Origin of the sequence: Streptococcus cristatus, assembly GCF_003943535.1 — a bacterium.
GTDB classification, from domain to species: Bacteria; Bacillota; Bacilli; order Lactobacillales; family Streptococcaceae; genus Streptococcus; species Streptococcus cristatus_L.
Genome location: NZ_RJPU01000002.1, coordinates 1 through 57168 on the forward strand (window position 1 = coordinate 1; position 57168 = coordinate 57168).

The window sequence follows — 57168 nt, forward strand, 5'->3', positions numbered from 1 at the left end:
ATGTCAAGCCATTTGATGGAATTAAATCGCTATCCGAATATTTCCCTCTACCCTAATATTCGTCCAGCTAAGGTGAATGAACTTTTTGCTCGCTGTGACTTGTATCTGGATATCAATATCAGCGATGAAATCCTAAATGCTTGTCGCACAGCTTTTGAGAACAACATGTTGATTCTCAGCTTCAAAAATACTTGCCATAGTCGTCGATTTATTGCGGATGATCACATTTATGCGCCAGAAAATGTCTCAGGCATGGTGGATAAAATTCAAAGTGCCCTTGCCCATTCATCAGAGATGGAAGCAGCACTTACTAGACAGAAACAGGCTGCTAATCAGGCTAGTTTGGAGCAATATAAGGCCATTCTTTAACCAGATACATGAGAACTTGCTTTCGATGAGGGCAAGTTCCTTTATGCAGATTTAGTAAAGGAGGAAAATCATGCCAGAGAAGAAAAAGGGAATTCTGCAGGAACATATCAAAGAGCAGCTAGATAATCGTAGAAAACCGTTGAAAAGAGAGAAGCAAGAGTTTAGTATGATTGCAATGTTAGGCGGTATTCTTTTTCTTATCACCCTCTTGGTCACAATCATCATGCAGTTGGGGCAATTCTTTTAGTCTCTGATATTCTAGTCAGAATGATAAAAAACAGCAGACTTTCCTGCTGTTTTTTGTTACAATTTATACATGACTAAGAATCAAGAGAATAGAAGGGAGTGCCACTGTGTTAGCAATTGAAAAAATTAGAAACATCACTCCCGAAAACCTTCCGCCTTTAACGATTTTGACGGGAGACGACTTGGGGCAATTTGAGCTGTTAAAAGACGAGTTTATGAAGCAGATCAACTACGATCCAGCGGATTTGAATGTCACGTTGTTTGATATGAAAGAAACGTCTTATGCAGATGTGGAGTTAGATTTAGTCAGCCTGCCCTTTTTTGCGGATGAAAAGATTATTATTTTAGATCATTTTGCGGATCTAACAACAGCGAAAAAGCGCTATTTATCGGATGAAGAGGTCAAGTCCTTTGAGCAGTATTTGGAAAATCCTAGTAGCACGACCAAATTGGTCATTTTTGCGGAAGGCAAGCTAGACAGCAAACGCCGACTAGTCAAGATACTCAAGCGAGATGGACAGATCTTTGAAGCAGCTGAGATTAAGGAAGCAGACTTACGTCAGTATTTTACCAAACAAGCCCAGCTTGAAGGTCTGGAGTTCGCTCCGAAGGCTTTTGACCATTTGCTGATCAAATCAGGCTTTCATTTTAGCGAAATCAGTAAGAACTTGGCTTTTCTGAAGTCTTACAAAGAGTCGGGGCAAGTCAGTCTGGAAGATATCGCTGAGGCCATTCCCAAAACCTTGCAGGACAATATTTTTGATTTGACTCAGCTGATTTTACAGAAACAAATTGATGCTGCACGGAGTTTGGTGCGCGATCTGACCTTGCAGGGTGAAGATGAAATCAAGCTGATTGCCATCATGTTAGGCCAGTTTCGGATGTTTACTCAGGTCAAGATTTTGGCGGACAATGGCCGATCCGAGAGCCAAATCGTGTCGGATTTATCAGACTATCTTGGACGCAAGATGAATCCCTTCCAAGTCAAGTTTGCACTAAAGGATGTGCGTGGGCTTAGCCTCAGCTTTCTTAAAAGAACCCTGACCTGCTTGATTGAAACGGACTACCAGATCAAGTCTGGCCTTTATGACAAGGACTACCTTTTCGAGCTCGCCTTGCTGAAAATCGCAACAGGAAACTTCTAAAAGCTTAGCAAAATTTATAAGCAAAATAGTTGAAAAATGTGCGTTTTTACGTTATGATTTGTATAATAATAAAGAAAATGAGGACAAGTAAATGGCAATTATTTTACCAGATCTACCTTATGCATACGACGCTTTGGAACCTTACATCGATGAGGAAACAATGCACCTTCACCATGACAAGCACCATCAAACTTACGTAAATAACGTAAATGCAGCGTTTGAAAAACACCCTGAAATTGGTGAAGATTTAGAAAAACTGTTGGCAGATGTTGAGTCTATTCCGGCTGATATTCGTCAAGCAGTGATCAACAACGGTGGTGGACACTTGAACCACGCTCTTTTCTGGGAATTGATGACTCCTGAAAAGACAGCTCCTTCAGCAGAACTTGCAGCAGCGATCGATGCGACATTCGGTTCATTCGAAGAATTCCAAGCAGCCTTCACTGCAGCAGCAACAACTCGTTTCGGTTCTGGTTGGGCATGGTTGGTTGTCAACAAAGAAGGGAAACTTGAAGTAACTTCAACAGCGAACCAAGATACACCAATCTCAGAAGGTAAGACACCAATCCTCGGCTTGGACGTTTGGGAACATGCTTACTATGTGAAATATCGCAACGTGCGTCCTGACTACATCAAGGCTTTCTTCTCAGTGATCAACTGGAAGAAAGTAGATGAACTCTACGCAGCAGCTAAATAATAGAATTATAAAACGGATCGCAATGATTCGTTTTTAAATGCCCTTAAATTGCCCTTTCTACTTGTTATTTTAATGAGAATCTTTTATAATACTAAAATATTAGGAGAAAAACTTTGATTAAAAATGACATAAAGAAACTGGCTTGCTGGTTCGGTGGTGTTTTCTTATTTATTTGTTGTTTGGGTCTTTTGGTGGAGCCACAGCGAGCTGATAAAAAGATAGCAGAAGCAGATCAATCAATCGCTTCCTCACATTCTACAGAAGGAGAAGAAACGAAGTCTGAGGGGACTGCGCGTGCTAGCAAGACGATGGAAGAGAAGCAAGAGGTGATAGAGCAAGACCTTCCAACCATGGAAGCCTTGGGTTTATCTTACGATTATGCAAATATGACCTTGCCACAAGTTATTCAGGCTTACATGGATGACATGGGAATTGACTCTTCGCAGATTGCTTTTTCTTATAAAGATCTGACGAGTGGGCAAACTTATGCCATGAATGATACCCAGCCTATGACAGCAGGATCTACCTATAAACTCCCCCTGAATATGTTGGTTGTTGATGAGGTAGCAGCAGGAAAATTATCGCTGGAAGAGCGGTTTGATATTACCAATACCAGCTATGAATACAAGGGAGAGCACGATAACTATGTAGCGGCCTTCAATGGCGCCATGTCTATTCCTGATATGCAGGAGTATTCCCTAGTCTACTCTGAAAATACGCCCGCTTATGCGCTAGCAGAGCGATTAGGTGGTATGGATAAGGCCTACAGCATGTTTGAAAGGTATGGTCGGTCAAAAGCTAAAATCAAGACGATTAGTAGAGAGAATAAAACAACAACGGACTACTATATTCAAGTTCTGGAGTATCTGTGGAATAATCAAGAAAAATACAAGGACATTCTTTATTTTATCGGTGTTTCCTTCCCTGGTGAATATTACAAGCGTTATTTATACGATTTGACAATTTACCAAAAGCCTGGGTATGTTAGAGGGGCTCTTAATGTTGATGCTATTGTCATGGAGGAGAAGCCCTATATTGTGGCACTTTATACAGCCTATCTAGGTGGCAGCACAGAAGCCAGTGAGGAGATCAGCGGAGTTGGTATTGATCAGGTCGGTCAAATTGCCTATATCATCAATGAGTGGCACCGAGTTAATATGAACTAATCTAATAGAAATCAGAAAAAATACGCTTTAGATGAAAATCTGGGCGTATTTTTGGTTTTTAATTGCAGTAAAGCTTGATGACTTTTAGATTGAAATCTATTTAGAAAAAAATCAAAATAGATTTGACAGAAAGAAAAGAAAGATGTATAATCTATTTAGAAAAAAATCTAAACAGTTCAGGAGAAAAACGATGATTTCCATTCATATCTTGATTGCTATGCTGCTGATTTTAGGAGCAGTCCTTGTTCCTTTGGTTTATTTTAAAAAGACCAAGCACATTTCTTTATTAGTCTTTCTTTTAGGGGGAGTTGGCTTTTATCTGTCTAGTCAGGTTCTGGAAAATATCTTGCATCGTATCGTTTTACAGCCTCAGGCTGATGGGACTATTGCTTTGCGGACGGAAAATCCTTGGCTATACGTTCTTTATGCTGTTGCTGCGGCAGCTATTTTTGAAGAAACAGGTCGCTGGGTCATCTTTTACTGGCTGCAAAAGAAGCGTCCACTGACCTTTAGGGATGGCGTGGCCTATGGCTTGGGGCATGGTGGTATTGAGGCTTTGTTTGTTGGTATTGTTAGTCTCTTAAACCTTTGGGTTATAGCTCAAGTAGTGACTCAGGGGAATGCTCAGATGCTGGCTCAAATTCCTCAAGCAATTATTGACAATGTCCGTTCCATGAGCGCTGGCAGTATCTATCTTTTGGCTCTTGAACGGATCTTGGCTATTCTCATCCAAATTCTACTGACCTTCTGGGTTTGGAAGGCGGTCAAGGAGAAGGCGCCAGTGTATTTTTTAGCCGCTCTGGGACTTCACGCCCTGATTGACTTAGCGCCTGCTCTGGCTCAGGTAGGCGTTCTTCCGCCACTTGCAGTTGAAGCTCTGCTCTTGGTAGAAGTAGTGGCACTAGTCTTTCTGACCAAGAAAATCTTGAAAGTTTACCTGAAAGAAAGGTCTAATCATGGGGATCAGTCAAACGCTTAAAGCCCTAGCTGATCCAGTTCGGAGGGGGATTCTGGAAATGCTCAAGCATGGTCCGAAGTCAGCAGGGGAAATTGCTCAAGCTTTTGAGCTGACTCCTGCGACGGTATCCTACCACCTCTCTCAGCTAAAGAAAGCCGGTCTGCTCATAGAAGAAAAGCAGAAGAACTTTATTTATTACAGCTTAGATGTCACTGTTTTTGAAGAAATTCTTGTCTGGTTTCAATCTCTTGGAGGAGGAAACGAAAATGAAAAAAAATAGTTTACAAGAATTAGGTTGGGCACTTGGCGTCATGCTCTTGCCAGTTTTATATGCCGTCTGGGTCTATCAAACATTACCAGAAAACTTGGCTATTCACTTTGACTTATCTGGAAAAGGAAATGCTTTTTTACCTAAGTTTCTAGTAGTTTCTGCTTTTCCAATTATCATGATGCTGCTAGAAGTTATAATTTATTGGTCTACTGTTGCTAAAGATATCTTAAATCCCGCTTTTAAACACCTTATTCGCTGGATCTTTCCCTTTAGCTTTGTCTTACTCTATATGGCGACTATTTATGAGAGCTTAGACGAGGACTTTGATATCCGTAAAATAGCAACTGTGATCGTTGGTGTGGTTTTTATAATTATGGGAAATTATCTGCCGAAAAAAGTTCAGGCGGATAGAAAACCCATGAATAGAAAGTGGGCACATCTTTTAGTTTTGCTAGGCTTTCTTATTTTTATAATGGCTGTTTTCTGCCTGTAAGCGGATTTATGCTATAATACTAATAGCAAGTAAGAAGGGTTATTATGATCAATAAGGAACATTATCAGATTATTAGACAGCATCCAGCATTTGCACATTTTCCTGTGGAAATTTTTGATAAGATTGCTATTGAGATTCAATTCCGCAAGATCCCCAAGGGACAGATTATCTTCTTTTCGGGGGATCGCAGGGATCGTCTTTTCCTCCTGCATCGAGGCTATGTTCGTATCGAACAGTATGATTCAACTGATACTTTTTCTTATATGGATTATATTAAAATGAATAGTGTGTTTCCATATGGAGGTATGTTTTTCGATGAGCGTTATCATTATACGGCTAGCGCGGTCACCAATGTCGAGTATTTCAGCATTCCTATGGACTTGTTTGAAGACTATTCAAAAAAGAATGTCGATCAGCTGTTGTTTATCACCAAGCGTTTATCACAGATTTTAGAATTTCAGGAATTGCGCTTGCGCAATGTCGTCTCAGCCAGTGCTACGGATCGCGTGATCCAGTCTTTATCTATTTTATGCATGGATCTGTGCAAAGAGCAGAATACACTTCCATTTCCAATGAGTATGAAAGAGTTGGCCAAGCTAGGAGCTACTACACGTGAAACAGTCAATCAGGTTCTAAAAAAACTAAGAGAAGAAGGAGTGATTGACTACGAGCATAAAAAATTGACATTTAAGAATAAAGATTACTTTATGAGATATTTTGAAGGAAGCTAATCAATCATTTGATTGGCTTTTTTCAAACATTTTTACACATTTAAAAGTTTTTTTGATCATATTCTAATATTAATTGAACATATATTTTTTTTAAAAAAATATATATTCCTAAAAATAATAGAACAATCAAAATATGCAAAGAAAACGCTTTAAAATAAATAAAAATGATAATGTTTTATAAAAAACGCAAAGGATTTGGCATTTGTAATGTAAGATTTTAGGTGTAAGCCTTTCCAATTCGTGATAGAATAATAGCATAAAAGGGATTGGGAAACCAAACCTCAACGAAAAGGAGGACAATAGATGTCTACACATCCAATTCATGTTTTCTCAGAAATTGGAAAACTGAAAAAAGTTATGTTGCACCGTCCGGGCAAAGAGCTGGAAAACTTGCTACCGGACTACCTAGAACGTCTTCTTTTTGATGACATTCCTTTCTTGGAAGATGCTCAAAAAGAACATGATGCATTCGCTCAAGCTCTTCGTGATGAAGGAATTGAAGTTCTTTATCTCGAAAAATTGGCTGCTGAATCCTTGATTTCTCCAGAAATTCGTGAACAGTTCATCGAAGAATATTTGGAAGAAGCAAATATTCGTGGACGCGAAACGAAGAAAGCTATTCGTGAATTGCTGCATGGTATCAAGGACAACCAAGAGTTGGTTGAAAAGACAATGGCCGGGGTTCAAAAAGCTGAATTGCCAGAAATCCCTGACGAAGCGAAAGGTCTGACTGACTTGGTAGAATCAGATTATCCATTTGCGATTGATCCAATGCCAAACCTTTACTTCACACGCGACCCATTTGCTACCATTGGTAATGCCGTATCGCTCAACCACATGTTTGCAGATACTCGTAACCGTGAAACACTTTACGGTAAATACATCTTCAAATATCACCCAGAATACGCTGGAAAAGTGGAATTGGTTTACAACCGTGAAGAAGATACTCGTATCGAAGGTGGAGATGAGTTAGTTCTTTCTAAAGATGTATTGGCAGTTGGTATTTCTCAACGTACAGACGCAGCATCTATCGAAAAACTTTTGGTGAACATCTTCAAGAAGAATGTTGGCTTCAAGAAAGTATTGGCCTTTGAATTTGCTAACAACCGTAAATTCATGCACTTGGACACTGTCTTCACTATGGTTGACTATGACAAGTTCACCATTCACCCAGAAATCGAAGGCGACCTTCGCGTTTACTCCGTTACTTATGAAAACGAAAAACTGAAGATCGTTGAAGAAAAAGGTGACTTGGCTGAGCTTCTGGCTCAAAACCTTGGCGTAGAAAAAGTTCATTTGATTCGTTGCGGTGGCGGCAATATCGTAGCAGCTGGACGTGAACAATGGAATGACGGTTCTAACACCTTGACTATCGCTCCTGGTGTGGTAGTGGTGTATGACCGCAATACCGTAACCAACAAGATTTTGGAAGAATACGGGCTTCGCTTGATTAAGATTCGCGGAAGTGAATTGGTTCGGGGCCGTGGTGGACCTCGTTGTATGTCTATGCCATTTGAACGTGAAGAAGTTTAATTCGTGTTCGACAATTTATCAATAGAAATTTAATAACTAGAAAGAGGAAATAACAGAATGACACATTCAGTATTCCAAGGACGTAGCTTCCTTGCAGAAAAAGACTTTACTCGTGCAGAATTAGAATACCTAATCGGACTTTCAGCTCACTTGAAAGACTTAAAGAAACGCAATATTCAACACCACTATCTTGCTGGTAAGAATATCGCCCTCTTGTTTGAAAAAACATCTACTCGTACGCGTGCAGCCTTTACTACAGCAGCTATTGACCTTGGTGCACATCCAGAATACCTTGGTGCTAATGATATTCAGCTTGGTAAGAAAGAATCTACAGAAGATACTGCTAAAGTATTGGGACGTATGTTTGACGGGATTGAATTCCGTGGTTTCAGCCAACGCATGGTAGAAGAATTGGCAGAATTCTCAGGTGTTCCAGTATGGAACGGTTTGACTGATGAATGGCACCCAACTCAAATGCTTGCTGACTATTTGACAGTCCAAGAAAACTTTGGTCGTTTGGAAGGCTTGACATTGGTTTACTGTGGTGATGGACGTAACAACGTTGCCAACAGCTTGCTGGTAACAGGAGCTATCCTTGGCGTTAACGTTCACATCTTCTCACCAAAAGAACTCTTCCCAGAAAAAGAAATTGTTGAATTGGCAGAAGGCTTTGCTAAAGAAAGCGGCGCACACATCCTCATCACGGAAGATGCAGACGAAGCTGTTAAAGGTGCAGATGTACTTTACACAGACGTTTGGGTATCTATGGGTGAAGAAGATAAATTCGCAGAACGCGTTGCACTTTTGAAACCTTACCAAGTTAACATGGAATTGGTGAAGAAAGCTGACAATGAAGACTTGATCTTCTTGCACTGCTTGCCAGCATTCCACGATACAAATACTGTTTACGGTAAAGATGTCGCTGAAAAATTTGGCGTAGAAGAAATGGAAGTAACAGACGAAGTCTTCCGCAGCAAATACGCTCGCCACTTTGACCAAGCAGAAAACCGTATGCACACAATCAAAGCTGTTATGGCTGCTACACTCGGCAACCTTTACATTCCAAAAGTATAATTTATAAACCGTAATACCAACAGCTATGAGGGCTGCGACTAATAGCTTTAGTCCAGTCCTCTTTTATATGATGGAAATCTGTTATTTCTTATAAAAATTTGAAAAAATATTAAACAGAAATCTAAAGGCATTCAATTGAATGTGATAAAGGAGAATTTATGGCAAATCGTAAAATAGTAGTGGCTTTGGGAGGAAATGCGATTCTTTCTTCTGATCCATCAGCAAAAGCTCAACAGGAAGCTTTGGTGGAAACAGCTAAGCACCTTGTAAAATTGATCAAAAATGGGGATGATTTGATCATCACTCACGGTAATGGTCCTCAAGTTGGAAATCTTTTGCTCCAACACTTGGCTGCTGATTCTGAAAAGAACCCTGCTTTCCCACTCGATTCACTTGTTGCTATGACAGAAGGTAGCATCGGTTTCTGGCTGCAAAATGCCTTGCAAAATGCTCTCTTGGATGAAGGCATCGAAAAAGATGTTGCTTCAGTTGTGACACAAGTTGTTGTCGATAAAAATGACCCAGCTTTTGTTAACTTGAGCAAACCAATCGGTCCTTTCTATTCAGAAGAAGAAGCAAAAGCAGAAGCTGAAAAGAGCGGAGCGACTTTCAAAGAGGATGCTGGTCGCGGTTGGCGCAAAGTCGTTGCTTCACCAAAACCTGTTGATATCAAGGAAATCGAAACAATTCGTACCCTCTTGAATGCTGGTCAAGTGGTCGTTGCTGCTGGTGGTGGCGGAATTCCAGTCATCAAGGAAGACAACGGTCATTTGGCTGGTGTTGAAGCTGTTATTGATAAGGATTTTGCTTCTCAACGCTTGGCGGAATTAGTCGAAGCTGACCTCTTCATCGTCTTGACTGGTGTAGATTACGTCTTTGTCAACTATAACAAACCAGACCAAGAAAAGTTGGAACATGTGAATGTCGCTCAGCTGGAAGAATATATCAAACAAGACCAATTTGCCCCAGGAAGCATGCTTCCAAAAGTAGAAGCAGCTATCGCTTTTGTCAACGGCCGTCCAGAAGGAAAAGCAGTTATTACTTCCCTTGAAAATCTTGGCGCTTTGATTGAATCTGAAAGCGGAACAATTATTGAAAAAGAATAAGCTATTTTACTAGTAAAATATATGGTATTTCTAACGTCTTTATATCAAGTTAGGAATATTTCTTGAAAATAAATGCGATATTTTCAAAAAATACTAGTTTTTTAGACCTTAATGTGGTAAAATAAATATAAATAGAAAGCGTTTTTCTTAAATATTTATTTAAGAAAGTGGTTGGTTTTTTGCACTTTGTTAGACATTAGGAGGAAAAACAAATGAGTGAAAAAGCTAAAAAAGGGTTTAAGATGCCTTCATCTTATACCGTCTTGTTGATAATCATTGCTATTATGGCAGTGTTGACTTGGATCATCCCTGCGGGTGCCTTTGTGGATGGTGTTTATAAAGCCCAACCTCAAAATCCGCAAGGGATTTGGGATGTTCTCATGGCACCGATTCGGGCGATGCTAGGTACTCATCCAGAGGAAGGCTCGCTGATTAAAGAGACAAGTGCAGCGATCGATGTAGCCTTCTTCATCCTCATGGTTGGTGGTTTCCTTGGTGTTGTCAATGAAACTGGTATGCTAGACACTGGTATTGCTTCTATTGTGAAGAAGTACAAGGGCCGCGAAAAGATGTTGATTTTGGTCCTCATGCCTTTGTTTGCCCTCGGTGGTACAACTTATGGTATGGGTGAAGAAACCATGGCCTTCTATCCTCTCCTTGTGCCAGTTATGATGGCTGTTGGATTTGATAGCTTGACTGGGGTTGCCATTATCTTGCTCGGTTCACAAATTGGATGTTTGGCATCTACTTTGAACCCATTTGCGACAGGTATTGCTTCATCAACTGCAGGTGTAGGTCTTGGTGAAGGGATTATCCTTCGTTTGATTTTCTGGTTTGCTTTAACTGGTCTTAGCACTTGGTTCGTTTACAAGTATGCTGATAAGATTCAAAAAGATCCAACTAAGTCTCTCACTTATGCAACACGTGATGAAGATATGAAATTCTTCAATGTTGGTGAAGACGAAGAAAATGTCAACTCAACTCTTACTAAGAAACAAAAACATGTCTTTGTTCTCTTTGTACTGACCTTCGTCTTGATGGTCTTGAGTTTCATTCCATGGAGTGACTTAGGTATTACTCTCTTTGGAGACTTAAATACTTGGTTGACTGGTCTTCCAGTTATCGGTAAGATTGTTGGCTCATCTACAGCTGCTTTGGGTACTTGGTACTTCCCAGAAGGCGCAATGCTCTTCGCCTTTATGGGTATCCTTATCGGTGTTGTTTATGGTCTTAAAGAAGACAAGATTATCTCTGCCTTCATGAATGGTGCTGCTGATTTGCTCAGTGTAGCCTTGATCGTAGCGATTGCCCGTGGTATCCAAGTTATCATGAACGATGGTATGATTACTGATACTATCCTCAACTGGGGTAAAGAAGGCCTGAGCGGTCTGTCTTCACAAGTCTTTATCGTTTTGACTTATATCTTCTATCTACCTATGTCATTCTTGATCCCATCTTCATCTGGTCTTGCCAGCGCGACTATGGGTATCATGGCTCCGCTCGGAGAATTTGTCAATGTACGTCCTAGCTTGATTATCACTGCTTACCAATCTGCTTCAGGTGTCTTGAACTTGATCGCACCAACATCTGGTATTGTGATGGGAGCTCTTGCACTTGGACGTATCAACATTGGTACTTGGTGGAAATTCATGGGCAAACTTGTAGTTGCTATCATTGTAGTGACTATCGCCCTTCTTCTCCTTGGAACATTCATTCCATTCCTATAAAGAGTGAGTGAGGTGATTCCATGAAAACATATATAACAAATCAAGTTAAAGATGAATTTCTTACATCATTAAAGACTTTGATTTCCTACCCTTCGGTACTCAATGAAGGAGAAAATGGAACACCTTTTGGACAAGCAATCCAAGATGTCCTAGAAAAAACTTTAGAGCTTTGTCGAGGCTTAGGTTTCACTACCTATCTTGACCCTAAAGGTTATTACGGATATGCAGAAATCGGTCAGGGAGCAGAGCTTCTGGCCGTTCTCTGTCATTTGGATGTTGTTCCATCAGGTGATGAGGCGGATTGGCGGATCCCGCCATTTGAGGCAACTATCAAAGACGGCTGGATCTTCGGACGTGGTGTCCAAGATGATAAGGGACCATCAATGGCTGCTCTTTACGCGGTCAAGGCTCTGCTAGATAGCGGAGTAAAATTTAAAAAGCGGGTTCGGTTTATCTTTGGTACGGACGAAGAGACACTTTGGCGCTGTATGGGGCGGTACAATGAACTCGAAGAAACAGCGACGCTCGGCTTTGCGCCAGATTCTTCCTTCCCTCTGACCTATGCTGAGAAAGGCCTCTTGCAAGTCAAGCTGCATGGTACTGGCTCTGATCAGCTGGATTTAGAAGCAGGAGAGGCCTTTAATGTTGTGCCTGGCAAGGCCAGCTATCAAGGGGAGCTTTTAGAGCAGGTCGTGGCAGGTTTGCAGGCAGCTGCTTTTGAATACGAGCAAAATGACCAACAAGTTACTGTTCTCGGCCTGTCTAAGCATGCCAAGGATGCAGCTGAAGGTATCAATGCTATTGTTCGGCTGGCGACAGTTTTACAGCCTTTACAAGCTCATCCTGCCTTGGCCTTTATTGCAGAAGCAGTGGGAGAAGATGCGACTGGCGGCCGTTTATTTGGTGATATTTCGGATGAACCGTCTGGCAGACTCTCCTTTAACATTGCAGGTCTGACACTGAACTCAGAAAAGTCTGAAATCCGTATTGATATTCGGATTCCTGTCTTGGCGGATAAAGATCAGCTAGTGGCAAAACTAGCAGAGATTGCTGGGCGCTACCAGCTGGACTATGAAGAGTTTGACTATCTGGCTCCGCTTTATGTACCTAAAGATAGTGAACTAGTCAGCACGCTGATGACTATCTATCAAGAAAAGACTGGCGATACTAGTCCAGCTATGTCCTCTGGTGGGGCAACTTTTGCTCGGACTATGCCAAATTGTGTGGCCTTTGGCGCTCTTTTCCCAGGTGTAGAGCAGACGGAACATCAGGCCAATGAACGAGCGTCTTTGGAAGATCTCTATCGTGCGATGGATATCTATGCTGAGACTATTTTCCGCTTGGCAGGAGAGTAAAATTGCTAGGATAGATATTAGTTCTACTAATTTTCTTGGCAAAAAATCTTGCTAAAAATGACAAAAGAGTTGGAAAATCCAACTCTTTTTTTGTCATTTGCTAAAGAAAAATGGGGGTGCAAATTCTTTGAGTTTATCAAAGCATTCGATAGCAGCTTGATTATCTTCGCAGATGATCAGGCAGACATCATCTCCACAGACGGTAGCAACAATCTGGGGTAATTCCAGAGCGTCTAAAATGGCACCAAAAGATTGGGCTAGTCCGGGTAAGGTTTTCATGACAACTTGATGCTGAACGGGGCGGAGCATGACGAGGGCATCTTCCATATAGAAGCGCAGTCTTTTCTCCCAACGAGAAGGGGCGATACTGTTAATGACATAGTAAGATCTGTCGTTTTCGGTCACCTTGACTAGATTGAGAGTTTTCATGTCACGAGAGAGAGTAGACTGGGTGACAATGACGCCATTTGCTTCCAGTAGTTCTTGGAGTTCCTGCTGGGTATGGACTCTTTTTTCCATGATGAGGGAGCGAATGAGGCGATGCCTACTTTCGATTTTATTCATAGATTCACCTGTATTATTTGATAAACATAGCGTCGCCAAAGCTGAAGAAGCGGTAGCGCTCAGCGATAGCATGCTCATAGGCTTGCAGTGTCAGTTGGCGTCCAGCAAAAGCTGATACCAGCATGACAAGGGTTGATTTTGGTAAGTGGAAGTTGGTTGAAAAAGCATCGACAATCTTCCACTGATAGCCTGGTTTGATAAAGATATTGGTCCAGCCGGAGTCTGCTTGGATCTGGCCTTCGAATTTGCTGCCGATTGTTTCCAGTGTTCGGATAGAAGTGGTGCCGACAGCAACGATGCGGTGGCCGCTTGCCTTGACTTGGCGTAGGGTCTCAGCTGCTTCTTCAGATAAGCTATAAAATTCGGAATGCATCTCATGCTCTTCTAGATTGTCAACCGATACAGGACGGAAGGTTCCGAGCCCGACATGCAGCGTCAGGTAGACGAGTTTAACGCCTTTAGCCGCAATTTTATCCAGCAATTCCTCTGTGAAATGGAGGCCAGCGGTTGGAGCAGCGGCGGAGCCGTTTTCTTTGGCATAGACTGTCTGGTAGCGTTCACGGTCTTCTAGCTTCTCGTGGATATAAGGCGGCAGGGGCATTTCACCCAAACTTTCTAGAACTTCTAGGAAAATGCCCTGATAATCAAAGCGAACAATCCGTCCACCGTGCTCCAGCTCTTCTGTAACGGTGGCAGTCAAACGACCATCGCCGAAAGAAACATGCGTTCCGACTCTGAGTCGTTTGGCAGGCTTGGCTAGAACCTCCCAGAAGTCTCCTTGGGTATTTTTCAAGAGTAGGAGTTCTACATGACCGCCGGTTTCAGGTTTGGTTCCATAAAGGCGGGCTGGCAGGACACGAGTGTTATTCATAACCAAGGCATCACCTGGCTCAAGTTGGTCAATAATATTGTCAAAATGTTGGTCACTAAACTGGCCAGTTTCCCGATCTACAATGAGCAGGCGAGAAGAGTCTCGCTTCTCCAGAGGGGTTTGAGCAATCAGTTCTTCCGGCAAGTGAAAATCAAAATCAGCAGTATTCATTCTATCTCCTTAAATAGTTCTCATGATCCAAATATAGTAGGCGGCAAGTAAAAAGGGAATACTGATAAAGAAAATTCCCAGGCATAAAAAAATTAGTTGCCACCTAGATGTTTTTTTAAGAAAAGCCCAGTGGTAAAAAGGGCAATTCCGAGTAAAAAAATTATAATCATTGGTAATAGCATGCTTTTATTATACCATGATTTGACGCTAAGTCTCTCAGTAAAATTTGAAAAAATTAAGTAGAATCTACTTGACAAAAATTGGTCTATACCATATAATAAAATAAGGAATCAATCAAGAAAAATAGGAGAACAGAATGAAAGTTATTCGTGTTGAGAATCAAGCAGAAGGCGCAAAAGTAGCTTTAGAAATCTTGAAAGAAAAGCTAGCTCAGGGGGCCAAAACATTGGGGTTGGCAACAGGAAGTAGCCCGATTGAGTTTTACAAGCAAATCATTGCCAGTGACCTAGATTTATCAGAGTTGACCAGTGTAAACTTGGATGAGTATGTGGGACTTTCAGAAGATAATCCCCAGTCTTACCGTTACTTTATGAATGAGCAGCTATTTAATAAAAAGCCTTTCAAAGAAAGCTTTTTGCCAAACGGTGCAGCAGCAGATGTGGAAGCAGAAGTGAAACGCTACAACCAAGTCTTGGCTGACCATCCAGTAGATTTGCAAATTTTGGGAATTGGTACCAATGGGCATATTGGTTTTAATGAGCCTGGAACTAGCTTTGATAGTACTGTTCATATCGTCGATTTGGAGCAGTCAACTATCCAAGCGAACGCTCGCTTCTTTGAGAAGATAGAGGACGTACCGACTCAAGCCATCTCAATGGGAATTCGGAATATCTTAGATGCAAAATCAATCATCCTCTTTGCCTATGGCGCTTCTAAAGCTCAAGCCATCGCAGGAACAGTCCGAGGAGAGGTAACAGAAGCTGTGCCAGCTAGCGCCCTTCAAGGCCATGAAGATGTCGTGATTATTGCAGACAAAGAAGCTCTAAGTTTATTAGAAGCCTAACAATCTATTTCCTATCTAATTTTTAGATAGGATTTTTTATATTTATCAAAAACTTGATTAAAAATATGATATACTAGTTAGGAATGAATTTTTTTGGAGGATAAATGTGAAGAAGAAGTTTTTGGTGTTTGGATTGATTTTGTCTGCCTTTCTATCACCGCTTTCTGCTGCGGCAGATGAATTGGTAGATATGGCACGAAAAATGTATCCCAATGAAAATGTACAAGCAATCAATCGCCCTAAGTCATCTTTGATGATTGACGGAAATACGGGCGATATACTGTGGCAGGATAACATTGATGAGGTTCGCGATCCAGCCAGCATGAGTAAGATCATGACCTTGTACTTGGTTTTTGAAGCCATTAAAGAGGGAAAACTCAGTTTAGATACGGTGATTAAGGCGACACCGCAAGATCAGGCGGTTGCGGGAATTTATGAAATTTCCAATAATAAAATCGTGGCTGGAGTCAATTATACTGTTTCTGAGCTGATTACCATGACAGTTGTACCCTCTTCTAACGCAACAACAGTGATGCTGGCAAATTACCTATCAGATAACGATCCCGATGCTTTCTTGGACAAGATGAACGCGAAAGCGCAGGAACTAGGCATGACCAACACCAAATGGTTTAATGCTAGTGGTGCTGCGGCAGTTTCCTTCAAAGGCTACTATACTCCTCAGAGATATAATAACTACGCTAGCAATCAAACGACTGCGCGTGATTTAGGGATTTTAGTTTATAATTTTGTAAAGAACTATCCAGATATTTTAAATTATACCAATCAGGCTAAAGTAACTGTCAAGGCTGGCACGCCTTATGAAGAAACATTTGAGACTTATAATTACTCTCTGCCGGGTGCTCGTTATGCTCTAGAGGGAGTAGATGGTCTGAAGACGGGCTCAAGTCCGAACGGTGCTTTTAACTACATTGCAACTGTCAAGCGTGGAAACCAGCGCGTGATTGGCGTTATCATGGGTGTTGGTGACTGGTCTGACCAAGACGGTGAATATTACCGCCATCCATTTGGAAATGCCTTGATCGAAAAATCTTATGCTGACTACGAGTACAAGAAACTGTTCTCTAAAGGGAAGCAGGAGATTAATGGGAAAACTTACAATCTGCCAGAAGATTTTTATGCGACAATCAAAAAAGACGCGAAGGCAAAGCCTGTAGTTGAGAATGGTGTCTTGAAGGCTGGAAATGATCTGTACACGCTCTCTCCAAAGATCTCTGATGAGATGAAAGTGGAGGAAGTCGATGTTTCTGTCACCCAGTCTGCCAAAGAAGAAGTCACTAAGAAAGAAAATAATAAAACTTGGTATAGTGACTTGCTAAGCAACCGCTGGTTAATTGCCTTGCCAATTGTCATTATTATCCTGATTTTCTATATCGAGAATCGGAAATCGAGAAAAGCTAAAGCAAGAGCTAGAAAGCAAAGATTTAAATAAAGGCTTGTGCTTATTTTGCAAGCTGAGATAGAGGCTGGGACAAAAGTCCTAGCCTCTCAATTGTCTTTGGATTGTCGAGCAAGACGCAGTGGTTGAGTGGGCTCTACTACGCTGATTTCATCAGCTTTTACAGCCCTACTCAACTGTGCGGAGGTGGGACGACGAAATCGAATTCTAACGAATTACCGATTTCTGTCCCACTCTCTATTCTATTTTTGGAGAGGTTTTGATGATGGGAAAAAAGTTTTCTAATAGCTATTTGGCTTATTTTTTGATGTATAATTTTTATTTTCTGTCTAATTCATTGTTTTCGACCTTGATATCTGTTTATATGCTGGATAAGGGGTACACGGCTGGTCAAGTATCTATCGTCGTATCAGCTTCTTTCTTTTCTTCCATGCTGGCTCAGCCAATCATGGGGCTGTTAACGGATACTCTTGGCATCAAGAGGGTTTCGCTTATCAGTTTTTTCCTGATTATCCTAGGAGACATCTTTTTTATGGAGGCCGATAATCTATGGCTCTTAGCCATCTGGTATAGTTTTGTCTTGATGCTCATAAATGGAGTGGGCACCGTGATGGATGTACTGGCAACCCAAAGTCCTTATAAATATGGGAAAATCCGAATTTGGGGAACAATCGGTTATGCCGTCGGTTCACAGCTGGCAGGTTTGATTTATAAAAATATTTCTCCCCAGGCCATCTATCTGGTCTTTATCGGGACTATGTTGCTGAGTATTCTAGGGGTTCTTGGTATGAATCCTAAGCGGGATAGGTTGACTAAAAAAATTGAAAAAAGAGACCATTCGTTCTTTTCAGCTATTCTTAAAAACAGAACCTATCTTTTTTATCTCATTCTTGTCGCCCTTTACTCAGGTGTGGGCAATACAGGTCACACTTATATTCCGTCCATGCTAGAATCCGGTGGCTTGAGTGTTGATTGGGCAACGACAGTCGTAGCTGTCTCTGTATTGTGTGAGGCGCCCTTAATCTTTTATTCCTACCTTTTCATGGATAAGATAGCTGTCAAAAAGTTGCTCTATATTTGTTTAGGTATGATGCTTCTTCAATACGCAGTTTATGCTTTAAACTTTGGCTTGGGTTCGAAAATCGTAGTCACTCTGCTTTCCAAGCATGCTTCTGGCATGGTACTGACTATGCTTAGTCTGCGCATCGTGGCAAATTTAGTAGATGAAAAATATTTGGTAACCGCTTTTGCGTTACTACAGACAGGGAGAAATCTAGGAACAATTTTCATCCAGAATATGTCAGGGTCTATCTTAGATCGTTTTGGCTATGGTAGTATGAATTTCATGTTGGCAGCCATTATAGGTCTAGTGCTCTTGCTTGCTCTCTTCTTGAAAGTTCCTGAAAAAAAGAATCAGAATTTATTTGGATAAGAAAAAACGAGTTTGGAAACTTTTCAGCTCGTTTTTGTTTGGGTATATTACATAAGTGAGAGAATAAATAATACTTCGTTCCATTTCACAAGCCCTCTCTTTGGTGTTTTAATTACGAATAAAGATATAAAAGATATTGTTTTGAAAGGGAGATGCTCATGTTGATTGCGAAAAGTGAAGAAGGGATTTTGCTGAATGCGATGGAAAATCAGCCTTCTCTAGGCGAACAAACCTTTTGTCCGGCCTGTTCGGGAGTGGTCCGCTTCAAAAAAGGAAGGGTCATGCGACCGCATTTTGCGCATATTTCTCTTGAAAATTGTTCATTTTATACGGAAAATGAAAGTGTGGAGCATTTGAACTTGAAAGCTGGACTTTATAGCTGGGGGAAGCAAAGCCAAGAGGTGCAGGTGGAGGCCTTTTTGCCTGAGATAAGGCAGATTGCCGACCTTTTGATAGATGGCCGTATAGCGCTGGAGGTTCAATGCAGTCCACTCAGTCAGGAAAGACTTGAGGAACGGACGCTGTCTTATCGTCAGCATGGTTATCAAGTTCTTTGGCTCTTGGGCAAGAAATTATGGTTAAAACAGTCGCTGACGAAATTGCAAAAGGACTTTCTTTATTTCAGTCAAAATATGGGCTTTCACCTTTGGGAATTGGATGAGAAAAAGCAGGAACTTCGGCTTAAATATCTCATTCACGAGGACTTGCATGGGCGTGCTCAGTACAAGGTCAAATCCTTTCCTTTTGGCCAAGGCTGCCTGTTATCAGTCTTGCGCAGCCCCTTTCAGAGGCAGGGGCTAGAAATTTATCTGGCTAGGCAGGATCCTGAAATTTGTCGCTATGTTCGTCAGCAGCTTTATTACCAGCAGCCTCGCTGGATGAAGCTCCAAGCCCAGCTCTATCAGAAAGGAGACAATCTTCTGACCAAGTCAGTAGAGGATTTTTATCCGCAGGTTCGGCCTGTTCAAGCCAGCTCCTTTTGCCAAATAACAAGAGACTTAACGCCCTATTACCAGCACTTTCATCGCTATTATCAGGCTGAAAAAAATAAGCAGCTTCAAATTATCTATCCACCGGTATTTTATGCGAGGATTTCCCCCACTTTTATGATAAAATAGAAAAGATGGAGGAAATTTCTATGGCAAAACAAAGAAATGAAATTGAAGAAAAATATACTTGGGATTTGACTACTATTTTCCCGACTGATGAAGCCTTTGAAGCAGAGTTAGCGCAGGTTTCAGAAGAAGTGAAGAAAGCAGCTAGTCTGGCTGGGCATTTGCTGGATTCAGCGGACAGTCTTTTGACAACGACAGAAATCCAGTTGGACTTGATGCGCCGGATTGAAAAGCTTTATTCTTATGCTCACATGAAGAATGACCAGGATACTCGTGTGGCCAAGTATCAAGAATATCAGGCTAAAGGTATGACTCTTTATAGCGAATTTGGTCAAAGTTTTGCCTTCTATGAGCCTGAATTTATGGCGATTACAGAAGAGCAGTACCAAGCTTTCTTGGCTGAGCAGCCAGGTTTGCAGCTGTATCAGCATTATTTTGATAAGCTTTTGAAAAAGAAAGCCCACATCCTAACCCAGCGTGAAGAGGAGCTACTGGCTGGTGCTGGTGAAATTTTTGGTGCAGCGGGCGAAACCTTTGCTATTTTGGATAATGCAGATATTGTCTTTCCGATGGTGCATGACGAAGATGGAAATGAAGTTCAGCTCAGCCACGGTAACTATATCACCTTGGTCGAGTCTAAGAACCGAGAAGTCCGTAAGGAAGCCTACGAGGCTCTCTACAGCGTCTACGAGCAGTATCAGCATACCTATGCCAAAACTCTGCAGACTAATGTCAAGGTTCACAATTACAATGCGAAAGTCCGCAAGTTTTCATCTGCCCGTGAAGCAGCCTTGTCAGCGGACTTTATTCCAGAAAGTGTTTATGATAGCCTAGTTTCGGCTGTCAATAAGCATTTGCCTCTTTTGCAGCGTTATATCGCTTTACGAGCGAAGATTCTAGGCATTTCTGATTTGAAGATGTATGATATGTACACACCTTTGTCAGAGACAGACTACAAGTTCACTTATGAGGAAGCCTTGGCTAAGTCTGAGGAAGTTTTGGCTATTCTGGGTGAGGATTATTTGAGACGAGTGAAGACAGCTTTTTCAGAGCGCTGGATTGATGTTCATGAAAATCAAGGCAAGCGCTCAGGAGCATACTCAGGTGGTTCTTATGATACCAATGCCTTTATGTTGCTTAATTGGCAGGATACACTGGACAATCTCTTTACCTTGGTGCACGAGACAGGCCACAGTATGCACTCCAGCTACACCCGTGAGACCCAACCTTATGTTTACGGAGACTATTCTATTTTCCTAGCTGAGATTGCTTCGACGACTAACGAAAACATCCTGACAGAAAAGCTCTTGGAAGAAGTAGAAGACGATGCAACCCGCTTTGCTATCCTCAATCACTTCTTGGATGGCTTTAGAGGTACGGTCTTCCGTCAAACCCAGTTTGCGGAGTTTGAGCACGCTATCCACAAGGCTGACCAAGAAGGTCAAGTTTTGACCAGCGAGTTTCTCAATGAGCTCTACGCTGACTTGAACGAGAAATACTATGGACTGAAAAAAGAAGATAATCCACAGATTCAGTACGAGTGGGCTCGGATTCCGCATTTCTACTATGATTACTATGTTTTCCAATATTCGACAGGATTTTCAGCGGCTTCTGCCTTGGCTGAAAAGATTGTCCATGGCGGTCAGGAAGACAAGGACAAGTATTTGGACTATCTCAAAGCTGGGAATTCTGACTATCCGCTCAATGTCATCAAAAAAGCAGGTGTGGATATGGAAAAAGAAGACTATCTAAATGCAGCCTTTGCAGTCTTCGAACGCCGCTTGGATGAATTTGAAGCCTTGGTAGAAAAGTTGGGACTGGCATAAGATGGTCGAGACTTATAATCAAAACTCTAATCCCAATATGCGTCGGCCAGTGGTCAAAGAAGAAATCGTTGACTTTATGAGACAGCGTCTCCAGCCAGTCACTGGCGGCCTCAAGGAACTGGAGGATTTTGCCAAAGCTGAAAATGTTCCTGTGATTCCCCATGAGACAGTGGCTTACTTCCGCCTGCTACTCGAAAGCCTGCAGCCTGAGAAGATTTTAGAAATTGGTACGGCTATTGGTTTTTCGGCTCTTTTGATGGCGGAGCATGCGCCTCAGGCTCAGATTACGACAATTGATCGTAATCCAGAGATGATTGAGCTGGCTAAGGCTAATTTTGATAAGTATGACAGTCGCCAGCAGATTACCCTGCTGGAAGGCGATGCGGTGGATCTGCTTGAGACACTGGAGGATTCCTACGACCTTGTCTTTATGGACTCAGCCAAGTCTAAGTATGTGGTCTTTCTGCCCCAAGTCTTCAAGCGCCTCAATCCTGGTGGTCTGGTCCTCATTGATGATGTCTTCCAAGGCGGCGATGTTGCCAAGCCTTTTGAGGACATTAAGCGTGGCCAACGAGCTATTTACCGTGGCTTGCATAGCCTGTTTGACGCAACTTTGGACAGTCCAGATTTGACTGCGAGCTTGCTTCCTTTAGGAGATGGGCTGCTTATGATTAGAAAAAAATAATCCCTTCACTTTTTTCTCAAATTCCAAAAATTTTTAGGAAAAATTAAGATATCAAGTTGGATTTGTGGTACAATAGACAAAGTGAATTTATTGAAGGAGTAGATGAAACAATGAAGAAAAAAATCCTTACAGGAGCAGTAACTCTCTTTTCTGTAGTGGCTTTAGCAGCATGTTCACAAACAGCAAAAGATAAAGATATTGTGACAATGAAAGGTGAGACAATCACAGTCAGTGAATTTTACGATCAAGTAAAAAATAATGGTGCCTCTCAACAAGTTTTGCTTCAAATGGCCATTAAGCAAGTTTTTGAAGAAAAGTATGGCAAAAAAGTAACGGATAAAGAGGTTGAAGAAGCCTTTGAAAAAATGAAATCTGCTTATGGTTCTGCCTTCCAAAATGTTCTTGCTCAAAGCGGAATGACAGAAGATGCCTACAGAGACCAGATCCGTGCAAATAAATTGGTTGAATACGCTGTTAAGAAAGCAGCTGAAAAAGAGTTGACAGATGACAACTACAAGGCTTTCTTTGAAACGTATACACCAGAAGTAACGGCTCAAATTATCAAGGTGGACAGTGAAGAAAAGGCTAAGGAAGTGCTTGAAAAAGCCAAGGCTGAGGGAGCAGACTTTGGTCAGTTGGCCAAGGAAAACTCAACCGACAAGGACACAAAAGATAAGGGTGGCGAGGTGAAATTTGATTCAACCTCAACAACAGTTGCGGATGCCGTTAAAAAAGCTACTTTTGCCTTAGAAGAAAATGGTGTTTCTGATGTGATTACTGTACGAGGTAAGCAGAACTATTCAGCAAGTTACTACATTGTTAAATTGGTGAAGAAAACTCAAAAATCTGCAAAATGGACAGATTACAAGAAACAACTAAAAGAGGGAATCCTGACTCAAAAACAAAACGATGCAAGCTTTATTCGTTCTGTTATTTCTAAAGAATTGAAGGAAGCGAATCTGAAAGTGAAGGATCCAGCTTTCCAAAATGTCTTTGCCCAATATGTAGAAGGAGATACTTCTAGCTCATCGTCTAAAGAAGAAAGCAAATCTCAGTCTTCTAGTTCAGAAGAAAAGAAATCACAATCTTCTAGCTCGGAAGAAGCAAAATCTAGGGCTTCAAGCTCAGAAGAAAGCAAGTCAGAAGCTGCTCATACTGAAGAAAACCCAGCTCCTGCAGCAGAATAAGCTTGACGAAAAGCCAAGAAGTCAGTATAATAAAATTATTGAGAATTGATTTTCTAGATCTCAGTTCAGAGAATTGGCGGTGCTGCGAGCCATGTGAGAGGAAAATTCATGCTACTCATGTTTCAAACTAAATAGCTAATGAGAATGACAAGTTCATTGAATGAAGGTGGTACCGCGGTTTTTCGCCCTTCAGACAAAGAGCTTGTCTTTTATCTTGACTCTGGAGGTAAAGCGATGAAGACCTATCTTGTCAAACAAAAATTGCGTCTAGGTGGCGAACGCTTTGATATCAAGGACGATCGAGGTAACATAGATTACCAAGTAGAAGGATCATTTTTCCAGATTCCGAAGAGCTTCACCATCTATGATGCCCAAGGACAGACAGTTAGCCAGATCAGCAAAACCTTTCTAACCTTCATGCCCCAGTTTGAAATCAAGCTCAGTGACGGGACTAGCTTTTATATTCGCAAGAAACTGACCTTCTTCCGTGATAAATATGAGTTTGACAATTTAGGCCTAAGGATTGAGGGCAATATCTGGGATTTAAATTTTAAATTGCTGGATGATCGAGATCAAGTCGTGGCAGAGATTACCAAGGAACTTTTCCATCTAACATCTACTTATCAGGTGACTGTCTATGATGATGCTTACTCAGATTTGGTTATTTCCCTCTGTGTCGCCATTGACTATGTGGAAATGCTGGAAAGTTCATCATAAAAAACATTAAAAAGATTTAAGGAGAAAAATAAAATGAAACAAATGTCAAGTGCTCAAATTCGCCAAATGTGGCTGGATTTCTGGGCAAGCAAAGGTCACTCTGTAGAACCATCAGTTAGCTTGGTTCCAGTAAACGACCCGACTCTTTTGTGGATTAACTCTGGGGTAGCCACTCTTAAGAAATACTTTGACGGGACCATTATCCCTGAAAATCCACGCATTACCAATGCGCAAAAAGCGATTCGTACCAACGACATTGAAAACGTAGGGAAGACTGCGCGTCACCATACCATGTTTGAAATGTTGGGGAACTTCTCTATCGGGGATTACTTCCGTGATGAAGCTATTACTTGGGCTTATGAACTCTTGACAAGCCCTGAGTGGTTTGACTTCCCAGCTGAAAAACTCTACATGACTTATTATCCAGACGATAAAGATTCTTACAACCGCTGGATTGAAGTAGGAGTGGACCCAAGTCACTTGATTCCAATTGAGGATAACTTCTGGGAAATCGGTGCGGGACCTTCTGGACCTGATACAGAGATTTTCTTTGACCGTGGAGAGGCATTTGACCCAGAAAATATTGGTATTCGCCTACTTGCAGAAGATATCGAAAACGACCGTTATATTGAAATCTGGAACATTGTTTTGTCACAATTTAACGCAGACCCTGCTGTTCCTCGTAGCGAGTACAAGGAATTGCCACACAAGAACATTGATACGGGCGCTGGTTTGGAGCGTTTGGTGGCAGTTATCCAAGGGGCTAAGACAAACTTTGAAACAGACCTCTTCATGCCAATCATTCGTGAAGTAGAGAAATTGTCTGGTAAGGTCTACGACCAAGATGGCGACAACATGAGCTTTAAGGTTATTGCAGACCATATTCGTTCTCTTTCATTCGCTATTGGTGATGGTGCCCTTCCAGGAAATGAAGGTCGTGGTTATGTCCTTCGTCGTCTTCTCCGTCGTGCTTCTATGCATGGCCAAAAATTGGGTATCAACGAGCCTTTCCTTTACAAACTAGTTCCAACAGTTGGAAAAATCATGGAAAGCTACTACCCAGAAGTCCTTGAAAAGCGTGACTTTATCGAGAAAATCGTTAAGAGCGAGGAAGAGTCATTCGCTCGTACTCTTCACTCAGGCCAACACTTTGCAGAAACCATCGTAGCTGACTTGAAAGAAAAAGGTCAAAGCGTTATCGCTGGTTCAGATGTCTTTAAACTCTACGATACATATGGCTTCCCAGTGGAATTGACAGAAGAAATCGCAGAAGAAGCAGGCATGACTGTGGACCGTGAAGGTTTTGAAGCGGCCATGAAAGAGCAGCAAGAACGTGCGCGTGCATCAGCTGTTAAGGGTGGCTCAATGGGTATGCAAAATGAAACCCTTCAAAACATAACAGTGGAAAGTGTCTTCAACTACAATGCTAGTCGATTGCCTTCTAAACTGGTGGCTATCGTAGCGGACAATGCTGAAGTAGAAGCTGTTTCAGAAGGAACTGCATCGCTTATCTTTGCAGAGACTCCATTCTATGCTGAAATGGGTGGACAAGTAGCTGACCATGGTCAAATCTTGGACGCTGCTGGAAACATCGTGGCCACTGTGAAAGATGTTCAAAAAGCACCAAATGGCCAACCGCTACATACAGTTGAAGTCCATGCTCCGCTTGCCTTGAACCAAGAATACACACTTAGCATCGACACCAATCGTCGTCTTCGTGTCATGAAAAACCACACAGCGACTCACTTGCTCCATGCAGCTCTTCACAATATCCTTGGTAACCACGCAACTCAAGCAGGTTCACTTAACGAAGTAGAATTCCTCCGTTTTGACTTTACGCACTTCCAAGCGGTGACAGCAGAGGAGCTCCGTGCCATTGAACAAGAAGTCAATGAGAAAATCTGGGAAGCGATCGCAGTCAAGACAGTTGAGACTGATATTGAGACAGCTAAAGAAATGGGAGCTATGGCCCTCTTTGGTGAGAAATACGGTAAAGAAGTTCGTGTCGTTACAATCGGTGATTACTCTGTTGAGCTTTGTGGTGGTACCCACGTTGGTAATATTTCTGAGATTGGCCTCTTCAAGATCGTCAAAGAAGAAGGGATTGGCTCAGGAACTCGCCGTATCTTGGCAGTGACTGGTAAGGAAGCCTTTGAAGCCTACCGCGAACAAGAAGACGCTCTGAAAGCAGTAGCAGCGACCTTGAAAGCACCTCAACTTAAGGAAGTACCTCATAAGGTTGAAGGACTTCAAGAGCAACTCCGTCAATTGCAAAAAGAAAATGCAGAATTGAAGGAAAAAGCCGCAGCCGCAGCTGCTGGTGATGTCTTCAAGGATGTGAAGGAAGTCAACGGCCACCGTTACATTGCTAGCCAAGTTTCTGTATCAGACGCAGGTGCCCTTCGTACCTTTGCGGATAACTGGAAACAAAAAGACTACTCTGACCTTCTTGTCTTAGTCGCAGCTATCGGTGACAAGGTCAATGTTCTCGTAGCTAGCAAGACTAAAGACCTTCATGCAGGAAACCTTGTCAAAGAATTGGCTCCAATAGTCGATGGACGTGGTGGTGGTAAACCAGACATGGCTATGGCAGGAGGAAGCAACCAAGCGAAAATTCAAGAACTCTTGGATGCAGTTGCAGATAAATTGTAGTATGCTTTTTAAGATCAGGATTCAGTCCTGGTCTTTTTTACTTCTTATTTTGTAAAGTATCTAAGTCTTTCTGACAAAAATCTTTATTTTTTTGACAAATATACTTGTCAAAAAAAAAGAATCTGTTACAATGTATTTAAGTTAAGAAGAAAAGATAAAAGGAGGGGCTAATGGAGATACTGTTTTGGTGTCTACTTCCGATATTTTCTGGTTTGTGGCTGATGTCATCCAGTGAATTGAAAAATGTAAAAAGGAAGTTGAAACGTTTAGAGAGAAATAAGGAAAGGAGTGGAGAAATGTCACGTTTTTTTAAAGAAATGATTGGGAAAACCCCGATCATCATCGGTGAAGTTTTTGGGACAGATTGCTGGGTGATTGTTGATGCCGATGACGATTGGGTTAAGTTGAGTAAGACCAATAAAAAAGGTCAAACAAAAATTAAGCTCATGCGTATTGACGATATCAAATCTGTTGAACTAAAAGAAGACTGAGAGGTGTTGTCATGAAGCTGAAAAATCGACTCAAAGAGCTGAGGGCTAGAGACGGGCTGAATCAAACTGACTTAGCCAAGAAAGCCGGCGTGTCACGGCAGACGATTAGCTTGCTGGAGCGGGATGAATACACGCCCTCCGTGGTCATTGCTCTCAAAATTGCTCAGATTTTCAACGAAAGTGTCGAAAATGTCTTTCGCCTAGTGGAGGAAGAGTAGGTAGACAAAAGAGATGGAGCGGATACAATAATGTCCTAGTTATTATATTTATAGTTTTTTGGTCCATTTTGTTGTGATTATCTTGGGTGATGTGCACATGCTGTCTTGGCAGCCACTACTTGATTTGCCTCTGATGATTTGTATGTATGCCGTTGTTATGGCTGAAATGGATGCTGAGAAAAAGAAGGAGAATTAGAATGAAAGAAAAAAGAATGAAATCAACTCGATACCGTTTTTGGAGAAATGTTGTGTTTATTGCTGTGGGAGGTGTAGTGGGTTTTATCGCTGGCTCTCTGGTCGGTTACTATGACTTAGCAGTCGAGATTGATTTTAGCCGGTTTATCAGCCTGAAGGCAGTGCAAGATATCATGATAGTAGCCATATTTCTGCTTTTTCTAGGAACGCTTTACTATCTTCACATCAGCCGGGAAAGTATGTCACGATTGGAGAAGATGGAAGATGACGAGGAGATAGAATCATTAGAACAAGCGGGGAACCGAGCTTATGCTTTAGCTGGCATTTTAACAAATTTAATGCAGATTCCCTTTATGTTTTATGCGGCTACTGGCTTTGCAGAGGGAATCCGTCACACAGATTTTAATATTCTGCTAGCCTTTGGTAAACTTTTCTTCTTGATTCTTTTGATAACTGTAGCTAGCATTTTAGTTCGAAAAGGATTTAAAACGGTGAATGGAGAAGAGCTACCTCGCTATAGCAATGTCAGGGAAACCAGAGATTTCTTAATGGATAAAATGGATGAGGCAGAAAAACAGATTAATTATGAAGAAAATTTTGAATTAGTCATGAAACTAGTGAGCTTTATCTTTCCTAGTATCTATATTGGGCTGATACTGCTAAATTTCCTATTCCAAGTGGATACGATTTTGGCTTGGATTGCGGTATCGGTCATCTATCTTTATGTTACTGTCAGCCAGTACAAAATCGTTAAACGTTATTATAAGTAAGAAAGTGAGAAGAGGCCTTATGTCACAAGTGATTCAAGTAGAGAATATTTCTAAAAGTTTTGGAGATAAAAAAGCTTTAGAACGGATTAATTTTCATATCGATCAAGGAGAAATTTTCGGATTTTTAGGACCATCTGGATCGGGAAAAACAACCTTAATTAATATCCTGACAGGCCAGCTTGATGCCGACAATGGTCAAAGTAAAATCCTTGGTAAAGCTTCAGATGCTATTAATGCTCAAGATTTGGTGAAAATTGGCCTAGTATCTGATACAAGTGGCTTTTATGAAAAGATGACTCTCTATAAAAATCTGCAGATATATGCGAAATTATACGATTTAAAAAATGAACGGATAGATGAAGTTTTAGAGCAGGTTGGTCTGTTAGAAAGCAAAAATATTGTAGCAGAGAAACTTTCGACAGGTATGAAGCAGCGGATGTTTCTAGCCCGAGCTCTTTTAAATAATCCTGAGGTCTTATTCTTGGATGAACCAACGAGTGGACTTGATCCCCGTACTTCCAAGGTGATTCATGAGCTTTTGCTTGAGCTGAAGAAAAAGGGAACAACCATTTTTCTGACGACGCATGATATGTATGAAGCGAGTGCCCTTTGTGATCGACTGGCCTTGCTAAATAAGGGAGTATTAGTAGAATATGGCAAGCCGAAAGCTATTATTCAAAAATATAACGCAGCCAAGAAAGTTAAAATTAGCTATGAAAATGGAGAAACCGAGCAAATTTCATTCTCAGAATTGGCTACAAAAGACCTAAAATTAGCTATTACAGTACATTCTTGCGAACCTACATTAGAAGAAATCTTTATTCAATTAACAGGAGAAAAATTAGATGTATAAAAAAATTAAAGCTCTCACATGGCTGCGTACTCAGATTTTATTGACAAACTCTTCTTTGCTTATGTCCGTCCTGCTGCCCTTTGGCCTCCTCTTTTTGTACAATATGATTTTAAATAAGGATGGCAACGCAGGTCAAGGACTATTGAAAATGATCCTGCCTATGACCTTTGCTATGAGTGGCGGCTACATGGTGTCTATTATGATGGCAGAGGACAAGGAAAAGCGCAATCTAAAAACCTTGATGTTGAGTGGAGTTCGTTCTGGCGAATACCTCCTATCCATGTTGGTTTATCCCTTCCTATTTACAGTCTTTGCCTTAATTTTTTTCCCATATTATTTGCATGTAGACCTATCTGGCAAATGGCCTATCTATCTTTTGATCAATCTCTTCATTATTGTTATTATCCTTTTAATCAATCTTTTTATTGGTGGTATTTCTAAGACACAATCACAAGCTCAGGTTTATAGTTTATTTCCGCTGTTGCTGATCAGTTTCGTGCCTCTATTTGCTAGTTTTGATAAAACAATACAGCATATTTTACGGTTTACTTTTATGAATCCATTTATCAACTTCTTTGAAACAGGAGACTATTCATTTAAAATTGAAGATTTCTCTAATTTGGTGATTTGGCTTCTTATTTTTATCAGTGCAAGCACCTATGTCTTGAGTAAAGGTCGAAAATGATGGAGGAGCTTTTATGAAACTCATTAAAAAAATCAACTTTATGGAAGAAAAGAAATATGTAATCGGTCTAAATGTAGCAGGGCTCTTACTGATTTTTCCTTTCTCCATGCTTTTTGCGAAATTGACCCAGCTAATCTTCCGAGCCGATCATTATGATTTTTCGGGTCTAGATCTTGCCTATTTGTTAGTTTTTACCTTTATCCTTATCGTCATCCATGAGTACATTCACGGTTTCTTCTTCAAGTTTTTTGGTAAAGGGAAGGCCAAGGTCAAGTTTGGTTTTAAAAATGGGATGGCCTATGCGACTAGTCCAGGAACCTTCTACCATCGTAAGGACTTCTTGGTCATTGGTTTGGCTCCCTTTGTTTTGATTAGCCTGCTTCTGACCCTATTGGCCATGCTGGGCTTGCTCAGTTCAACTCTCTACATGCCTCTAGCTAGTATTCATGCTGCGGGCTGTGTTGGTGACTTTTACATCGCTTTGCTGCTGTTGGGCCAGACTGATGATATTCTGGTCGAGGATACTGAGGTTGGGATGAACTTTTACCAGAAAGAAGAGCCTAGTCAGGTTTAGAAATCACTTGTGTTAGATACTTCTTGTAAAATGTCTATTAAAGAGTAATATACTTGATAATTTAAAGATGTGGAGCAATGTTGATCTTGTCTAAATGGATGGCAGCGTGATACTAATTTCAAATTTAAAACAAATGAAACCCGAAGGACTAGAAGTTCCTTCGGGTTTTGTATATAAGAGAAAAATGCTTAGACAAGTTCGTCAATAGAAGTGTAATCGAGATTCAAGCCTTCTGCAACTGGTCGGCTAGTGATGTGACCGTGATAGGTTGTGACACCTTCACGCAATCCAGCATCGTCTGCAATAGCTTGTCTGAAGCCTTTGCCAGCCAGCGCTTCGATATAAGGAAGGGTGACATTGGTCAGGGCGATGGTAGAAGTGCGAGCCACGGCACCAGGGATATTGGCTACCGCATAGTGGAGAACACCGTGTTTCTCATAGACTGGCTCATCGTGGGTTGTCACGCGATCAGCAGTCTCGATAACACCACCTTGGTCAACGGCCACGTCAACAATGACAGAACCAGGGCGCATTTGCTTCACCATATCGTCAGTTACCAGTTTTGGTGCTTTAGCACCAGGAATGAGCACAGCTCCAATCACGACATCTGCTTCGCGGACGCTTGCCTCGATGTTAAATGGATTGGACATGAGAGTTTGAATTTGGTTGCCAAAGACTTCTTCTAGCACAGATAGACGTTTGGCGCTAATATCGAGAATCGTAACTTGAGCGCCTAGTCCCAGAGCGATACGGGCTGCATGAGTTCCTACAACACCGCCTCCGATAATGGAAACTTTACCTTTTGGCACTCCGGGTACACCGCCAAGGAGAACGCCAGAGCCGCCTGTCTGCTTGGTTAGGAAATGAGCTCCGATTTGGACTGCCATACGGCCAGCAACCTCACTCATAGGTACTAAGAGTGGTAGTTGTCCTTGTCCGTCACGTACAGTCTCGTAAGCTACCCCGGTAGTTTTGGCAGTTACCATAGCTTGGGCTAATTCGGGAGCAGCGGCCATGTGCAGGTAAGTGAAGAGTAGAAGGTCATCACGCAAGAATTGGTATTCAGCTTCCAGCGGTTCTTTAACCTTAACAACCAACTCAGCTGCCCAGGCTTCAGCAGCAGTAGCAACGATTTTTGCACCTTGCTTTTCATAGTCTGCATCTGCAAAGCCAGATCCAAGTCCAGCATTTGTTTCGATCAGCACCTGATGGCCTTTTCCTACAAGACTGTGTACACCAGCTGGTGTCAGGGCAACGCGATTTTCATTGTTTTTAATTTCTCTTGGAATTCCGATTAACATAGAGCTTTACTCCTTTTTCTAACGCTAGGATCTCCGAATACAGGACTACAAAGGGACCTAGGCCAATTATTGTGATGTTTTCATTTTAAAGGAAACTGGCGCAAAAAGCAAGAAAAAAAGGATTGTTTTAGACAGAGAATTATGCTATTCTAATAAGAAAAATTAGGAGGAAGAGATGGAAAATATCTATGTTAAGCTGAGCCAGCATTCCAGAATTGAGACGGAACGATTGATCTTGCGTCCAGTGACTTTGGATGACGCTCCAGCCATGTTTGAATATGCTTCAGACGAGGAGAATGTTCGCTATACCTTTGCGACCAACAAAACTCTAGAGGAAACCCGCAATAATATCGCCCTGTTTTATCTAGCTAGTCCTTTGGGTCGCTGGGGCATTGAGTTGAAGGAGACTGGCGACTTTATCGGGACAATTGACCTGCATAAGATCCGCTTGGATTTGAAAACGGCAGCTATCGGCTATGTGATCCATAAAAAATACTGGAATCAGGGTTACACGACTGAGGCCACTCGGGCAGTGCTTGAGCTGGCTTTTGAAGAAATCGGCATGAACAAATTGGTGGCCCTACACGATATCGACAATCCTGCCTCTGGTCGCGTCATGCAAAAGTCAGGCATGATCTTTTCGCACGAAGAGCCTTACGCAGCCTTGGACAAGCATGAGGAGGGACGCATCGTGACGCGGCTGCATTACTATCTGACCAGAGAACAATATTTCGCAAAAAAGTGAGAAAGAATATTGACAAGTGCCTATCTACATGATATAGTAGATAGGTAATGCTGATTTAGCTCAGTAGGCAGAGCGCATCCATGGTAAGGATGAGGTCGCCGGTTCGATCCCGGCAATTAGCACTAGATAAAGAGGTTGAGATTTTCTCAGCCTTTTTTGGTTTTAAATCAGGATTTCTCCTCGTTTAAATGCAATGCTTGTGGCTCTCATAGGCGCCCAAATATGATATAATAGAAGTAATATTAGCAAGGCAGGTAAAATATGTATATCGAAATGGTGGATGAAACCGGTCAGGTTTCTCAAGAAATCATCAAGCAGACGCAGGAAATCTTGGAGTTTGCGGCTCAGAAAACGGGCAAAGAAAATAAGGAAATGGCTGTAACCTTTGTGACCAATGAACGTAGCCATGAACTAAACTTGGAATACCGAGACACAGATCGGCCGACGGATGTCATCAGCTTGGAATACAAGCCAGAGCTGGATATTGCCTTTGATGAGGAAGATTTGGCAGAAAATCCTGAGCTGGCTGAGATGCTGGAGGACTTTGACGCCTATATCGGCGAGCTCTTCATTTCGGTGGACAAGGCGCGGGAGCAGGCGGAAGAATATGGCCACAGCTTTGAGCGAGAGATGGGCTTTTTGGCGGTGCATGGTTTTCTGCATATCAATGGCTTTGACCATTATACGCCAGAAGAAGAAGCAGAAATGTTTGGCTTACAGGAAGAAATTTTGACAGCTTATGGACTTACAAGACAATAAAAATAACAAGCGCAAGTGGAAAAATCGAGATGTCATATCAAGTTTGGAGTTTGCTCTGACGGGGATTTTCACAGCTTTTAAGGAAGAAAAGAATATGCGGAGCCATGTTCTTTCAGCTGTAGCTGCCATCATTGCAGGTTTGATTTTTCGGATTTCAGCGACGGAGTGGCTGTTCTTGCTGCTGAGTATCTTTTTGGTGATCGCTTTTGAAATCATGAATTCAGCTGTTGAAAATGTTGTGGATCTGGCTAGTGATTATCACTTTTCTATGCGGGCAAAGAATGCCAAGGATATGGCAGCTGGTGCAGTTTTGGTGGTTTCTGGTTTTGCAGTTATCACAGGTTTGATTATCTTTCTGCCAAAACTGTGGGATATTATTTTTTAGAGAAGGAATAGAACAATGACTTTTAAATCAGGCTTTGTAGCCATTTTAGGCCGACCAAATGTCGGCAAATCAACTTTTTTGAATCATGTCATGGGGCAAAAGATTGCCATCATGAGTGACAAGGCTCAGACGACCCGCAATAAGATCATGGGCATTTATACGACGGATAAGGAGCAGATTGTCTTTATCGACACGCCGGGAATCCACAAGCCTAAGACGGCTTTAGGCGATTTCATGGTGGAAGCAGCTTACAGTACGCTGCGTGAGGTGGACACGGTTCTCTTCATGGTACCGGCAGATGAGCCGCGTGGCAAGGGCGATGACATGATTATCGAACGCCTGAAAGCGGCTAAGGTGCCAGTGATCTTGGTGGTCAATAAGATTGATAAAGTCCATCCGGATCAGCTCTTGGCGCAAATTGATGATTTCCGTCAGCAGATGGACTTCAAAGAAATCGTTCCGATTTCGGCTCTGCAGGGCAACAATGTTTCCCGTTTAATTGACATCCTTAGTGAAAATCTAGAGGAAGGTTTCCAATATTTCCCAGAAGATCAGATTACCGACCATCCAGAGCGCTTCTTGGTTTCAGAAATGATCCGCGAAAAGGTTCTACACCTGACTCGTGAAGAAATTCCCCATTCAGTTGCGGTAGTTGTTGACAGCATGAAGCGAGACGAGGAGACGGACAAGGTCCATATCCGAGCGACGATCATGGTCGAGCGTGACAGCCAAAAGGGCATTATCATCGGTAAAGGTGGCTCCATGCTCAAGAAAATCGGTTCTATGGCTCGCCGCGATATTGAGCTCATGCTGGGAGATAAGGTCTTCCTTGAAACTTGGGTCAAGGTCAAGAAAAACTGGCGGGACAAGAAGCTGGACTTGGCGGACTTTGGCTATAATGAGAAGGAATATTAAAAGAGAATTGGTTTTAAACCAATTTTCTTAGTTTTAGAATTATCGTTTTACAATATTTCTTGACCGAATTGAATTATTGTTTTATAATAATTATAAGAATGAATTATCGTAAAACAATAAGGAGGCAAGCTATGAAAATGCAAATTCTGAAGCAAGTGATAACCACAATTACCTTCTTGGTACAAGTATTTTGTGCCTTCTGGTTTTTAGCTAGAGGTTTTGTAGGCATTATCTTGATGATTTATAACTGGCAATCAACTGCTACTCCACTTGGAGAGTTATTGAGGTTATCTTATGAGATGATCTGGTTGGGGTTGCTTCCTATTTTGCTTTTTGGACTGATTCGACGATTTTTACACAGCATGATAAACCATCAACTTTTTACGGATGAAAGTTATAGGCTTAGCAAATACATGTTGATTTTAGTCACTTGTTTACCTATTGGAAGTGTCATATGGGATATTTTTATCGGACAAAAATCTATACAGACTTGGCTAGAGCTTGTAGATAATATATTTCTTCCCTATATGAATAGTCTGGCTTTGGTAATTGTCCTAGGAGTTTTGCATCTTGTCATAAAAAACGGGAAGACAATTCAAGAAGATGTAGATGGTTTTGTGTAATGGGAAAAATCAAGGTTAATCTAGATAAAGTGTTGGAAGAAAAGGGTCTGACCTCGAAAGAATTGGCGACAATTATTGGTATTACACAAGCAAATTTGTCTATTCTCAAAACAGGTAAGGCTAAAGGTATTCGCTTTGCAACCTTGTTGGCTATTTGTGAAACGCTAGATTGTCAGCCTGCTGATATTTTAGAGTATATTTCTGACTAAAAGAAGATAGAAAGGAACTTTATGCCTGAATTACCTGAAGTGGAAACGGTTCGGCGTGGTTTGGAGCGTCTGGTTGTTGGCAAGACGATTGGGCAGGTGCAGGTCCGCTATGCTAAGATGATTGGTACGGGAGTGGATGGCTTCATTCATGATTTGCCAGGTCAGACCATTGAAAAGATCGGCCGTCGGGGCAAGTATTTGCTCTTTTACCTGACAGGCGGGGTGCTGGTTTCCCATCTGCGAATGGAAGGCAAGTATCTTTTTTATGCTGATGCGGTGCCTGAGCGCAAGCATGCCCATGTTTTTTTCCAGATGACAGATGGTGGAACGCTTGTTTATGAGGATGTCCGCAAGTTTGGGACCATGGAGCTCTTGAGAAAGAATCAGCTGGAGGCTTATTTTGCTGCCAGAAAACTTGGTCCTGAGCCGACAGAGGCGGACTTTCTTTTGGCGCCTTTTGCCGCAGCTTTGAGTCGCTCCAAGAAGCCTATCAAACCCTATTTGCTAGAGCAGACCTTGGTTGTTGGTCTGGGCAATATCTATGTAGATGAGGCGCTTTGGCGGGCGCGGATTCATCCGACAAGGCCAGCAGATAGTCTAAAGCCTGCTGAAGTCAAGCGACTGCGTGAGCAGATTATTGAAGTTTTGCAGCTTGGGATTGAGAAGAGGGGCTCGACCATTCGGACCTACCGCAATGCTTTGGGCGAAGATGGCACGATGCAAGATTTTCTGCAGGTCTATGGAAAGACCGGTCAACCCTGTGCTAGATGCGGCAGCCCGATTGAAAAAATTAAGCTGGGTGGACGCGGTACTCATCTCTGTCCTCACTGCCAGAAAGCGAGGTAGCTGTTGTGGTAAGAATTATTGGTATCACTGGTGGCATTGCCTCGGGTAAGTCAACTGTGACAGAGTTTTTGCGGCAGCAAGGCTATCAAGTCATCGATGCGGATCAAGTGGTACATGAGCTGCAGGAGCCGGGAGGACGACTGTATCAAGCTCTTTTATCCACTTTTGGCTCAGCTATTTTACAGGAAGATGGCCGCTTGGATCGACCCAAGCTGGGAGCCATGATTTTTGGGAATCCCGAACTCTTGGCCCAATCTAGCCAGCTTCAGAACGAAATTATTCGAGAGGAGTTGGCTCACAGGCGTGACCTACTAGCAGAGACAGAAGCTGTCTTTTTCATGGATCTTCCCTTGTTGTTTGAGTTAGAATATGATAACTGGTTTGACCAAATCTGGCTGGTGGATGTGACGGAGGAAACTCAGCTCAGTCGTCTTATGGCGCGAAATGCTCTCAGTCAGGAAGAGGCAGAAAAACGCATAGCAGCTCAGCTATCTCTCCAAGAAAAGCGAAAGAGAGCAGACGTGCTGATTGACAATGATGCCTCGCTTGAGGGAACAAGACAGCAGCTTCGCGATGCTTTGCAGAAATTAGAAAGAAGATGATTCTATCACGATACAAGTAAATTGGAAACATAATCTGAAAATCGCCTGGTTTGGGAATTTCCTGACAGGTGCCAGTATTTCTCTGGTCACTCCTTTCATGCCCCTATTTGTGGAGCAGCTAGGAGCGCGTGGTCATGAGGTGGAGTATTATGCTGGTCTTGGCATTGCTCTTTCGGCTGTTTCGGCAGCCTTTTTATCCCCTGTCTGGGGTAGTTTGGCTGATCGCTATGGCCGTAAACCTATGATGATTCGGGCAGCTACGGCTATGGTCTTTACCATGGGCGGCATTGCCTTTGTGCCTAATATTTTTTGGCTCTTGGTCTTGCGCTTTCTCAACGGCGTTTTTGCGGGCTATGTGCCCAATAGCACGGCCTTGATTGCTAGTCAGGCTCCTAAGGACAAGACGGGCTATGCGCTGGGAACTTTGGCAACAGGTGTCGTTGCGGGCAATCTCATGGGACCCTTGATTGGTGGAGTGATTGCTGAAGTCTTTGGCATCCGCAATGTCTTTCTACTGATTGGCTTTTTCTTTCTGATTGCGACCCTGATGACGGCTGCTTTCATCCGAGAAGATTTTAGGCCAGTCACCAAGGAAGAGGAGATTGGCTTTGGGGAACTCATTCGCCAGATTAGATATCCCAAGCTATTGCTAACTCTTTTTCTGACTAGCTTTGTTATCCAGTTTGCAGCCCAGTCTATTGGCCCAATTCTTTCCCTTTATATTCGGGAGTTAGGCCAAACGGACAATTTAATTTTTGTATCTGGCCTGATTGTTTCGAGTATGGGACTGTCTAGTATGCTAAGCTCAAGTATTTTAGGCCGTATGGGAGATCGCATAGGCAATCATCGCCTGCTGGTCTTAGCTCAGTTTTATTCCATTATCATTTACCTGCTCTGTGCTCATGCAGGCACCCCACTCCAACTCGGTTTTTACCGATTCTTGTTTGGTTTAGGGACCGGAGCCTTGGTGCCGGGGGTCAATGCTCTATTGAGCAAAATCACGCCTAAGTTTGGGATTTCTCGAATCTTTAGCTACAACCAGATTTTCTTTTATCTGGGTGGTGTCATCGGCCCCATGTCAGGCTCGGCTATTGCAGCGACAGCAGGCTATCATTCAGTTTTTTATGCTACAGCAGGCTTAGTGGGACTGAGTCTCCTTAGCAACCTTTTTTGTTTTGGAAATTTATTGAAAAAGAAGGAAATCTAGTGCGCGTTAAAATTCATTTGAAATGCTCCAGTTGCGGCAGTCAGAATTATCTGACCAGTAAGAATAGTAAGACTCATCCTGATAAGATTGAGGTATTGAAGTACTGCCCCAAGGAAAGAAAAGTAACCTTACATCTTGAATCTAAGTAGATTTTATGGTAAAATAGAAAGGATTTTAAGGAGTTTTATTTATGTATAGCCTATTATTAACGATTTTAGTCATTTTATCAGGTTTTATTGTCATTGCTATTTTCATGCAACCAACTAAAAACCAATCTAGTAACGTGTTTGATTCGAGTGCCAACGACCTTTTTGAGCGGTCTAAAGCACGTGGATTTGAAGCTGTGATGCAGCGTCTGACAGGATTTTTGATCTTCGTCTGGTTACTGATTGCCTTGATATTGGCAGTATTATCTAGTAAATAAAATGGGCTCTGACTTTGTCTTGGCCTTTTTTTAAAGTTTAAAAAGAGGGGAATATCAAGAGCCCCTCATAGTATAGAAAGAAAGTATGAAAGAAGAAATTATAGAATATTTAAAAGAAAAGCAGCAGGCTAGCGTACATGAGCTGGCGGCTGCTCTAGGGAAAGAGTCTTCCAAGGACTTTAGTGCCTTGGTCAAGATTATCTCCCAAATGGAAAGAAAGCATCAGATTCGCTTTGATGATGAGGGGCGGATTGAGCTTTACGAGAAGAAAAAGCAGGAGCGTCTGACGCTCAAGGGTGTTTTTCATGCCCACAAGAATGGCTTTGGCTTTGTCACCCTGAATGAAGAAGAGGATGATCTTTTTGTCAGCCGTAATGATGTCAATCATGCCATTGATGGCGATACGGTGGAAGTGGTCATTACCAAGGTGGCAGATCGTATCAAAGGAACGTCAGCCGAAGCTAAGATTATCGATATTTTGGAGCACAGCCTGACGTCAGCAGTTGGCCAGCTGGTGTTGGATGAGGAAAAGCCCAAGTATGCGGGCTATATCCGCTCAAAAAATCAGAAAATCCGCCAGCCTATTTATGTCAAAAAACCAGCCTTGGTTCTGGACGGCACAGAGGTGCTCAAGGTCGCTATTGACAAATATCCGACCAAGAAACACGATTTCTTTGTGGCTAGTCTGGTCGATGTGGTCGGTCATGTCAATGATCCAGGCATTGATGTACTGGAAGTGCTGGAGTCGATGGATATTGTCTCCGAATTTCCAGAAAAGGTCTTGGAAGAAGCCGAGCGAGTTCCGGATGCACCGACGGAGAGTGATTTGGAAGGACGTTTGGATCTGCGTGAAGAGATTACCTTTACCATCGATGGAGCGGATGCCAAAGACTTGGACGATGCTGTCCATATCAAGCGCCTGAAAAATGGTAATTTTGAGCTGGGCGTCCATATCGCAGATGTGTCCTACTATGTCAAAGAAGGATCTGAGCTGGACAAGGAAGCCCTCAATCGGGCGACTTCAGTCTATGTGACAGACCGCGTGGTGCCTATGCTGCCAGAGCGCTTGTCCAACGGTATCTGCTCCCTCAATCCCAATGTGGACCGGCTGACCCAGTCGGCTATTATGGAAATTGATGTCAAGGGGCGCGTGGTCAAGCATACCATTACTCAGTCTGTCATTAAAACGACCTTCCGCATGACCTACAGCGATGTCAACGACATCATCACAGGAGATCAGGAAAAGGCTGAGCAGTTCAAGGCCATTGTTCCTAGTATTGACAGTATGGTTCGTCTGCATGAGATTCTGGAAAGCATGCGCTTTAAACGCGGAGCGCTCAACTTTGACACCAATGAAGCCAAAATCATGGTCAATAAAGAAGGCCGGCCGGTGGATATTGTCCTGCGTCAGCGGGGAATTGCTGAGCGCATGATTGAGTCCTTTATGCTGGTGGCGAATGAGACGGTGGCTGAGCATTTTGCTAAGTTAAATCTGCCCTTCATATATCGGATCCACGAGGAGCCTAAGGCGGAGAAGGTGCAGAAGTTTATCGACTACGCCTCTAGCTTTGGGATTCGGATATACGGGACGGCTAGCTCCATGAGTCAGCAGGCTCTGCAGGATATTATGGAGGCGGTCAAAGACCAGCCTTATGAGGATGTCCTGTCCATGATGCTTCTGCGCTCCATGCAGCAGGCTCGCTACTCTGAGCATAATCACGGCCACTATGGTCTGGCAGCGGAGTTTTATACGCATTTCACCAGTCCGATTCGCCGCTATCCGGACCTTCTGGTTCATCGGATGGTGCGGGATTATGGCAAGTCTAAGGAAATAGCAGAGCATTTTGAGCAAGTGATTCCAGAGATTGCCAGTCAGTCTTCCAGCCGGGAGCGTCGGGCTATCGAGGCCGAGCGTGAAGTCGAAGCCATGAAGAAGGCTGAGTACATGGAAGAATTTGTTGGGGAAGAGTTTGACGGCGTGGTTTCAAGCGTGGTTAAGTTTGGTCTCTTCGTCGAACTGCCCAATACGGTCGAAGGCTTGATTCATGTCACTAACCTGCCAGAGTTTTACAGCTACAATGAGCGGACGATGACCCTGCAAGGAGAAAAGTCTGGCGTGGTCTTCAAGGTCGGTCAGCAGATTCGCATCAAGCTGGTCCGAGCGGATAAGGCTACGGGCGAGATTGACTTTGAATACCTGCCTAGTGAATTTGACCTGGTAGAAAAGACTAGTAAGAGTGGCAGAGGCAAGTCAGGCAGAAAGAGACGCCGTGAGGATGACAAGCGCAGCCATTCTTCCAAAGAAAAAGGCAACAGAGATAAGAAGTCCAAGAAAGGCAAGAGCCAGAAGGCATTTTACAAGGAACTAGTCAAGAAAGGAGCCAAGCATGGCAAAGGGAGAAGGAAAGGTCGTCGCGCAAAATAAAAAGGCCAGACACGACTACACTATTGTAGACACCATCGAGGCCGGCATGGTGCTGACAGGGACGGAAATCAAGAGCGTCCGTGCCGCCCGCATCAATCTCAAAGACGGCTTTGCCCAGATTAAGAACGGTGAGGCCTGGCTCAGCAATGTCCATATCGCGCCTTATGAAGAGGGCAATATCTGGAACCAAGAGCCTGAGCGTCGCAGAAAGCTGCTGCTGCATAAGAAGCAGATCCAAAAGCTGGAGCAGGAGACCAAGGGAACTGGTATGACACTGGTGCCGCTCAAGGTCTATCTCAAGGACGGCTATGCCAAGCTACTCCTTGGCCTAGCTAAAGGGAAGCACGACTACGACAAGCGCGAGTCCATCAAACGCCGCGAGCAAAACCGCGACATCGCAAGACAGATGAAGAATTTTAATACAAGATGAAAGATCGGGTGACCGGTCTTTTTTAGTATTTAACTTTGACTTTTGATTTATGCTATAATGGAAAGGATGAGGAATGTAATTCGGAAGCTATCTTACAGACAGATAGAATATATAAATATGCAATGAGTTCTTCAGTAAATTACTTGAGGTTAAGGAATGAAAGTTATAAAATCGAAAAAAAGTATCTTTTTCATAATTCTTCTTACGGCTTTATTTGGAGCTCTGTTCCTTCATCACCAATCGCCAGTAGAAGAGGAGCGTTTCAGGAGTGAATATACACTTTATGTTGATGATCTTAGATTTGAGCAATTGGAAGATGGAAAGCTTGTGTTTGTGACAAGTAAGACACCTGAACAGGGCTTTAATGCATTAAAAGTTGGGCAAAATAATTTTTATTTGGATGATTGGCAGTTCGATTATAGTGAGGAAAATCGAGCTGATAGTCATCAGAATGAAGGAGAGTATTACTTTATTAATGTCTATGATCTAAAGACGAAGAAGTTTAAGAAAAGACTGGATATTTTTGAAATTGTTCGACATTATGATCCTTCGTTAGGGGTTGACTTATCTGGCGATATTCTAAACATTCAAGGGCAGGATTATATTTACATTAGGCTAATAAAAGAAAACAGCTCACCGAGAATTAAAGAAATCCTCTTTAATGTGGATACTGAGGAGATAATTGATTATTCAAAAGAATTTGTTGAATCTAAATTACAATTCGATGAAGTATCCATCACTTCTGGCTTGTGGGATCACCTCACTGACTCATACAATCTTGCTTCGGGCTTTCAAGGTATAGGTCCTGGTTCAGTCAAAGGAAGTAAAATACCTGATGATTTAAATATCTCGAAACGATACCCTGAGATTGTAAAAAAAATGAATTCTGGTGAAGGAAAGATTTACACTCGTCGAGGCAATATTAGCCCAGAAGAATGGTATGATACACTAATGCACTGGTTTGCTCCAGTAGGGCAAGATAAGCTTTCTCTTTCTATAACTGATAAGGAAACTAGTGAAGTAACACCTATTAATTCTTATGAAGATTTTTTAAAGTGGAAAGACAAACACCCTGATTAGCATAATAGATTGGATGCTGAAATGTAGTGCTTTTATTAACAAGAAAGTTTGTTTGCGAATCGCGACATCGCAAGACAAATGAAGAACTTTAATACAAGATGAAAGATCTTCAGGACAAGCTGCCGTATAAGATGCAGGGATATAGCTTAGGAAAAAAACTTAATGTATGATATGAGCAAGAATTGCCTATTGAATCATTTCTTGCTTTTTTGCTAGTGATACCTTGAATACCCTAGCACTTGTCAAGTCTGCTCTTTTCGAGTATGATAAAGTCAGTTAAAATTTTGAAGTTTGGCTTTCAGAGAAAGGATTTTTTATGACAGAAAAATTGCTAGCCTATAAACGTATGCCAGTGTGGACGGCTGAGACCATGCCAGAAGCAGTCAAGAGAAAGCACAATACCAAAGTGGGAACTTGGGGCAAAATCACTGTTCTCAAGGGACGCCTTAAGTTTGTCGAGATGTCAGAGAAAGGTGAGGAGCTAGCTGAGCATATCTTTGAGGCAGGTCAGGATAATCCTTTCGCCCAGCCCCAAGCTTGGCATCGGGTCGAAGCCTTGACAGATGATTTGGAGTGGTATTTGGAATTTTACTGTCGACCTGAGGATTACTTCCCCAAGAAATACGGCAGCAATCCAGTGCACTCAGAGGTTTTGGAAGCTATGCAGACGGTTGGCCCAGGACGGGCCTTAGATCTAGGCTGTGGTCAAGGTCGCAATGCTCTCTTTCTTGCTAAGCAGGGCTTTGAAGTAACGGCCGTAGATCAGAATGAGCTAGCCTTGGAGATCCTACGTAGCATTGTCGAGCAGGAAGATTTGGATCTGCTAGTGGGTACCTACGATATCAACTCAGCTAGTCTGACTCAGACTTATGACTTGATCGTTTCCACCGTTGTTCTGATGTTCCTGCAGGCAGAGCGGATTCCAGATATTATCCGCAATATGCAAGAACATACAACGCTTGGCGGCTACAATCTCATCGTCTGTGCTATGGATACAGAGGACTTCCCTTGCTCTGTGCCCTTTCCTTTTACTTTTAAGGAAGGCGAGCTTGCAGAGTATTATAAAGACTGGGAGCTGGTCAAGTACAATGAAAATCCTGGTCACCTCCATCGCCGTGATGAAAACGGCAATCGAATTCAACTGCGCTTTGCGACGATGTTAGCTAAAAAAGTGAAATAAATTCTTTGAGCTCAAGTCGGCTCTGCCAAAATCTATAGTGAATTGCTTATAAAGATTTTATAGCAGGATGTTTTCCGATAAGATAAAAAATAATAGCCTTTCCTCTAAATAAGATGGGCTATTTTTTTGTTTATCTGCTCTGATTTGAGAAAAAAGTAGAGGAAATATAGATTAGATAAAAAATATACACAATTTTGTGTAAACGCTTGCAAAAAGTTTAGAAAGAGAGTATACTAAAATAGGAATGTTAAGGTATTACGGTTTATGTTGTTTAGACTGGGAGTTGATTCCAGCCCCGCATATAGTCAAAAGGAGATAGACTATGAAGAAAATACTGCTCAGACTAATGTTCCTTGCAATGTTAGTTGCTCTTTTGCCTGTTCATGTGGCACAAGCGTGTTCTGCTTTTATTGTCGGTAAAGACCTAACAGCAGATGGCTCTACTCTATTTGGTCGGACAGAGGACTATCCATACGCCCCTGACGGTGGTCGGCACAATCAAAACTATGTAGTTGTGCCAGCTAAGACCTATAAAGATGGCGATAAGATAGAAGATGAGTCAAATGGCTTTACCTATCCGCATTTGGCGAATGAAATGAAATACACAGCTGTCTACGACTCTGATCGTGACAACGGAAGTAACGGAAATTTCGCTGCGCATGGCTTTAATGAACTTGGTGTAGCTATGACAGCGACCGTTTCAGCAACACCAAATGACAAAGTGCTTAAAGAAGATCCACTTGTAAAAGATGGTCTTCCAGAAGCATCATTAGTTGACCTTGCTTTGCCACGTGCAAAAACAGCACGTGAAGTCATTGAGACAGTTGCGAAAGTTCTGGATGAAAAAGGGTCAGCAGAAGGAAATATCATCGTTGCAGCAGATAAGAATGAGCTGTGGTACATGGAAATCCTGTCTGGTCACCAATATGTAGCCATCAAATTCCCAACAAATAAGTATGCTGTCTTTGCGAACACTTACTATCTTGGTCACGTTGACTTGAACGATAAGGAAAATGTCATTGCTTCTAAAGATGTGGAAGAAGTAGCTAAAAAAGCAGACAACTATAAGACCGACAAAGATGGCAACTTTATGATTGCTAAATCTTATGGACCTGATAAATATATGGAACGTAACCGTTCTCGGACCTACGCAGGTATCAAGTGGATGGATCCACAAGCAAAAGTAAATTATGACGATGAAGCTTTTGATCTCTTGCGCGAACCAACTGATCCAAATAAGAAATACACGGTTCATGATGTGATCGCTGAACAAAGAAATCGTTTTGAACACTTGCCAGAATATAAAGCAGATGACTTAGTTGAAGTCGGTAAGAAGATCGATGGCAATGTCTACAAATATGCGCTAGGTAATGAAAACGTAATTGACGCCCACGTTTATCAAATCAAACCAAACCTACCAAATGCCTTTGGCGGTGTTATGTGGCTGGGTCTGGCACAAAGTCGCAACACACCATATGTACCATTCTATGGTAATGTAGAAGATACTTACGAAGCTTTCAAGAACCGCTCTACTAAATATGACGGAAAATCTTGGTATTGGACTGTTTGGCATATTGACCAAATGGTTATGAAATATCCAGAAATCTTTGGTAACAGCATCCAAGAAAAATGGAAAGAAAAAGAAGCTGAATGGGATAAAGAACAAACCGAACGTGATGCCAAATATGCAAACTACACAGATGAACAAGCCAAAGCCGCTGGACCAGAAGTGACGAAGGAAGCCTTGGAACGCTCAGAAAAAATCTTTAAGGAAATCAAAGCAGTCGAAGCAGAGATGGAAGAAAAGATTAAGAAGGAAAAAGGTAAAGATGCAGATCTTGTCTATACAGGCTATAACAAAGCAAACCTCCTGGCTGAAGCAGAAAAAGGAAAATCAGCGGACAAAGCTAGCGATACGAAGAAAGATAGCTCAAGTCAAACTACTTGGATTGTCATCGGCGTATTGGTTGTGCTAGTTGCTGGATTCTTCGGATACAAACAATTTAATAAGAAGAAGGAGGAAGAATAAATTTTGAAAGAAAGCTAGAAGTTTAAGACTTCTGGCTTTTTTCCTCTTTCTAAGACAATAAACCTATATCCTAAAATACTTAGTAAGGGGATGAGGATAGAAGATTAGAATTGTCAAAAAACTAGGCTCCATCTTGCTTTTAGCGATAAATTGCTATAAAATAGATAGAGTTAAACATCAATACTTTTATATTGCAAATAGGAGAAAAGATGACAAAAAAATTAAAACGTCCAGAGGTACTGTCACCAGCTGGTACGTTAGAAAAGTTAAAAGTAGCTGTTCGCTATGGGGCAGATGCTGTTTTTATTGGTGGTCAAGCCTATGGTTTGCGCAGCCGTGCGGGGAACTTCACTTTTGAGCAAATGGAAGAAGGTGTCCAATTTGCGGCTGAGCATGGTGCCAAGGTCTATGTAGCGGCCAATATGGTCATGCACGAAGGAAACGAAGCAGGTGCTGGAGAATGGTTCCGTCGTTTGCGGGATATCGGGATTGCGGCTGTTATTGTTTCTGACCCAGCCTTGATTGCGATTGCAGCTTCTGAAGCACCTGGTCTGGAGATTCACTTGTCGACTCAGGCTAGTGCAACCAACTATGAAACGCTAGAGTTTTGGAAAAACCTTGGTTTGACACGAGTTGTTTTGGCACGTGAGGTTTCCATGGCTGAGTTGGCCGAGATTCGCAAGCGTACCGATGTAGAAATCGAAGCCTTCGTTCATGGAGCGATGTGTATTTCTTACTCTGGTCGTTGTACCCTTTCCAATCATATGAGTATGCGTGATGCCAACCGAGGCGGTTGTTCGCAATCTTGTCGTTGGAAATATGATTTGTACGACATGCCTTTCGGACAAGAACGCAAGAGTTTGAAGGGGGAAATTCCAGAAGAATTCTCAATGTCAGCTGTTGATATGTCCATGATTGATCATATTCCTGATATGATTGAAAATGGTGTTGATAGTTTGAAAATCGAAGGTCGGATGAAATCCATTCACTACGTTTCAACGGTGACCAACTGCTACAAAGCAGCCGTGGATGCTTATTTGGAAAGCCCGGAAAAGTTTGAATCTATTAAGCAAGATTTGGTAGATGAAATGTGGAAAGTAGCTCAACGTGAGCTGGCAACTGGCTTTTACTACCATACGCCAACTGAGAATGAGCAGCTTTTTGGAGCCCGCCGTAAGATTCCAGAATACAAGTTTGTAGCTGAAGTGGTTGCTTATGATGAGGCTACACAAACTGCGACCATTCGCCAGCGGAATGTTATCCATGAAGGCGATCAGGTGGAATTCTATGGACCTGGTTTCCGCCATTTTGAAACCTATATTACTGACCTCCATGATGAAAAAGGGAATAAGATTGATCGTGCGCCAAATCCAATGGAATTACTGACGATTACAGTTCCGCAGCCAGTCCAACCTGGTGATATGGTCCGTGCCCGCAAGGAAGGTTTAATCAATTTGTATAAAGAAGATGGCACTAGTGTGACTGTTCGGGCTTAATCAGGCGCGAAAGTTAGAGCAATGTGCTTATCAAGTAGATATTGCCTACATGGTGGATACGAATAGATAGCGGAAGTCCTTATTCTAAAAATTCTGCTATTGCTTTTAAAAAATAAAACTCTTCAAATCGCTTTTGATTTGAAGAGTTATTTTTTGAATTTGCGACTTTCGAGTCGAATATCTTTTCTCTGGGCTTCACGGATGTTATTGGGAACTAGACTGATGCGATGGATATCAGGCACACGGATGATGGTCGTCATGCTTTTTTTGAAATTTTTGACAATCAACTGTTGGCGGTCACGGTCATATTTGACAATATCTCCAGTAAAATTCTTATCCAGAAAAATAACATGGACACCAGAATTTTTTCGAAGAGCTAAGTCAATTGTATGTAGGATATGACTCTTGTCATCCTCTTCCTTATCCGTCTTTTTATAGTTAATGAACTCATTCGTCTTTTGTAAAATCATTTCGAGATATTTTTTCATAGATAAAATCTCCATAACTTGTTACAATATATTATATAATAAAATAAGTAAAAAAGTAAAATCTTTTACGAATAATGAGATAGAAAGTAGAAAAGAGGTAATATATGGCAGATTTTAAATTTGAAATCGAGGAAAAATTGCTCATTTTATCGGAAAATGAAAAAGGCTGGACCAAGGAGCTCAACCGCGTAAGTTTTAACGGTGCGCCTGCCAAGTACGATATTCGCACTTGGAGTCCAGACCACAGCAAGATGGGTAAGGGCATCACCCTTTCCAATGAAGAATTTCAAGTTCTTTTAGATGCATTTAAAAACGGATAGACTTTCAGTCTATCCGTTTTTATTGTCTGAAAAATAGGGATGAAAAGCTAGGCTTTTAAATATAGGAATGCCAATAAGAGTGATTGCGACAATTTTTAAAAGATCCGGAAGAATGAAAGGTGTGACACCAACAGCAATGGCTTTAGAAAAATCCATATTAGCCAGAAAATGAAGTCCGATTACGCCACCGACGAAGACCAGTGTATCTCCGATCAGATTAGCCAAAAGGATCGTGTAAAACTTGCTATCCTTGCTTGTCAGACTGGAAGTTACCAGCGCAAAGAGCAGATAAGCCCAAAGGTAGCCCGCGCTTGGACCAAAGAGAGCCTGAACTCCACCGCTTCCTCCGGCAAATACCGGCAGACCAATAGCTCCTAGCAGCAGATAAAGCAGAACAGATAAGACAGCTTCGCGGGTTTTAAAAATGGTTGCAATCAAACCGACAGCAAAGGTCTGTAGCGTAATGGGAATGGTCCCAATAGAGAAACTAAGCTGGGAGAGTACAGCTAGGAAAGCAGCGCCAATAGCTGGAAGGGCAAGAAGAAAAGCTTTATTCTTGTTCATAATAGTAAACCTCTTTTTTAAATTATGGTAACTATTCTAAATCAAAATAAAAAAAAGTCAAGTCTTTTTACATCAGACTAGACAGTTGTTTGTTGATTTCCGCTTTTTGCGGCTCCGAATGAGGAGGAAGATAAAGGCGATTAAGCCAAAAATATTAAAGAAAATAATTCCCAGTGCTGCTAATAATTTTTTCGTTTTGCTCATTTCCAATCCCCTTTCTCTTAGTATTTCTTACTATCATATCAAAAATACGGTTTCTTGAATAGCAGAAAGGGTAAAAGATGGTTGGGAAGTCATGAATATTTCAAGAAAATAAGACCATCTTGACAAGTTACAATTTATAAGCTTGTCTAGAACAATTGACCCAGCTGAATAAAAAAGAGGAAGATCCTTTACATAAATCTTCCTCAATTTTAGAAATAATTTAGAATTTCTTGAATGATAATTGAATTTTGTGCTTTAAAATAAAGTAAGAAGTCAAAGAATAAAGCCAGATAGTGTGTCTATCTCTATCTAAATGGCATCAGACTTCTTTCTTACAAAAATGTAAGATAAAAATCAAAAATGAAAGGATAAGTTATGGTTGTCTTCTTTTCTTTATTTTATGATAATAATGAGCTTTAGAAAGGCCAAAGAAGAAACTTTTAGCGCATGGTGACAAATTCTTCGGAGCCAGTTGGGTGGATGGCAACGGTAGAATCGAAATCGGCTTTGGTAGCTCCCATCTTAATAGCAACAGCGAAGCCTTGAATCATCTCATCTACGCCATAGCCAATGCCATGGAGGCCGACAACCTTTTCATCGTGACCCGCAGTGATAAGCTTGAAGCGAGCCTGTTGGCGGTGCTGGGTGACAGCTGAGTACATGGATGTGAAGCTAGAGGTGTAGACATGAATTTGCTCAGCACCATAATCTCGAATAGCTTCTTCCTCCGTCAGCCCTACTGTGCCAATAGCGGGGTGGGAGAAGACGACAGTCGGAATAGTGGAGTAATCCATCTTGGCATCTGTCTTGCCGTTAAAGAGGCGTTCAGACAGGGTGCGTCCAGCCTTAATTGCTACTGGTGTCAGTTCTTTTTCGCCCGTCACATCACCTAAGGCATAGATGCCAGGTACGACAGTATTTTGGTATTCATCCACAGCGATGAAGCCTCGGTCATTTAGGGTAACCCCTGCAGCATCAAGATTGAGCCCTTGGACATTTGGCTTGCGGCCAATAGCCCAAATAATCCGCTCAGCAATATGGCTACTACCGTCTTGGAAGTAGAGTTGTAGTTGGCCATCGGCTAGTTTTTCCACTCGTTCGGGTATCTTGTGAGCATGAAGACTAGGACCAGATTTTTCCATCTCAGCCACCAATCCGTCAATCAGATAGCTATCGAAATTGCGGAGAGGACGGTCGCGACGGACAAAGAGATCCGTCTTGACACCTAGAGTATGGAGGACACCAGCAAGCTCCACAGCGATATAGCCTGCTCCGACGACGGCAACAGACTTAGGCAGCTCTTCCCAAGCAAAAACATCGTCAGAAGTCTCACCGTATTCGGCACCAGGAATCTGAGGAATGGCTGCATGTGCACCTGTTGCGATAACGATGTGTTTGGCGCGAATCGATTCTCCATTGACTTCGACTGTATGCTTGTCAACGAAATGAGCGCGACCTTCGATCAGTTCAACGCCGTTGCGTTTGAAGCTGCCATCATAGGATGAGCGAGCACGGTCAATGTAGGCTTCCCGATTCTTTCGTAAGGTAGCAAAGTCAAAGTGCTGATTTTCTGAAGTAAAGCCATAGTCTGGTCCATAGTGTCGGATGGCCTCGGCAATCTGAGCACCGTACCACATGATTTTTTTAGGGACACAACCGACATTGACACAGGTTCCCCCTAATTTCTTTTCTTCAATGACAGCTGCTTTAGCGCCATGCTCACCAGCACGATTCATGGTAGCAATACCCCCGCTACCCCCGCCAATTGCAATAATATCGAATTCTTTCATAGTTAGATAGAAGCTCCTTTAATCAATATGAAGTAATTGTACCTTTTTTAGAAAATGAATGCAAAAATCTGCTATGATTTAGAGATCCGCAGCGTTTTTAGAGGAAAAATGGTCTTTTAGGGATTTTGTCCCTTTTCCTATCACAATATGTTAGGCATATGATATAATGTAGTATAAAAGAAAAATGGTTTTCATCAAGAGGAGGAAAAAAGATGAAAAAGCTGAAAAAATGGCAGCTATTTAGTATTATCGGAGTTGCTGTTGTAGTTGTATTGGGAGCAATTTCTGCAATAGTCCTGAGCAATCTTAGTTCTACAACAGAACCTAAGGAAGTTGCACCAATTGTGCAGCAGGCAAAAGAAGGTAGCATAGCCTCATCTGTCCTGTTGACGGGGACCGTAACGGCTAACTCAGAGCAATATGTTTATTATGATGCTACCAAGGGCGACTTGGAGTCCGTCCTAGTCAATGTTGGCGACCAAGTAGCTGTAGGACAAGCACTTGTTCAATATAAGAGCACAGAAGCTCAAGCAAATTATGATGCAGCAGTTCGTGCTGTCAATAAGGCTGACCGTCAGATTAATGACTTACAGACTAATGGGGCGACAGTAGAAAAAACTGGCGATGAAGAGACGGATAGTAAGTCCCTTGCTTCTGCTCAACGTACCGTCGATTCTCAACTGGCTGATTTGCGTGATGCACGTTCAGACGCTGTGGATAATATGAACAAAGCGCAAGCTTTGTTGAATGCAGCGACTGTTACAAGCACTGTTGAGGGAACAGTAGTAGAAGTAAATCGCGATGTATCCAAATCAACAACAGGAACCAACCAAACCTTGGTGCATATTGTCAGCAACGGTAGTCTTCAAATCAAGGGAGAACTTTCTGAGTACAATTTGGCTAATTTGTCAGTTGGACAAGAAGTAACCATTACCTCAAAAGTGTATCCAGATAAAAAATGGACAGGTAAAATTAGCTATATTTCTAACTATCCTAAGGATGGACAGCAGGCTTCATCAACTAATACAGGTGGCGCGGCTTCCTCTGCAAAATATCCATTTACAGTCGATATTACAAGTGAAATTGGTGATTTGAAGCAAGGTTTCTCTGTCAGCGTTGAAGTGAAAAACAATACAAAAGGGATTCTTGTACCAGCAAGCAGTATCATCTCAGACGGAGACAAGAACTACGTTTGGACTGTCGAAAAAGGTAAAGCGAAGAAAGTGGAAGTAACCTTAGGGAATGCTGATGCTGAAAATCAAGAAATCTCATCTGGTTTGACAAAAGACAGTAAAGTTATCACCAATCCAACAGATAGCTTGAAAGATGGTCAAGAGGTGAAAGCGGATGAAAAAACTCATTGATCTACGAAATATTAATAAAACCTATCGGAATGGTGATCAAGAACTTAAAGTCTTAAAAAATATCAATTTGACAGTTGAAGAGGGCGAGTTTGTGGCCATTATGGGGCCGTCAGGTTCCGGAAAGTCCACCCTGATGAATATTATCGGAATGTTGGATCGTCCTTCTACTGGTGAGTATTTTTTAGGAAATGAAGATGTTGCAAACTTGGGTGATAAAAAATTAGCCAAGGTTCGCAATAATCAAATCGGCTTCGTTTTTCAGCAATTTTTCCTCTTGTCTAAATTAAACGCACTTCAAAATGTAGAACTCCCGTTGATTTATGCGGGGGTGTCACAAGGAAGTCGAAAAAATCTAGCTAAGCAGTATTTAGAAAAAGTAGATTTGGGCACTCGTATGACTCACTTGCCGTCAGAGTTGTCTGGGGGACAGAAGCAACGTGTTGCCATCGCGCGTGCCTTGGTGAACAATCCTTCGATTATTCTTGCCGACGAGCCGACAGGAGCCCTCGATACCAAAACTGGAGAGCAAATCATGGAACTCTTGACGGAGTTGAACGCTGAGGGAAAAACGATTATCATGGTTACTCACGAACCTGAAATTGCTGCCTATGCTAAGCGTCAGATTGTCATTCGTGATGGAGTTATCTCTTCAGATAGCGCTGAGAAGGAGGAACGTGATTAATGCAAAATTTTAAATTTGCCATTAGTTCCATTCTTGGGCATAAGATGCGGGCTTTTCTGACCATGATCGGGATTATCATCGGAGTTGCGTCTGTTGTCGTCATCTTGGCACTGGGAAATGGAATGCAACAGGGAGTTACCAAGAGCATCACAAAAGAACAGAAGTATGTAAGCTTGCTTTATTCTCCCACTAAAAATAATTATACGATGGGAGTTAATTTGATGGAGGTCAATGGTGGTCAAGATGCAGATAGTGAGATACTAGAGGAACCACCTGTTGTCCAAGAGTCTTGGGTCAAGGAACTATTGAAGATTGACGGAGTCAAGGGCTATTATGTGACCAATGGTTCGACAGCTGATTTTTCTTATCAGAACAAGAAGTCTGATAAGGTCAACATTACGGGTGTGAATGCCACATTCTTTAAAATTAGAAAATATGAGATTTTAGCTGGACGGACTCTCTTGCCTAGTGACTATCAAAGTTTTTCTAATGTGATGATGATTGATGAAACAGTAGCAACCAGCCTGTTTGGAAGTAGTGCGGAAGCCCTGAATAAAATAGTTTCAGTCGGTGACAGCAACTATCGGGTTGTTGGGATTTATAAGGATCCCAATGCTGGTCAGAGCATGAGTATGAGCTCAGGTAGCGCCCTGATGGCTAATACACAGGTGGCATCTGAATTTCATACAGATGAAATTGCAACTGTCTATATCTATGTGCCAGAAGTGGATCGTATCAACGAAGTTGGTGTAGAAGCAGCCAAAGAATTGACGGCTCTCTCAGGAGCTCGTCAAGGAGAATATCAAATCCTAAATATGGATACCTTGCTGGAGCAGTACAATCAAATCACAGGAACTATGACCGGTGTTATCGGAGCTATTGCAGGAATTTCCCTCTTTGTTGGAGGTATCGGTGTGATGAATATCATGCTAGTATCCGTTACAGAGCGGACACGGGAAATTGGTTTGCGAAAAGCTCTTGGAGCAACGCGTGGAAATATTCTCACACAGTTCTTGATTGAATCCATGGTATTGACCCTTATCGGTGGCCTGCTTGGTCTTAGCCTTGCCTATGGAATTAATGCTCTGCTAGCTGCAGTCGTGCCTGAAAACGTATTTGGAGGCCCACCAGTTGTCTCTGTCACTGCAGCAGTGGGAAGCCTTGTCTTCTCAGCCATGGTTGGGATTGTCTTTGGTATCCTGCCGGCTAATAAAGCATCTAAATTAGATCCGATTGAAGCGCTGAGATATGAATAATGATAGCAAAAGTCTGGGAGACCAGACTTTTTGTCATGTGAAAAATCCCGCTGGAATTCCAGCGGGATTTGTTTTTTAAATTGTGTAAGTTTGAGATTACTTCATTGTTGGGAAGAGCAATACATCGCGAATGGTAGTCACATCTGTGAGCAACATTACGAGACGGTCGATACCGATTCCGAGGCCTCCAGTTGGTGGCATACCGTATTCCAAGGCTTCAACGTAATCATAGTCGATGCCTGTCGCTTCGTCATCGCCAAGTTCTTTAGCTTTTGCCTGTGCTTCAAAACGAGATAATTGATCGATTGGATCGTTCAACTCAGTGAAGGCATTAGCATATTCTTTGGTCATGATAAAGAGCTCGAAGCGGTCCGTAAAGCGTGGGTCTTCTGGGTTTTTCTTAGCCAGAGGTGACACAGCGACAGGATGGCCATAGACAAATGTCGGCTGAATCAAGGTTTCTTCAACAAATTCTTCAAAGAAAGCATTGATGACGTGGCCTACTTCGGTGAAGTGCTTTTCAAGCGGCACTTTCTTTTCCTTAGCCAAGGCAGCAGCTTCTTCAAAGCTCATATCTTGCCAGAAGTCTACGCCAGTGATTTCCTTGATGGCATCTACCATATGAACACGTTTAAATGGCTCGTTGATCTTGATCTCAGTATCTTGGTAGTTGACTGGTCCATCTCCTTTTACAGAAATGGCAGCATGTTGGATAATGCCTTCTGTCAAGTCCATGATATCTTGGAAGTCCGCATAGGCTTGGTAAACTTCGATAGAAGTGAACTCAGGGTTGTGAGTGGCGTCCATCCCTTCGTTACGGAAGATACGGCCAATTTCATAGACGCGTTCCATACCACCAACGATAAGACGTTTCAAGTGAAGCTCAGTTGCAATCCGTAACACCATATCAATGTTTTGAGCATTGTGGTGAGTAATGAATGGACGGGCAGCAGCGCCGCCTGCTTCGTTGTGGAGAACAGGTGTTTCAACTTCAAGGAAGCCTTGACCATCCAAGTAACGACGGATTTCTGAGATGATTTTTGAGCGAGTGACAAAGCGCTCAAAGCTTTCACGGTTGGAAATCAAGTCCAAATAACGTTTGCGGTAGATAGTTTCAACGTCAGTCAAACCGTGGAATTTCTCTGGAAGGGGACGCAGAGCTTTCGAAAGGTGAGTAATATGCGTTGCTTTGATAGAGAGTTCTCCCATATCTGTGCGCATCACATCGCCTTCAATTCCCAAGAAGTCACCCAAGTCAGCTTTTTTGAAAATCTCATAGTTTTCTTCACCGACCTCGTCCTTACGAACGTAAATTTGAATTTGGCCTTCACGGTCTTGGATGTGGGCAAAGCCGACTTTCCCTTTTCCGCGTTTGGTCATGAGACGACCAGCAATAGTTGCTTTTTCGTTCAATTCATGTAATTCTTCTTTGGATTTGTCGCTGTATTTTTCTTTAAGTTGAGCAGAATTTGCAGTGCGTTCAAAACGTTTTCCGAAAGGATCAATTCCTTGCTCAGCTAGCGCAGCCATTTTTTCACGGCGAATAATCTGCTGGTCATTTAGTTCTTCAATATGTTCAGTAGTCATTTTCTTCCTCCTAAGGCTTTCCCTTCTATTTTATCACAAAATCAAAGGAAATTCAGCAATAATTATCGATAAAAATAGAAAAACTGCGATGTTTAAAGATTCGCAGTTTTATCTGTTAGCATGTAATCTAAGTTGTTCCAAGTAAGTAATTTGAAAGAGTCAAAGTCGTCTGTTTCCAAAATGGTGACACTAGCGTTGGCCAAGCCTCCGTCCTTACGGAGCAAAGATGTTTCGTAACCGAGCAGGCGACGAATGCTGGAAGTTAGGTTGGCACCATGTCCGACAATCAAGACATTTTGAAAATCTTTCCCTTTGAGAGACTTCACGAAGGCAATTGTCCGATTGGTAGTTTGAGCGACGGATTCTGCATCAAATAGTTGGTGATCAAACTGGGATAGATCGTGGCGAAAAGCCCACATCTGCTGAGGATAAGTGGCTTCTACAGTAGCAATTTCAGCTCCTTCCAGTTTTCCAAGAGCCCACTCTCTTAGTTGAGGAGTTGGAACAATATCGGTTTGATACTGGTTTTCACTTTGGATAATTTCTGCAGAACGGTAAGCGCGAGGCAAATCGCTAGAGTAGATTTTATCAAATTGAACGTCTGATAAATGCTTGCCCAAACGCTTGAGCTCGTCAATGGATGTCGCCAACAGTGGAGAATCTCCGTTTGCCCCTTGGAAACGCATTTCTAGATTCCATTCGGTTTTTCCATGTCGGATAAAATACAATTTCATATCAAGATCCTTTTTCTTTTTGAAGCTAAAAACTTAGTCCTCTTTCAAGTCCGCAAACTGTGCTTGAACAAAGTCAGCTAAGTCCTGAGCCTTGATCTGAATGCTACGGCCGACCTCGCCAGCAGAAACAATAATACTTTCGCGACTCAGAGCTGTTTGGTCAATGAAAATGGGGAAGGAGTGTTTTTGGCGAATGCCGACAGGATTATTAGCGCCATGGATGTAACCAGTTGTTTTTTCTAAATCTTTCTGCGGAATCATACTGACTTTTTTATTGCCTGAAATTTTTGCTAATTTCTTTTCGGACAGATGTTCGGTGATAGGTAGGATACCAATGACTGTTCCTGTTTTATCTCCGTTTAAAGCCAGTGTTTTATAAATTTGCGAGCGGTCAAATTCCTCTGTCAAGCTATCATCTAAAGCATTAATTTGCAAGCCTTGGTGCTCAATCTTTGCCTTGTTTAAAATTTGCTCAACCAGTGTTTTTTTGAGTTTTGTCTTTTTAGCCATTATTTATATTTCTCTTCTAATTGGGACATCCAGATTCCTAGCCAGATACCTAGTCCAAAGAAAAAGGCAGCAAGAACAAGTGTGAAAATGGATACGCCTGCATAACTAATGCTCTCACTGTTGCCACTTTGAGGGAGGACAATGAGCAAGGTGCTGGACAATACAATACCAATGATAAAATGGTAAACGCGGGAATGATAATGTTTCAAAATGTAATCCATGGCTTTTGAAAAGAGAATCAGAGCCAGAGCGCCACCGATACCTATTGGCAGGAAGGTGCCAAATAAATCAAGGCGTTTAAATCCTGTCAGCATGGGAGTATAGAGCCCTAAAATCAATAGAAGATTTGAAGGGCTGAGTCCCGGAATCAAGATTCCTAAAGCGATAAGAGCACCCGCTAAAACAAAGGACAGGAAATTAGCTGGCAGTGTTCCTACAATTCCATTCAGCGAGTAAAGAAAGATCCCTGACAAGATGAAACTAAGCCAGAAGGTAACAGTGTCGGCTCGATCTCTGTCGGATTCCTTGACGGATTCTTTGATCAGGCTGGGAATGGTGCCGATGATGGCTCCAGCAAAGCCCCAGAGAACGATAACCTTGTAATTATCCAGCAAGAGATTGACTGGATAGGAGAAGGCTGCGATCCCTAAAACCATCCCAATAGCTACAGGAGTGAAGTAGAGAACATTCTCGAC

General features: G+C 42.2%; 61 protein-coding genes, 1 tRNA gene and 1 pseudogene (1 of these 63 only partly in view). 52 read left to right on the top strand and 11 right to left on the bottom strand.

Annotation, left to right across the window (positions count from 1 at the left end):
• The 14 genes and pseudogenes from D8790_RS03190 to D8790_RS03255 all read left to right on the top strand — a co-directional run.
• Window positions 1-369, top strand: a pseudogene (locus D8790_RS03190) (accessory Sec system glycosylation chaperone GtfB); the annotation flags it as partial.
• Between the two features lie 70 nt (window positions 370-439).
• Complete coding sequence (locus tag D8790_RS03195) at window positions 440-616, top strand: XRE family transcriptional regulator (protein ID WP_125387578.1); 177 nt, start codon at window positions 440-442, stop codon at window positions 614-616.
• Between the two features lie 106 nt (window positions 617-722).
• Entirely contained in the window at window positions 723-1760 is a 1038-nt protein-coding gene (gene holA, locus D8790_RS03200) for a DNA polymerase III subunit delta (RefSeq protein WP_125387579.1), read from the top strand.
• A 91-nt stretch (window positions 1761-1851) separates the two neighbouring features.
• On the top strand, window positions 1852-2457 hold the full coding sequence (sodA, locus tag D8790_RS03205; protein ID WP_125387580.1) for a superoxide dismutase SodA: 606 nt from the start codon (window positions 1852-1854) through the stop codon (window positions 2455-2457).
• 113 nt (window positions 2458-2570) lie between these two features.
• A complete protein-coding gene (locus tag D8790_RS03210; protein WP_125387581.1) occupies window positions 2571-3623 on the top strand; it encodes a serine hydrolase in 1053 nt (350 codons plus the stop codon).
• Between the two features lie 190 nt (window positions 3624-3813).
• Window positions 3814-4602: a YhfC family glutamic-type intramembrane protease gene (locus D8790_RS03215; protein WP_125387582.1), complete on the top strand. Its 789-nt coding sequence runs from the start codon at window positions 3814-3816 to the stop codon at window positions 4600-4602.
• Window positions 4580-4861 (top strand): autorepressor SdpR family transcription factor, encoded by a 282-nt coding sequence (locus D8790_RS03220; RefSeq protein WP_002896078.1) that lies wholly within the window; start codon window positions 4580-4582, stop codon window positions 4859-4861. Before D8790_RS03215 ends, D8790_RS03220 begins: the two co-directional genes overlap by 23 nt.
• Window positions 4848-5345 (top strand): DUF1648 domain-containing protein, encoded by a 498-nt coding sequence (locus D8790_RS03225; RefSeq protein ID WP_125387583.1) that lies wholly within the window; start codon window positions 4848-4850, stop codon window positions 5343-5345. Before D8790_RS03220 ends, D8790_RS03225 begins: the two co-directional genes overlap by 14 nt.
• Before the next feature lie 44 nt (window positions 5346-5389).
• Window positions 5390-6076 carry a Crp/Fnr family transcriptional regulator gene (locus D8790_RS03230; protein ID WP_125387584.1) on the top strand — a complete coding sequence of 229 codons (687 nt, stop codon included), beginning with the start codon at window positions 5390-5392 and terminating at the stop codon, window positions 6074-6076.
• A 303-nt stretch (window positions 6077-6379) separates the two neighbouring features.
• Window positions 6380-7609, top strand: a complete 1230-nt coding sequence (gene arcA, locus D8790_RS03235) for an arginine deiminase (RefSeq protein ID WP_005590767.1) — start codon at window positions 6380-6382, stop codon at window positions 7607-7609.
• 57 nt (window positions 7610-7666) lie between these two features.
• On the top strand, window positions 7667-8683 hold the full coding sequence (gene argF, locus D8790_RS03240) for an ornithine carbamoyltransferase (RefSeq protein ID WP_005590765.1): 1017 nt from the start codon (window positions 7667-7669) through the stop codon (window positions 8681-8683).
• Window positions 8684-8841: 158 nt separating this feature from the next.
• The gene (gene arcC, locus D8790_RS03245; protein WP_045499180.1) at window positions 8842-9789 is read left to right on the top strand and encodes a carbamate kinase; all 948 of its coding nucleotides are present in this window, start codon (window positions 8842-8844) and stop codon (window positions 9787-9789) included.
• Window positions 9790-10001: 212 nt separating this feature from the next.
• Window positions 10002-11516 (top strand): YfcC family protein, encoded by a 1515-nt coding sequence (locus D8790_RS03250; protein ID WP_045499182.1) that lies wholly within the window; start codon window positions 10002-10004, stop codon window positions 11514-11516.
• Window positions 11517-11536: 20 nt separating this feature from the next.
• The gene (locus tag D8790_RS03255; protein ID WP_125387585.1) at window positions 11537-12871 is read left to right on the top strand and encodes a dipeptidase; all 1335 of its coding nucleotides are present in this window, start codon (window positions 11537-11539) and stop codon (window positions 12869-12871) included.
• A gap of 93 nt (window positions 12872-12964) precedes the next feature.
• Here the strand turns inward: D8790_RS03255 and D8790_RS03260 are convergent, their stop codons facing one another.
• Together D8790_RS03260 and queA are read right to left on the bottom strand one after the other, a co-directional pair.
• Entirely contained in the window at window positions 12965-13435 is a 471-nt protein-coding gene (locus tag D8790_RS03260; RefSeq protein WP_125382432.1) for an arginine repressor, read from the bottom strand.
• Window positions 13436-13448: 13 nt separating this feature from the next.
• Window positions 13449-14477: a tRNA preQ1(34) S-adenosylmethionine ribosyltransferase-isomerase QueA gene (gene queA, locus D8790_RS03265; protein ID WP_125387586.1), complete on the bottom strand. Its 1029-nt coding sequence runs from the start codon at window positions 14475-14477 to the stop codon at window positions 13449-13451.
• 316 nt (window positions 14478-14793) lie between these two features.
• Between queA and nagB the strand changes: the two genes are divergently transcribed.
• From nagB to D8790_RS03345, 16 genes are all read left to right on the top strand, one after another.
• Entirely contained in the window at window positions 14794-15501 is a 708-nt protein-coding gene (gene nagB, locus D8790_RS03270) for a glucosamine-6-phosphate deaminase (protein ID WP_125387587.1), read from the top strand.
• 106 nt (window positions 15502-15607) lie between these two features.
• Window positions 15608-16951: a D-alanyl-D-alanine carboxypeptidase gene (locus D8790_RS03275; RefSeq protein WP_125387588.1), complete on the top strand. Its 1344-nt coding sequence runs from the start codon at window positions 15608-15610 to the stop codon at window positions 16949-16951.
• A gap of 232 nt (window positions 16952-17183) precedes the next feature.
• On the top strand, window positions 17184-18350 hold the full coding sequence (locus tag D8790_RS03285; RefSeq protein WP_185761912.1) for an MFS transporter: 1167 nt from the start codon (window positions 17184-17186) through the stop codon (window positions 18348-18350).
• Window positions 18351-18508: 158 nt separating this feature from the next.
• Window positions 18509-19468 (top strand): competence protein CoiA, encoded by a 960-nt coding sequence (locus tag D8790_RS03290; RefSeq protein ID WP_125387590.1) that lies wholly within the window; start codon window positions 18509-18511, stop codon window positions 19466-19468.
• Window positions 19469-19488: 20 nt separating this feature from the next.
• A complete protein-coding gene (gene pepF, locus D8790_RS03295) occupies window positions 19489-21291 on the top strand; it encodes an oligoendopeptidase F (protein ID WP_125387591.1) in 1803 nt (600 codons plus the stop codon).
• A 1-nt stretch (window position 21292) separates the two neighbouring features.
• Entirely contained in the window at window positions 21293-21976 is a 684-nt protein-coding gene (locus D8790_RS03300) for an O-methyltransferase (protein WP_125387592.1), read from the top strand.
• Between the two features lie 110 nt (window positions 21977-22086).
• Complete coding sequence (gene prsA / locus D8790_RS03305) at window positions 22087-23163, top strand: peptidylprolyl isomerase PrsA (RefSeq protein WP_125387593.1); 1077 nt, start codon at window positions 22087-22089, stop codon at window positions 23161-23163.
• Window positions 23164-23301: 138 nt separating this feature from the next.
• Window positions 23302-23880 (top strand): LURP-one-related/scramblase family protein, encoded by a 579-nt coding sequence (locus D8790_RS03310; RefSeq protein WP_179856632.1) that lies wholly within the window; start codon window positions 23302-23304, stop codon window positions 23878-23880.
• A 33-nt stretch (window positions 23881-23913) separates the two neighbouring features.
• The gene (gene alaS, locus D8790_RS03315; protein ID WP_125387594.1) at window positions 23914-26532 is read left to right on the top strand and encodes an alanine--tRNA ligase; all 2619 of its coding nucleotides are present in this window, start codon (window positions 23914-23916) and stop codon (window positions 26530-26532) included.
• Window positions 26533-26828: 296 nt separating this feature from the next.
• Complete coding sequence (locus D8790_RS10815; RefSeq protein WP_260470263.1) at window positions 26829-27023, top strand: aspartyl-tRNA synthetase; 195 nt, start codon at window positions 26829-26831, stop codon at window positions 27021-27023.
• Window positions 27024-27034: 11 nt separating this feature from the next.
• A complete protein-coding gene (locus D8790_RS03325) occupies window positions 27035-27241 on the top strand; it encodes a helix-turn-helix transcriptional regulator (RefSeq protein WP_005590740.1) in 207 nt (68 codons plus the stop codon).
• Between the two features lie 58 nt (window positions 27242-27299).
• Window positions 27300-27437 (top strand): hypothetical protein, encoded by a 138-nt coding sequence (locus D8790_RS10480; RefSeq protein ID WP_185761903.1) that lies wholly within the window; start codon window positions 27300-27302, stop codon window positions 27435-27437.
• Window position 27438: 1 nt separating this feature from the next.
• A complete protein-coding gene (locus D8790_RS03330; protein ID WP_260470264.1) occupies window positions 27439-28206 on the top strand; it encodes a DUF3169 family protein in 768 nt (255 codons plus the stop codon).
• 19 nt (window positions 28207-28225) lie between these two features.
• Window positions 28226-29059 carry an ABC transporter ATP-binding protein gene (locus D8790_RS03335; RefSeq protein ID WP_125387597.1) on the top strand — a complete coding sequence of 278 codons (834 nt, stop codon included), beginning with the start codon at window positions 28226-28228 and terminating at the stop codon, window positions 29057-29059.
• Window positions 29052-29744, top strand: a complete 693-nt coding sequence (locus tag D8790_RS03340) for an ABC transporter permease (protein ID WP_125387598.1) — start codon at window positions 29052-29054, stop codon at window positions 29742-29744. The genes D8790_RS03335 and D8790_RS03340 overlap by 8 nt, the downstream gene beginning before the upstream one ends.
• A 13-nt stretch (window positions 29745-29757) precedes the next feature.
• A complete protein-coding gene (locus D8790_RS03345) occupies window positions 29758-30318 on the top strand; it encodes a DUF3267 domain-containing protein (RefSeq protein WP_125387599.1) in 561 nt (186 codons plus the stop codon).
• Window positions 30319-30506: 188 nt separating this feature from the next.
• Here D8790_RS03345 and ald read toward each other — a convergent pair whose 3' ends face one another.
• Window positions 30507-31619: an alanine dehydrogenase gene (ald, locus tag D8790_RS03350; protein WP_125387600.1), complete on the bottom strand. Its 1113-nt coding sequence runs from the start codon at window positions 31617-31619 to the stop codon at window positions 30507-30509.
• A gap of 175 nt (window positions 31620-31794) precedes the next feature.
• On the opposite strand from ald, the gene D8790_RS03355 reads away from it, so the two are divergent.
• The 18 genes from D8790_RS03355 (at window position 31795) to D8790_RS03440 (ending at window position 46974) form a co-directional block, all read left to right on the top strand.
• Window positions 31795-32364, top strand: coding sequence for a GNAT family N-acetyltransferase (locus D8790_RS03355; RefSeq protein ID WP_125387601.1), 570 nt, complete (start codon window positions 31795-31797; stop codon window positions 32362-32364).
• A gap of 49 nt (window positions 32365-32413) precedes the next feature.
• Window positions 32414-32486: transfer RNA gene (locus D8790_RS03360), tRNA-Thr, on the top strand.
• 139 nt (window positions 32487-32625) lie between these two features.
• The gene (ybeY, locus tag D8790_RS03365; RefSeq protein WP_125387602.1) at window positions 32626-33123 is read left to right on the top strand and encodes an rRNA maturation RNase YbeY; all 498 of its coding nucleotides are present in this window, start codon (window positions 32626-32628) and stop codon (window positions 33121-33123) included.
• Window positions 33104-33508 carry a diacylglycerol kinase family protein gene (locus D8790_RS03370; protein ID WP_045499229.1) on the top strand — a complete coding sequence of 135 codons (405 nt, stop codon included), beginning with the start codon at window positions 33104-33106 and terminating at the stop codon, window positions 33506-33508. Before ybeY ends, D8790_RS03370 begins: the two co-directional genes overlap by 20 nt.
• Window positions 33509-33523: 15 nt before the next feature.
• Window positions 33524-34423 (top strand): GTPase Era, encoded by a 900-nt coding sequence (gene era, locus D8790_RS03375; RefSeq protein ID WP_061422545.1) that lies wholly within the window; start codon window positions 33524-33526, stop codon window positions 34421-34423.
• A 131-nt stretch (window positions 34424-34554) separates the two neighbouring features.
• Window positions 34555-35046: a hypothetical protein gene (locus D8790_RS03380; protein WP_125387603.1), complete on the top strand. Its 492-nt coding sequence runs from the start codon at window positions 34555-34557 to the stop codon at window positions 35044-35046.
• Entirely contained in the window at window positions 35046-35255 is a 210-nt protein-coding gene (locus D8790_RS03385) for a helix-turn-helix domain-containing protein (RefSeq protein WP_005590727.1), read from the top strand. The genes D8790_RS03380 and D8790_RS03385 overlap by 1 nt, the downstream gene beginning before the upstream one ends.
• 21 nt (window positions 35256-35276) lie before the next feature.
• Window positions 35277-36101, top strand: coding sequence for a DNA-formamidopyrimidine glycosylase (gene mutM / locus D8790_RS03390; protein ID WP_125387604.1), 825 nt, complete (start codon window positions 35277-35279; stop codon window positions 36099-36101).
• Window positions 36102-36106: 5 nt separating this feature from the next.
• Window positions 36107-36703, top strand: coding sequence for a dephospho-CoA kinase (coaE, locus tag D8790_RS03395; protein WP_125387605.1), 597 nt, complete (start codon window positions 36107-36109; stop codon window positions 36701-36703).
• Window positions 36704-36713: 10 nt separating this feature from the next.
• A complete protein-coding gene (locus D8790_RS03400; protein WP_376739451.1) occupies window positions 36714-37910 on the top strand; it encodes a multidrug efflux MFS transporter in 1197 nt (398 codons plus the stop codon).
• Window positions 37910-38059, top strand: a complete 150-nt coding sequence (rpmG, locus tag D8790_RS03405; protein ID WP_005590723.1) for a 50S ribosomal protein L33 — start codon at window positions 37910-37912, stop codon at window positions 38057-38059. The genes D8790_RS03400 and rpmG overlap by 1 nt, the downstream gene beginning before the upstream one ends.
• A 41-nt stretch (window positions 38060-38100) precedes the next feature.
• The gene (gene secG / locus D8790_RS03410; protein ID WP_005590722.1) at window positions 38101-38334 is read left to right on the top strand and encodes a preprotein translocase subunit SecG; all 234 of its coding nucleotides are present in this window, start codon (window positions 38101-38103) and stop codon (window positions 38332-38334) included.
• A gap of 85 nt (window positions 38335-38419) precedes the next feature.
• On the top strand, window positions 38420-40759 hold the full coding sequence (rnr, locus tag D8790_RS03415) for a ribonuclease R (RefSeq protein ID WP_125387607.1): 2340 nt from the start codon (window positions 38420-38422) through the stop codon (window positions 40757-40759).
• Window positions 40722-41189 (top strand): SsrA-binding protein SmpB, encoded by a 468-nt coding sequence (gene smpB, locus D8790_RS03420; RefSeq protein WP_002894882.1) that lies wholly within the window; start codon window positions 40722-40724, stop codon window positions 41187-41189. The genes rnr and smpB overlap by 38 nt, the downstream gene beginning before the upstream one ends.
• A 156-nt stretch (window positions 41190-41345) precedes the next feature.
• The gene (locus tag D8790_RS03425) at window positions 41346-42269 is read left to right on the top strand and encodes a hypothetical protein (protein WP_125387608.1); all 924 of its coding nucleotides are present in this window, start codon (window positions 41346-41348) and stop codon (window positions 42267-42269) included.
• Window positions 42270-42585: 316 nt separating this feature from the next.
• A complete protein-coding gene (tehB, locus tag D8790_RS03430; protein WP_125387609.1) occupies window positions 42586-43449 on the top strand; it encodes an SAM-dependent methyltransferase TehB in 864 nt (287 codons plus the stop codon).
• 322 nt (window positions 43450-43771) lie between these two features.
• Window positions 43772-45478: a C69 family dipeptidase gene (locus tag D8790_RS03435; RefSeq protein ID WP_125387610.1), complete on the top strand. Its 1707-nt coding sequence runs from the start codon at window positions 43772-43774 to the stop codon at window positions 45476-45478.
• 209 nt (window positions 45479-45687) lie between these two features.
• The gene (locus tag D8790_RS03440) at window positions 45688-46974 is read left to right on the top strand and encodes a peptidase U32 family protein (RefSeq protein WP_125387611.1); all 1287 of its coding nucleotides are present in this window, start codon (window positions 45688-45690) and stop codon (window positions 46972-46974) included.
• Window positions 46975-47120: 146 nt separating this feature from the next.
• On the opposite strand, the gene D8790_RS03445 is transcribed toward D8790_RS03440, so the two are convergent.
• Window positions 47121-47477: a hypothetical protein gene (locus tag D8790_RS03445; RefSeq protein WP_125387612.1), complete on the bottom strand. Its 357-nt coding sequence runs from the start codon at window positions 47475-47477 to the stop codon at window positions 47121-47123.
• Window positions 47478-47566: 89 nt separating this feature from the next.
• Between D8790_RS03445 and D8790_RS03450 the strand changes: the two genes are divergently transcribed.
• Complete coding sequence (locus D8790_RS03450) at window positions 47567-47782, top strand: YdbC family protein (RefSeq protein ID WP_125387613.1); 216 nt, start codon at window positions 47567-47569, stop codon at window positions 47780-47782.
• Between the two features lie 9 nt (window positions 47783-47791).
• Here the strand turns inward: D8790_RS03450 and D8790_RS03455 are convergent, their stop codons facing one another.
• The 3 genes from D8790_RS03455 to gorA all read right to left on the bottom strand — a co-directional run bounded on the left by D8790_RS03455 (window position 47792) and on the right by gorA (window position 50340).
• Complete coding sequence (locus D8790_RS03455; protein ID WP_125387614.1) at window positions 47792-48346, bottom strand: biotin transporter BioY; 555 nt, start codon at window positions 48344-48346, stop codon at window positions 47792-47794.
• Between the two features lie 72 nt (window positions 48347-48418).
• On the bottom strand, window positions 48419-48550 hold the full coding sequence (locus D8790_RS10820; RefSeq protein WP_260470266.1) for a hypothetical protein: 132 nt from the start codon (window positions 48548-48550) through the stop codon (window positions 48419-48421).
• A gap of 440 nt (window positions 48551-48990) precedes the next feature.
• The gene (gene gorA / locus D8790_RS03460; RefSeq protein ID WP_125387615.1) at window positions 48991-50340 is read right to left on the bottom strand and encodes a glutathione-disulfide reductase; all 1350 of its coding nucleotides are present in this window, start codon (window positions 50338-50340) and stop codon (window positions 48991-48993) included.
• Window positions 50341-50552: 212 nt separating this feature from the next.
• On the opposite strand from gorA, the gene D8790_RS03465 reads away from it, so the two are divergent.
• From D8790_RS03465 to D8790_RS03475, 3 genes are read left to right on the top strand one after another with little or no spacing between them, the layout of a single operon-like run.
• Window positions 50553-51704 carry an efflux RND transporter periplasmic adaptor subunit gene (locus D8790_RS03465; protein WP_005590698.1) on the top strand — a complete coding sequence of 384 codons (1152 nt, stop codon included), beginning with the start codon at window positions 50553-50555 and terminating at the stop codon, window positions 51702-51704.
• Window positions 51688-52386, top strand: a complete 699-nt coding sequence (locus D8790_RS03470) for an ABC transporter ATP-binding protein (RefSeq protein ID WP_125373290.1) — start codon at window positions 51688-51690, stop codon at window positions 52384-52386. Before D8790_RS03465 ends, D8790_RS03470 begins: the two co-directional genes overlap by 17 nt.
• A complete protein-coding gene (locus tag D8790_RS03475; RefSeq protein WP_005590694.1) occupies window positions 52386-53642 on the top strand; it encodes an ABC transporter permease in 1257 nt (418 codons plus the stop codon). The genes D8790_RS03470 and D8790_RS03475 overlap by 1 nt, the downstream gene beginning before the upstream one ends.
• Before the next feature lie 96 nt (window positions 53643-53738).
• Here the strand turns inward: D8790_RS03475 and lysS are convergent, their stop codons facing one another.
• The 4 genes from lysS to D8790_RS03495 form a co-directional block, all read right to left on the bottom strand.
• Window positions 53739-55229 (bottom strand): lysine--tRNA ligase, encoded by a 1491-nt coding sequence (lysS, locus tag D8790_RS03480; protein WP_125387616.1) that lies wholly within the window; start codon window positions 55227-55229, stop codon window positions 53739-53741.
• A gap of 92 nt (window positions 55230-55321) precedes the next feature.
• The gene (locus D8790_RS03485) at window positions 55322-55963 is read right to left on the bottom strand and encodes a histidine phosphatase family protein (RefSeq protein WP_125387617.1); all 642 of its coding nucleotides are present in this window, start codon (window positions 55961-55963) and stop codon (window positions 55322-55324) included.
• A 33-nt stretch (window positions 55964-55996) separates the two neighbouring features.
• Entirely contained in the window at window positions 55997-56473 is a 477-nt protein-coding gene (locus tag D8790_RS03490) for an aminoacyl-tRNA deacylase (protein WP_005590691.1), read from the bottom strand.
• Window positions 56473-57168: the 3' portion of a DUF368 domain-containing protein gene (locus tag D8790_RS03495; protein ID WP_125387618.1), read on the bottom strand. The gene runs 147 nt beyond the window's last position; only the last 696 of its 843 coding nucleotides appear in the window; its start codon lies beyond the right edge, outside the window; the stop codon is at window positions 56473-56475. The genes D8790_RS03490 and D8790_RS03495 overlap by 1 nt, the downstream gene beginning before the upstream one ends.

What these genes read in the sequence shown, in the direction of transcription:
- pepF (WP_125387591.1), top strand. Translation starts at nt 19,489, where the DNA reads ATGGCAAAACAAAGAAATGAAATTGAAGAAAAATATACTTGGGATTTG.
- arcC (WP_045499180.1), top strand. Translation starts at nt 8,842, where the DNA reads ATGGCAAATCGTAAAATAGTAGTGGCTTTGGGAGGAAATGCGATTCTT.
- D8790_RS03340 (WP_125387598.1), top strand. Translation starts at nt 29,052, where the DNA reads ATGTATAAAAAAATTAAAGCTCTCACATGGCTGCGTACTCAGATTTTA.
- nagB (WP_125387587.1), top strand. Translation starts at nt 14,794, where the DNA reads ATGAAAGTTATTCGTGTTGAGAATCAAGCAGAAGGCGCAAAAGTAGCT.
- prsA (WP_125387593.1), top strand. Translation starts at nt 22,087, where the DNA reads ATGAAGAAAAAAATCCTTACAGGAGCAGTAACTCTCTTTTCTGTAGTG.
- D8790_RS03300 (WP_125387592.1), top strand. Translation starts at nt 21,293, where the DNA reads ATGGTCGAGACTTATAATCAAAACTCTAATCCCAATATGCGTCGGCCA.
- D8790_RS03475 (WP_005590694.1), top strand. Translation starts at nt 52,386, where the DNA reads ATGCAAAATTTTAAATTTGCCATTAGTTCCATTCTTGGGCATAAGATG.
- era (WP_061422545.1), top strand. Translation starts at nt 33,524, where the DNA reads ATGACTTTTAAATCAGGCTTTGTAGCCATTTTAGGCCGACCAAATGTC.
- D8790_RS03425 (WP_125387608.1), top strand. Translation starts at nt 41,346, where the DNA reads ATGAAAGTTATAAAATCGAAAAAAAGTATCTTTTTCATAATTCTTCTT.
- D8790_RS03490 (WP_005590691.1), bottom strand. Translation starts at nt 56,473, where the DNA reads ATGGCTAAAAAGACAAAACTCAAAAAAACACTGGTTGAGCAAATTTTA.
- D8790_RS03455 (WP_125387614.1), bottom strand. Translation starts at nt 48,346, where the DNA reads ATGAACAAGAATAAAGCTTTTCTTCTTGCCCTTCCAGCTATTGGCGCT.
- D8790_RS03255 (WP_125387585.1), top strand. Translation starts at nt 11,537, where the DNA reads ATGAAAACATATATAACAAATCAAGTTAAAGATGAATTTCTTACATCA.
- D8790_RS03290 (WP_125387590.1), top strand. Translation starts at nt 18,509, where the DNA reads ATGTTGATTGCGAAAAGTGAAGAAGGGATTTTGCTGAATGCGATGGAA.
- D8790_RS03225 (WP_125387583.1), top strand. Translation starts at nt 4,848, where the DNA reads ATGAAAAAAAATAGTTTACAAGAATTAGGTTGGGCACTTGGCGTCATG.
- D8790_RS03470 (WP_125373290.1), top strand. Translation starts at nt 51,688, where the DNA reads ATGAAAAAACTCATTGATCTACGAAATATTAATAAAACCTATCGGAAT.
- sodA (WP_125387580.1), top strand. Translation starts at nt 1,852, where the DNA reads ATGGCAATTATTTTACCAGATCTACCTTATGCATACGACGCTTTGGAA.
- rnr (WP_125387607.1), top strand. Translation starts at nt 38,420, where the DNA reads ATGAAAGAAGAAATTATAGAATATTTAAAAGAAAAGCAGCAGGCTAGC.
- mutM (WP_125387604.1), top strand. Translation starts at nt 35,277, where the DNA reads ATGCCTGAATTACCTGAAGTGGAAACGGTTCGGCGTGGTTTGGAGCGT.
- ybeY (WP_125387602.1), top strand. Translation starts at nt 32,626, where the DNA reads ATGTATATCGAAATGGTGGATGAAACCGGTCAGGTTTCTCAAGAAATC.
- D8790_RS03485 (WP_125387617.1), bottom strand. Translation starts at nt 55,963, where the DNA reads ATGAAATTGTATTTTATCCGACATGGAAAAACCGAATGGAATCTAGAA.
- D8790_RS03345 (WP_125387599.1), top strand. Translation starts at nt 29,758, where the DNA reads ATGAAACTCATTAAAAAAATCAACTTTATGGAAGAAAAGAAATATGTA.
- D8790_RS03355 (WP_125387601.1), top strand. Translation starts at nt 31,795, where the DNA reads ATGGAAAATATCTATGTTAAGCTGAGCCAGCATTCCAGAATTGAGACG.
- arcA (WP_005590767.1), top strand. Translation starts at nt 6,380, where the DNA reads ATGTCTACACATCCAATTCATGTTTTCTCAGAAATTGGAAAACTGAAA.
- D8790_RS03195 (WP_125387578.1), top strand. Translation starts at nt 440, where the DNA reads ATGCCAGAGAAGAAAAAGGGAATTCTGCAGGAACATATCAAAGAGCAG.
- gorA (WP_125387615.1), bottom strand. Translation starts at nt 50,340, where the DNA reads ATGAAAGAATTCGATATTATTGCAATTGGCGGGGGTAGCGGGGGTATT.
- queA (WP_125387586.1), bottom strand. Translation starts at nt 14,477, where the DNA reads ATGAATACTGCTGATTTTGATTTTCACTTGCCGGAAGAACTGATTGCT.
- D8790_RS03310 (WP_179856632.1), top strand. Translation starts at nt 23,302, where the DNA reads ATGAGAATGACAAGTTCATTGAATGAAGGTGGTACCGCGGTTTTTCGC.
- argF (WP_005590765.1), top strand. Translation starts at nt 7,667, where the DNA reads ATGACACATTCAGTATTCCAAGGACGTAGCTTCCTTGCAGAAAAAGAC.
- D8790_RS03330 (WP_260470264.1), top strand. Translation starts at nt 27,439, where the DNA reads ATGAAAGAAAAAAGAATGAAATCAACTCGATACCGTTTTTGGAGAAAT.
- ald (WP_125387600.1), bottom strand. Translation starts at nt 31,619, where the DNA reads ATGTTAATCGGAATTCCAAGAGAAATTAAAAACAATGAAAATCGCGTT.
- tehB (WP_125387609.1), top strand. Translation starts at nt 42,586, where the DNA reads ATGACAGAAAAATTGCTAGCCTATAAACGTATGCCAGTGTGGACGGCT.
- D8790_RS03250 (WP_045499182.1), top strand. Translation starts at nt 10,002, where the DNA reads ATGAGTGAAAAAGCTAAAAAAGGGTTTAAGATGCCTTCATCTTATACC.
- D8790_RS03370 (WP_045499229.1), top strand. Translation starts at nt 33,104, where the DNA reads ATGGACTTACAAGACAATAAAAATAACAAGCGCAAGTGGAAAAATCGA.
- D8790_RS03380 (WP_125387603.1), top strand. Translation starts at nt 34,555, where the DNA reads ATGAAAATGCAAATTCTGAAGCAAGTGATAACCACAATTACCTTCTTG.
- D8790_RS03285 (WP_185761912.1), top strand. Translation starts at nt 17,184, where the DNA reads ATGGGAAAAAAGTTTTCTAATAGCTATTTGGCTTATTTTTTGATGTAT.
- lysS (WP_125387616.1), bottom strand. Translation starts at nt 55,229, where the DNA reads ATGACTACTGAACATATTGAAGAACTAAATGACCAGCAGATTATTCGC.
- D8790_RS03445 (WP_125387612.1), bottom strand. Translation starts at nt 47,477, where the DNA reads ATGGAGATTTTATCTATGAAAAAATATCTCGAAATGATTTTACAAAAG.
- D8790_RS03385 (WP_005590727.1), top strand. Translation starts at nt 35,046, where the DNA reads ATGGGAAAAATCAAGGTTAATCTAGATAAAGTGTTGGAAGAAAAGGGT.
- alaS (WP_125387594.1), top strand. Translation starts at nt 23,914, where the DNA reads ATGAAACAAATGTCAAGTGCTCAAATTCGCCAAATGTGGCTGGATTTC.
- D8790_RS03220 (WP_002896078.1), top strand. Translation starts at nt 4,580, where the DNA reads ATGGGGATCAGTCAAACGCTTAAAGCCCTAGCTGATCCAGTTCGGAGG.
- D8790_RS03465 (WP_005590698.1), top strand. Translation starts at nt 50,553, where the DNA reads ATGAAAAAGCTGAAAAAATGGCAGCTATTTAGTATTATCGGAGTTGCT.
- D8790_RS03440 (WP_125387611.1), top strand. Translation starts at nt 45,688, where the DNA reads ATGACAAAAAAATTAAAACGTCCAGAGGTACTGTCACCAGCTGGTACG.
- D8790_RS10820 (WP_260470266.1), bottom strand. Translation starts at nt 48,550, where the DNA reads ATGAGCAAAACGAAAAAATTATTAGCAGCACTGGGAATTATTTTCTTT.
- D8790_RS03230 (WP_125387584.1), top strand. Translation starts at nt 5,390, where the DNA reads ATGATCAATAAGGAACATTATCAGATTATTAGACAGCATCCAGCATTT.
- D8790_RS03335 (WP_125387597.1), top strand. Translation starts at nt 28,226, where the DNA reads ATGTCACAAGTGATTCAAGTAGAGAATATTTCTAAAAGTTTTGGAGAT.
- D8790_RS03325 (WP_005590740.1), top strand. Translation starts at nt 27,035, where the DNA reads ATGAAGCTGAAAAATCGACTCAAAGAGCTGAGGGCTAGAGACGGGCTG.
- smpB (WP_002894882.1), top strand. Translation starts at nt 40,722, where the DNA reads ATGGCAAAGGGAGAAGGAAAGGTCGTCGCGCAAAATAAAAAGGCCAGA.
- D8790_RS03260 (WP_125382432.1), bottom strand. Translation starts at nt 13,435, where the DNA reads ATGAATAAAATCGAAAGTAGGCATCGCCTCATTCGCTCCCTCATCATG.
- D8790_RS03450 (WP_125387613.1), top strand. Translation starts at nt 47,567, where the DNA reads ATGGCAGATTTTAAATTTGAAATCGAGGAAAAATTGCTCATTTTATCG.
- D8790_RS10815 (WP_260470263.1), top strand. Translation starts at nt 26,829, where the DNA reads ATGTCACGTTTTTTTAAAGAAATGATTGGGAAAACCCCGATCATCATC.
- D8790_RS03435 (WP_125387610.1), top strand. Translation starts at nt 43,772, where the DNA reads ATGAAGAAAATACTGCTCAGACTAATGTTCCTTGCAATGTTAGTTGCT.
- D8790_RS03215 (WP_125387582.1), top strand. Translation starts at nt 3,814, where the DNA reads ATGATTTCCATTCATATCTTGATTGCTATGCTGCTGATTTTAGGAGCA.
- secG (WP_005590722.1), top strand. Translation starts at nt 38,101, where the DNA reads ATGTATAGCCTATTATTAACGATTTTAGTCATTTTATCAGGTTTTATT.